This window comes from uncultured Brevundimonas sp. (assembly GCF_963975535.1).
Lineage (GTDB): Bacteria > Pseudomonadota > Alphaproteobacteria > Caulobacterales > Caulobacteraceae > Brevundimonas.
Genome location: NZ_CAXBHE010000010.1, coordinates 54496 through 109907 on the forward strand (window position 1 = coordinate 54496; position 55412 = coordinate 109907).

Here is a 55412-nt window from a genome sequence, read left to right on the forward strand (position 1 = left end):
TAACGCCGACGAACAGACGCAGACCGACTTCCTGTTCAATCTCGAAACCGAAACGACCTTGCAGAACCTGGACGGTATGATCGAGGCCGGTCGCGGCAAGGTCGACGGCATCGTCTTCGGTCGCGTCGACTTCACCCTGTCCCGTGGCCTGCCGCGCGGTGACATCGATACCCGCGCGATTACCGACGCCGGCCTCACCATCGCCCGTGCCGCGCGCGCCAATGATATGGAACTGGTGGTCGGTGGATCGGTGTCCACCGCCAGCATCCCCGCCCTGAAAGAGCTGCACGCCGTTCGTCTGGATCGCTTCGAGACGCGCAAGGTGATCTTCGGGGGTGACGCCCTGCATGCCGCCAACATCGAGGCGGGCATCGAAAACGCCGTGAATTTCGAACTGACCTGGCTGCAGAACAAGCGCGACTACTACAGCAGCATCGGTCAGGAAGACGCCAAACGGATTGGCATGATCGAGGCCCGCCTGGCAGCTGTCGCAAAGACCGCCGAACTGGTCTGATCGTCGATGCCGGGTCCGGCATCGGGGCTGCTCCGCGAGGAATGAGACGTGAATTCTAGTCAGTCCGGACAGGACCCCTGGCGCATCCTGGTTTTCGGCGCGTCAGGAGCCATAGGTCAGGCTGTCGTCGATGCGGCGTCGGGCGAGGGCTGGGCGGTAACGGCGGTGACTCGCGCACCCCGTGCCCCCGGCGACGCGCCGGGCAACTGGGTGACGCTCGACGCGGGCCTGCAGCCGCTGGCGGATTCAACCCTCGCCGAACACGGTCCGTTCGACGCCGTATGCTGGGCCCAGGGCGCGAATATTTCCGACAGCATCTACAGCGTCGACGAAGACGCGGCGATGGATCTGTATCGCACCAACTGCCTGTTCGTCGTGACCACGCTGCAGCAGTTGCTCGCCGCATCGATGTTGAGACCCCGGGGTGCACGCCTGTGCGTGGTCAGCTCGATCTGGCAGGAGCGGGCGCGTCAGAACAAGCTGTCCTACACCATGACGAAGGCGGCCGTCGGGGGGCTGGTACGATCGGCCAGCGCCGACCTGGGCGCGGACGGCCACCTGATCAATGCGGTGTTGCCCGGTGTCCTCGATACGCCGATGACACGGGCGGCCCTGTCGGAAGAGCAGATCGCCGCCACCCAGGGGGCCACTCTGTTTGATGCGTTGCCCACGCCACAGGCCGTGGCGTCGACGATTGTCTTTCTCTGCTCGTCGCGAAACACCAGCACAACCGGTCAGTCAATCGCGGTCGACCTAGGGTTCAGTCATGTCCGCATCGTTTGAGATCAACTCCGCCAGCGGCAGCTACCCGGTCACCATCCGGCCCGGCGCGCTGGACGCGATCATCGCGCGAGGCGGCGATATCGTGGTGCTGTGCGACGAATATTTCACCGATCATCTGAAGGCGGCGGGCGTTCGCACGATCAATCTGCCGGCCCTCGAGTCGACCAAGAGTCTCGACCAGATGTCGGCGCTGATCACGGCCCTTCGCGAATCCGGCGTGTCACGGTCGACCACGGTCGTGGCGGCGGGTGGCGGGATTGTCCAGGATGTCGCCTGCTTCATCGCATCGGTCTATATGCGGGGCGTCAAATGGGACTATGTCCCCACCACCCTGCTGGCCATGGTCGACAGCTGCATCGGCGGCAAGTCCTCGATCAACGTCGGTGCCAACAAGAATATCGTCGGCACGATCCATCCCCCGCGCGCCATCGAGATTGATCCCGCGCTGTGCGCGACGCTCGCCCCGGACCAGATGGTGGCCGGCCTGGTGGAGGCCGCCAAGATCTGCTTCGCCCGATCCAATGAAACCTTCGGGGCGTATATGGCCTTGAGTCCGACGATCCACTCAGGACCTGACGACCTGACCCAGTTGATCGGCCTCAGCCTCGCGGCCAAGAAATGGTTCGTGGAGGTCGACGAATTCGACGCCAACGAACGGCTGTTGCTGAACTATGGACATACCTTCGGTCACGCCATCGAGTCGGCGTCGAAATTCCGTATCTCGCACGGTGTCGCGGTCGGCCTCGGAATCATCGCGGCCGGGACGATGGGGCGTCGGCTGGGCCGCTCCTATGCCGCCGGCAGCCTGCCCGTGGCGATGGAAGGCCACATCGATGACCTGCTGCGTCAGGTCCCCGACCTCCGCGACGCCGTGGCCGAGATGAAGCCCGACGACCTGATCACCGCCTTCCATGCGGACAAGAAACATACGCTTGATCGGTTCGCCGTGGTGGTCGCCCTCGAGGGTGGGGGCGTCGAGCGCATTATGATTCCGCGCGACACCGACGCGGAGACCAACCTCCGTGCGGCCTTCAACGACATGACAGAACGGTACGCCGCATGAAATACAGTGACCTGATGGTCGATTGGCTGGTGGAGCAGGGCTACACCCATTGCTTCTATGTCGGCGGCGGCAACATCATGCATCTGCTGGACAGCTGCAGCCGCAAGATGACGTGCGTGGCGGTGGTCCATGAGGTGGCGGCCGGCATTGCGGTCGAGTATTTCAACGCGACCGCAGGCGGGCCCCGCGCCCTCGCCCTGGTCACGGCCGGCCCCGGCATGACCAACCTGGTCACGGCCCTGTCGGGGGCCTGGCTGGAGAGTCGCGAACTGCTGGTGCTGGGCGGTCAGGTAAAGACGGCCGATCTGGCACGAGGCGAGGTCCGTCAACGCGGTATCCAGGAGATCGACGGCGTCGCGATCGCGCGCTCGATCACGGTTCACGCCTCGACGGTCGAAGACGTTCTGGACCGGGCAGACTTCCTGGCGCGCACCGAGGCGGGAAGCCATGGTCGCAAGGGTCCGGTCTTCATCGAACTCCCGCTGGACATCCAGGGACGTGACGTCGATCCGGCCACGCTGGACACGCCGGTCCCATCGCCACCAAGCCCGCCGCGGGCAACGCCCGAACAGGTCACCGACCTCGCATCGCGTATTTCGAACGCGCAGCGTCCGGTGCTGCTGATCGGCGGGGGCGTGCGGCGCGACGTGGCCCAGGGCCTGGCGGATCAGCTGGCAGCGGCGGGCGTACCGGTTGCCACGACCTGGAACGGGGCCGACAGGATGGGCCCCGACCACCCGGCCTACGTCGGCAGGACCAATACGTGGGGCCAGCGATCGGCGAACCTGATCGTTCAGCAGGCTGATCTGGTGGTGGCGCTGGGGACGCGGCTCGGCTTCCAGCAGACGGGCTTCAACTGGCAGGAGTTCGCGCCGGTCGGCGACGTCGTACACGTCGATCTGGATCCGCGGGAACTGAGCAAGGGCCACCCTCGCACGGCCCTGGCGCTCCAGGTCGACGCCAACAACCTGCTGTCCGACCTTCTGGCGCTGGACCTCGGTCAGCATGGCGACTGGCTGGCCTATTGCCGCGAGGTTCGGGCCTCGATCACCCAGATCGAGGACAACCACACCGGCGAGGGCTTCATCTCTCCCTATGTCGTGGCGGCCACGCTGGGCGACCTTTGCACGCCTGCGGACGTCATCATTCCCTGCAGCAGCGGCGGGGCGTTCACCGTGATGATGCAGACCTTCGAGACCAAGCCCGGACAGGTCATGGTCACGAACAAGGGCCTCGCCGCCATGGGGTATGGGCTCAGCGGCGCGATCGGGGCGGCCATCGCCTCGGGCCGACGGACCATCCTCGTTGAGGGCGATGGCGGGTTTTCGCAGAATCTGCAGGAGATCGGCACCGCCGCCGTCAACGATCTCGACCTCAAGATCTTCATCTTCGACGACAACGGCTACGCCTCGATCCGGTCGGTGCAGATCAACTATTTCAACGGCCGCTATGTCGGTTGCGACCGGTCCACGGGTCTGGGGCTGCCCGACTGGGGGCGGTTGTTTGACACCTGGGGGGTACCCAGCATGAGGCTGGCGGCAGGGTTCGAGCGTGATCCCGAGTTCCTCGCCCGTTTCAATGGCCGCGGCCCGCAGGCCTTTATCGTGCCAATCGACGAGAAGCAGACCTACTTCCCGCGCATCACCAGCAGGATGGTGGACGGTGGCGGTATGGTCTCCAATCCCCTGCATCGCATGACCCCGCCGCTTGACGAGACCCTGTCTGCGCGGGTTGGCGTCTATCTGCCGACCAAAGAGAGCACGACATGACCGACAGACCCATCAAGGCCGTCATCCTGGCCGGCGGCAAAGGCACGCGTATCGCCGAAGAGACTGTGGTGCGACCCAAGCCGATGGTCGAGATCGGCGGACGGCCGATTCTCTGGCACATCATGAAGAGCTACAGCCATCACGGCGTGAACGACTTCGTGATCTGCTGCGGTTACCTGGGACACAAGATCAAGGAATACTTCCTTAACTACTCCCACCAGAACGCCGACATCACCGTCCATCTGGCGGGGGGCGAAGTCATTGTTCAGCAGAGTAACGTCGAGCCGTGGCGCATCACCCTGGTGGACACCGGCCAGGAGACCCTGACCGGAGGCCGTATCCGGCGCGTAGCCGACTACGTCCGGGATGAGCCCTTCTTCTGCATGACCTATGGCGACGGCGTCTGCGACGTGAATATCGCCGACACCATCGCCTTCCACCGGCAGCACGGCAAGCGGGCGACGGTCACCGCGACCACGCCGCTTGCGCGTTTCGGCGCGCTGGAGATGCAGGGCGACGCCGTGACCCATTTCGTCGAGAAGCCCCATAACGAAGGCGGCTATATCAACGGCGGCTACTTTATCCTGAACGCCGATGTGCTCGACCTGATCGAAGGCGATGACACGGTTTTCGAGAAGGGCCCTCTCGAGGCGCTGGCCAGCCAGGGCGAGCTGATGGCGTTCCGCCACGACGGCTTCTGGCAGCCCATGGACACCCTTCGCGACAAGCAGCATCTCGAGGAGTTGTGGGCCGAAGGTGCCCCGTGGAAGTCGTGGTGACGTCGGCCCTCCCCTCACCGGATTTCTGGCGTGGCCGGCGCGTTTTCCTGACCGGCCATACCGGCTTCAAGGGCGGCTGGATGGCGCTCTGGCTTCACCGTCTTGGGGCCGAGGTCGGCGGCTACAGCCTGGCCCCCTCCACCACCCCCAGCCTGTTTGAGGCCGCGCGTGTGGCGGAGGCCTGCACCGACTCGGTGATCGGCGATATTCGCGACACGGCGGCGCTCGGCCGTGCGTTCGACGCCTTCCGCCCCGACATCGTGATCCATATGGCGGCCCAGCCGCTGGTGCGGGCTTCCTATGCGGATCCCCTGGACACCTATTCGACGAATGTCATGGGGACGGCCAATCTTCTGGAGCAGGTCCGGACCGGCAGCGGCGTGGCCGCGACCCTGATCGTCACCACGGACAAATGCTACGAGAACCTCGAGCAGATCTGGTCCTATCGCGAAACCGACCGCCTGGGCGGCCGGGATCCGTACAGCAACTCCAAGGCGTGCGCGGAGCTGGTGACCCAGTCCTACTGGTGGTCGTTCTTTTCGAAGCAACCGGGACAGGCGCTCGGTTCCGGGCGCGCCGGAAATGTCGTGGGTGGCGGCGACTGGTCCCAGGACCGTCTCGTCCCCGATCTGGTGGCCGCCTTCGCCGACCATCGCCCCGCCATCCTGCGCCGGCCCGAGGGCGTCCGGCCGTGGCAACACGTTCTGGAACCGGTGTGCGGCTACCTCCTCGCCGTCGAACGGCTGGTTTCCACGCCGACAGAAACGCCGCCGGCCTGGAATTTCGGTCCCAATCCCGACGGAAACATCTCCGTCGGCGACGTCGCCGACATGTTGATCGAAAGCTGGGGCGGCGATGCCCGCTATGAGGTGCGTCGCGAAGCCAATGCCGTGCACGAGGCGACGCTATTGACGCTCGACCATGCTAAGGCTCGCCAGGAACTGGCCTGGGCACCGCGATGGTCGCCCCGGACCATGCTTGAAATGACCGCTGACTGGTACCGCGCCTTCGGGGCGGGCGATGACATGCGCGCAGTCTCGTTGCGACAACTCGACACCTATATTGACGCCTGAACGCCAAGGATTCTCGGACATGGATATGAAGACTGATCGCCTCGCAGTGCTGCGGGCTCAGATGATGGAACTGGCCGGAGAATACGCCGACCTGGCCTATTCGCCCCAGCCGTTCGTTGCGGGAACCACGCCCGTCCCCGTATCCGGAAAGGTCGTGGGCGCGCCGGAACTGCGGAACCTGATCGATTCCTCGCTGGACCTGTGGCTCACGACCGGGCGGTTCAACGACCAGTTCGAGAAGCGTCTCGCCGACTATATCGGCGTCCGGTATGCGCTGACGGTCAACTCGGGCTCGTCCGCCAACCTGACCGCCACCACGGCCCTGTGCTCGCCGATGCTGGGGGACAAGGCCCTGAAGCCCGGCGATGAGGTCATCACCTGCGCCACCGGCTTCCCGACCACGGTCAATCCGTCGATCCAGAACGGTCTGGTTCCCGTTTTCGTCGATGTCGATCTGCCGACGTACAACATCATGCCGGACCGCATCGAAGCGGCCGTCACCGACAAGACCCGCGCCATCATCGTCGCGCATACGCTGGGCAACCCGTTTGACCTCGGCGAAGTCATGCGGGTGGCGGAAAAGCACAATCTGTACGTCATCGAAGACAGCTGCGACGCTCTCGGCGCGCGCTACGACGGCAAGCTGGTGGGGACGTTCGGCGACATCGGCACGGTCAGCTTCTATCCGGCGCACCACATCACCATGGGCGAAGGCGGCGCAGTCTGGACCGACCGGGGCGACCTCAAGCGCCTGCTGGAATCCGTCCGCGACTGGGGTCGGGACTGCTACTGTGCGCCGGGCCAGGACAACACCTGCAACAAGCGTTTCAAGTGGAAGCTGGGCGACCTGCCGCGCGGGTATGACCACAAATACACCTATTCCAACCTCGGATATAATCTGAAGATCACCGACATGCAGGCGGCCGTTGGGCTTGCACAGTTTGATCGGCTGGACGGGTTCATCACCGCCCGCAATCGCAATTTCGCCTATCTGAAAGCCAACCTGCACGACATGCAGGAGCATCTGATGCTGCCCGAGGCGACGGCGCGTTCGGAGCCGTCGTGGTTCGGCTTCCCGCTGACGGTTCTCAGCGACGAAGAGGGCATCCGCGACGATCTGGTCCAGGAACTGAACGAGAAGGGTGTCGCCACCCGGCTTCTGTTCGGCGGAAACCTGATCCGCCAGCCGTACATGAAGAACCAGACCTATCGCGTGCACGGTGACCTGACCAACTCCGACAAGGTCATGACCTCGACGTTCTGGATCGGCCTCTATCCGGGCCTGACCGAAGCGCACCTGGACTATGCCTGTGACATGATCCGGCTGTTCTTCAAGAACCGCTGATCGCGCGCATGGAGACGCGTTTTCCGGAGCATCGCCTCGCCGCCCAGGCCGCCTTTGAAAGCGCCCTGGGCGGCAAGGCCCGACTGGCGGTGACCGGTGCCACGGGCTGGCTCGGTTCCGCTGTCGTCGCCATGGCCCTGCGCGCGGGCATCGGTCCCGGGGACGACCGCCTGCGGGCCTACGCGTCGCGTGCCGGCGAGCTGGACACGGAAGCGGGTTCGGTCCCGCTGGAAGCCCTCGACCAGGCCCGGCCGCTGGAAGGCCCGAACTGGATCGTCTGGCATTTCGCCGCCCTCGGAAAAGAACGCACGGCCGGTCTCCCGCCCGAGGAATTCGTCGCGGCCAACACCGCCATCCTCGAGGCTGCATTTCGCGTGATGGCGGCCGCCGACCGGCCCCGGATGGTGTATTCGTCCTCGGGGGCCGTTTACGGTGCGGACGGGCACCCGCCCCGGCTCGACCAGGACCCCTATGGCCATGTGAAGGGACTTCAGGAACGTGCGGTCCTCGACTGGTGCGCCGCCCGCGACATCCCTTTGGTCCTGCCGCGTGTTTTCAATGTGGGTGGTCCCCACGGCAACAAGCTGAACCTCTATGCCCTGTCCTCCCTGGCCCAGGCAGCCCTGGCGGGCGAGGCTCCGACCGTGGCTGCCCGCGGACCGGTGTTCCGCTCCTACGTGCATATCGAGGAACTGATCGCGGTTCTGGCCCACCGGGTCCGCCGGGACTCGACCGGGATCGCCACACCCTTTGACACGGCCGGACGCGAGGTCGTGGAGATCGGTGATCTGGCCGCCCGGGTCTGTGATGCGGCCGGCCTTTGCCCGGCTGACGTGCAACGGGACTACGACCCTGACCGCCCCGCGAGCTGGTATGTCGGAGACGCCAGAACCTACCAGGCCGCCGTGCAGGCCGCGGGCCTGACGCCCATCCCCCTCAGCGCCATCGTCGCCGATACGCTCGCGAGCCTGGCCCCGTCTTCAGGATCGGCAATTTTGCGGCGCGACCCCCGGGCGCTATAGCCGTCAGATGACCGTCGCCTTCGAGGACCCTGTCAGCCTGTTGCCGCCACGGTCGCCGGTCCGGATCGGCCGGACCCTGGCGGTCGCCCTGGCGGGCGTCAGTCTGCTCATGCTGACGGCGGCCGTGCCCGGTCCTGACCGTCTCAACGGGCCCGTTGCCCGACCTGTCCCGGCGTCCGTCGACGCCTCCCCCTTCCATGATGCCGCGGACGGCGTCGCGGCCCCCGTTGCCTCGCAGCACACCGTACCGCTCCAGCCGTTGGGCCGACCCGGCTTCGCCGCTCCCGTCGACCGCTTCGTCGTCTCGTCGACCTACGGTCTGCGCCGGATGTCCTGGGAGGCCAACGCGCGCCTGCATCGCGGGATCGATCTGGCGGCACCGCTCGGAGACCCCGTCAGGGCCATTGCCGATGGCGTCGTCACCCGGGCCGGCTGGCGCGGCGGCTACGGCCTGGCGGTGGATATCCGGCACGCCGACGGGCTGGTCTCGACCTATGCCCACCTGTCCGGGATCGGTGCCGGCGTCGGCCGGGGGACCCGGCTTGCGGGCGGCACCCAGATCGGGGAGATCGGCTCCACCGGATCCTCGACCGGGCCGCACCTGCATCTGGAACTGCGCGGACGCGACGGGGTCTCTCTGGACCCCGGTGCCTTCCTGGGCGGAGGCCTGGCCCCGGGCGGTCTTCGCGCCGCCGATACGGATTATCGCCGCGCGGTGCTCCTGCGCTCAGGTCAGAACGAACAACGCATCGCGCCGGCTCCGCCGAAGGTTGTGTTTGTCAGGGAGCAGAGACCGGCACCGGAAAGCCGGAGCCGACGTGATGATCGTGGCGGGAGTCGCCTGACCTTTCATACCGATCGGCCGCCGGTGCGCATCGTCCAGGCGCAGGCCAACACCATCACCGTTCGCCGGGACTGATCACCACAGCACGGCCTGGTTCAGGTCGAACGAGACGTCGCGCCAACGCGCCCCCGGCTCGCTGAACAGCCACAGCGTGCCGTCGGCGTTCATGTCGAACATGGCCCAGCCTGCTGCCGCCCGATTCGCCACCGGCGCGTGGATGGCCGCACCATACCGATGGGGCGGTTCGAACTGACTGCGCGTGAACAGCGGCAACCCGGCGCGTCCGGGCGATCCCTCCAGCGCCCCGAACAACATGGGCACGTCCTCGGCGATGGCCAGGCCCGTCTCGCCGGCGAAATCGACGATTGCGCCACCGGTCCGGAAGGCGAAGTCCGCCCCGAAATAGGAGTCCGGCGTCATCTTGACGACGAATTTCTCGATCCGCCCCTTGGGGCGGACATAGGCCCCCTCCCCCAGATCGGTGCCGAAGGACAACATCGGTTCCGCGATGCGCCAGGGAGACTGATCGCTGTCCTCGGCCACAAAGCCGAAGGCGATTCCCTGCGCGTCCGCGGCCACCTCATGGGTCATCTCCAGCCAGGTCCAGTCGCCCCCGGTGGCCACGGCCCGCGACGTCGCGATAGCACCGTCGTTGACGAAGAGACGTCCCTGTCCGCCCGCGACGCGCTGGACCCACATGCCGAAGACCACCTGCCGGCCTCGATAGGTCTCGAAATCGGCGGGGGCATGATAGAAATGCGCATCCCCCGGCCCCTGGGGGACAAAGACGACGCAGCGTTTCATCGAGGGTCGCAGGTTGGACCGCCAGGCCGGACGCAGCGGGCTTGTCGCGTCCCGGGCGACTGTCATCCCGAGCCGGGTGGCATCGGCGAGGCGGGGCCAGCGATCGACCCACAGATGGGCCGAGACCGTCTTGGACCATCCGTCGGGTCCGTGGCCGGTGACGCCCTTGAGGTCGGCCCGCATCACCTGACGGCAACTACAGCGGACAGGGCCGATCCGCGGTGCCGCATTGCGCGGCGGCATCAGGGTGAAGCTGCGTCGGGTGTAGTCCACCGATCGAACCCGGACCGGACTGACCCGCAGCTCGGCGGGACCCGCGGCATCGAAGGTCAGGACGGCCCCGGGGTAGAGGAACTGGACCGCGTCGTCGCCGAAGAGGCGGATCTCGACCTGGCCGCCGGGGCGTTCCGCCTCCAGAGCGATCCGGTCGACGACGATGGCCGGCAGATTCCCGGTGCACAGCCAGTTCCACTCGGTGTCGAAACTGTCCAGGTGGGCCTGCAGCATCGCCGGATCGCCATTCCAGCCCGGCCCCAGCGCGGTCAGGATCTGCCACTGGCTGTTCGGGAACAGGTTTTCCGACCGGCCGGACGTCGGCGTCGCGGGCCCTTGAACAGCGCCGGGTCGCGGCATCACCAAACCGGAGGCCGACAGGGTCAGGGCGTCGCGGCGGGACAGGGACATGGGCGACCTGGGGCTCTGGCCTTATCCGCCGGACGGGACCAGGCCCGTAGACGCGGGCGGCAGCGTGACGGACCGGGCCTCGCGTGCGCGCTTGCGCCGAATGCTGCGGAGGAGCGACGACACCATCAAGGTCACGTACCCGAACTGGATAACCAGGAGCAATACAGGGCGCACGAACTGTCCAATGGCGACCCCGACCTCCATCTGAACCGAGCGGCCCGTGAGCCAGGAGTCAAAGTAGGGCTGGACCACGTCAAAGATCCGGTAGTCGTAGCTGATCGAGATCAGATAGGCCGTGACCAGCATGGTTATGCGGGTCGGTCCGCGCCACGGCTCCATGAAGACGAAGAACAGCAGGAAGATCTGGGCATAGCCGCTGGGCGACGACGACGTCAGGATCATCGCGCAGATCGCCCCCGTCATGTATCGGGCGCGGATCGACCCCGGGTGCAGAAAGGACAGGACGAAGCAACCGACCACCGCCGCCTGCGAGGCGCGCATCAACAGGGGCAGGAAGATGTTCAGCCAGTCGAGGATCCTCGTGCCCGTATAGTAGGCGATCGGGAAATCCGAATTGATGAAGCGCACCATCGAGCTGAACGAGGTCGCGTAATAGATGTCGGACCAGCTGCCGCTACTCTGCAGCGCCGCAAGGGTCTGTGTGTTCGTGGCGATGTCCAGCGGACTGCCGCCGCCCTGCATGGCGTAGGTGACCAGATACAGCACGAGGGTGGCGATCCCGGCACCTTCAAACCAGCGCCAGCGCCTCTGCACGATCAGCGGCAGCAGCGTCAGGACCAGATAGGGTTTGAAATTGATGGCGACGGCATGGGCCAGCCATTTCAGGCGCGCCGATTTCAGAATCCGGCTGTGGGCCAGCACGAAGGCCACATAGCAGGGGATCAGCAGGTTCCCGCGCTCGAGCCCATAGAGCATCGGCAGTCCCAGCATCAGGGCCGTCGCCCTCAACAAGGCGGTCGAGCGGTCAATCCGGCGAAGCGCCAGATAGGTGACCACCCCGCTCAGCAGCCAGAAGCCGATAATCGAGACCCGCCCGACGAGATCGCAATCGCGCGCCAGGGTCGCGCCGGACGTGTAGCAGCTGCCGTCCGAGAAGATCCTGAGGAAGACGAAGGAGATCGGCGGGTAGACCGATTGCCACACATCATACGTGCCGGGATTGTGAGCCCAGAACGCCGTGTTGTGCCAGTCCATGAAGGTGTCGAAAGAGAAGAAGATGAAGGGCTGGGGCAGGTAGCCCTTCGTCAGCAGCCACCAGACGACGTGAACGACGCTGGCCATGATCAGCGCCCACAGGACGGACTCGACGATGAGGCCCGTCGTCGGTCGGAACCTGACCCTGTCGGCCAGCATTAGGTCGGCTTCGGCGGCGTGAAGACCAGAAACTTCAGCACCACGAAATTGATCGCCGCCACGATGGCAATGGCCAGGAATCCAGAGATGTAGGGCGAGGGGATGAGCCGGGAAAGCCCGGCCAGGATCGCCAGGCCGAGGACATAGTTCACGGCATAGGTCGCGATGTACTCGACCACGGCGGCGCGGGAGTTCTTGAACACGAAGCGCCGGAACATGAAGTAGTTGAACACCATCCCCGCCAGGTGCGCGATGATCTGGGCCGCGAACATATTGAGCGCGAGAAAGACCAGAAGCGAAAAGACGGCGTAGCCGAACCCGGCGTTGACGACGCCGACCTTGGCGTAGGCCCACAGCTGCGCGAACCGGGCAAGCTGGCCGCGCAACAGGGTCAGGGCGGTGTCGGGGGTCGACATGCTAGAAATTCACCCGCAACTTTTCGATCACCAGCGGAGTCGAGCGCGTCCGTTCGGAGATCAGCCGCACCTGTTCGCCCATAAGGCCGAGGAACACGAACAGGAGACCGAAGCCGATCTCGATCAGCATGGCGATCAGCCAGAGGCCGGTGCCGTGGCCCAACACCAGGGCGATGATTGCCCCCAGCACTGTCAGGCCAAACAGGCCGCCCACGGCGATTGCCACATAGAAGGGCAGCCGAAGCAGGTCCTTGGACGAGGCTGCCAGTCCGGACAGGCCAAACCGGATCAGGGTGGCCCAATTGTTCTTGGACTTCCCGGCGGCGCGGCGCGGCCGCTCATAGGGGACGAGGGTAATGGCATAGCCGCTTTCCACTAGCATGCCCCGGAAGAAGGGCTCCGGCTCGTTCCAGCGGGCGAGCTCGTCAACGACCTTGCGATCATAGATGCCGAAACCGGTCGCGCCCGGGATGACCTCATAGTCAGCGAACCGGTTCAGGAAACCGTAGGCGGTGTTCCGGAGCAATCCATGCAGGGCGGAGGTCTGCTGACCCTCACCCGAGCCGATGCCCAGGACGATCGGTGCGCCGGCCTTCCATTTGTCGATGAAGACGCCCAGCAGGCTCGGGGGGTCCTGGAAGTCCGCGCACATGGCGATAACGGCCTGCCCGGTCGCCTGGAAGATGCCGTAGGTCGGGGAACGGAGCTGACCGTAGTTCCGGTTGTTGGCGATCAGCTTGACCCGGCTGTCCGCCGCGCACAGCGCCAATGCCAGGTCGACGGTCTCATCGGTCGACGCATTGTCGATCAGCACGATCTCGTAGGTGACACCGGCCCGCTGCAGCTCGTCGCCAACCGCGGCCACGATGGTCTCGACGTTCTCCTGCTCGTTGTAGCAGGGGATGACGACGGAGACTTCCGGGGCTTCCCGCGGCACGGCGGCGGCCTTGCCCCTCATACCAGTTCGTTCCGGCCGGCGCGGCCCAGCCGGGCACGGCCACCCAGGCCCGTGAAGGGAACGTACCATTCAGTAAAGATCGCCATCAGAACCAGGGCCAGGAACAGGCCGACAAAGGCCAGGTTGAAGTGCCGGGCCGGATCCACGAACGGATGCTCGATGATCTGCAGGTTGGTCTGGCTGGTCACCTCCTGAATGGCGATGGCTTCAAAGAAGAGCCGATAGCCCTCGACCAGGCTCAATGCGTACTGCTGGGTCCGGAACAGGGACTGGTAGTCTGCCACGATGGTCGACAGCCGGTAGGGACTTTCGGTCTCGCCGGGATTGTCCAGCTCCGCGATCTGGCGGCGCAGAACGTTCATTTCGTTCTGGATCTGCCGAATCTGGAAACTGCCTTCGGCTGCGACAGAGCGCAGGGTTTCCAGCTGCACCTGCTTGGCCTGCAGGGTGGCCTCGTAACCCAGTCGACGCGCCAGGTTCTGGCCAAGGGTGCTTTCGGGCGACGCCAGATTGTACCGGAGCCGGTAATCCAGAAGCACCTGTTCGGCCGTCTCGAGATCCTCGCGCGCCTTGCTCCACCGGTCCGTGACCAGCCGGCGCTTGTATTCAACCTGCTCCACGCCGAGCTCGGCCAGGTGTTTCTCGACCGCGGCCGTGTAGGCGACGACGAGATCCCGCGCGAACTCCGGATCATGGTCGCGTGACCGGACCTCGATGACGCCGCCGGTCAGGACGTGGATCTCCACCTTCTTTTCGAGGCGGACGCGGGCGTCGCGCTGATCGGCGAAGTCGGCATGACCCATGGCCTTGAGCCGCTTCAGGGCCTCGACCTGCACGTCGTTCGACCGCCCGATGATGACATAGCTGCCTCTCTGCGAGGACAGGGCGGAGGCGAAGTTGGTGACACCGCTCGAGACCTGGGCCAGCACCTGGGCTCCGCCGGATGTGGACTCCTGCGGAATGAATTTGGCGTAGGCCACATAGGGGCGAGGGAAGACCGCGAGCACGGCCGCCACGATGATGGCGACCGCGTAGGCAGCGCGCCGAAGCACCGTATTGCGACTGATCTCCAGTCCCCGCCGGTAGAGATCGACAGGCGTCATTGTGTGATCGCCTGGATTGCCAGGATGCCGATCGAGCCCTGATAGACCAGGGTCGACAGCTGAAGCAGGCGTTCGAACAGGTCGCTTCCCTGGGTTTTGACCGGCACGAAGATCACATCACCCGGAAGCGCCGGCTGACTGAGGACGCTGCGGAACCACCCGCCCTGGCGGGCAGCCATCACGGACCCGTTGGCACGGATCACAGCCAGCTCGCGAGGGTCGGCGATCGAACGCGTTCCACCGGCGAGTGCCAGGTAGTCACCGATCGTGGCATTGGGACGCTCGACAAAGGAGCCCGGCTGATAGACCGCGCCGAACACGCCAACCGTCGCCGGCCGGGGCGGAATATTGATCCGGTCGTTGTTCTCGAGCGGCAGGTGGAGCGGGAGCATGGCGTCCGCGGGCGAGAGTCCGAGGACGATACGGCCATCGGGGCGGCGTTCGCTCAGACGCTCGATGACCGTCTGCACGGCCGACATCCGAACCGCGCTCTCTGCCCCGCGGCTTTGGCGATCGACCAGGGGCAGCGCCGCCATCTGCAACTGCAGATCCTCGATCGCCTGCTCGAAACTGACCTCCTGCTGCAGGCGGGTCGATTCCCGCAGAAAGCGGGTGCCGTAGAGGTAGGCGCGGCTGGACAGCGCCCCGGCCTGGGCCATGGCGTCGGCAAGGGTGGAGCCCGGCTGCAGATAGTAGGTCCCGGGCCGCTCGACCTCACCCTCGATGGTCACCAGGACAGCCTGGCGTTCGCGCGGCTGGGCGATGCCCACCGCCGACAGGATGCGGACGATCGCGCCCCGCTCGACCGGGCGCGCCTGGGCCTCGCGCAGGTCCAGCTGAAGCCAGCCCGTCCCATCGAGATTCGACACCTCCGCCACAACCGCGCGGCTGGTATCCGCCACCGAGTTGAAGCCACCCGCATAGCGCAACACATGGCTCAGGGTTTCGCCGGGCGCAGCCTCGTAGATGGCTTCGTTGTTGACGCTGCCGGTGACAGCCACCTGAGCGCCGACCGGCCCGATATGGATGACGTCCTCGTTCTGCAGGACCGCGTCACGACTCTTGTCGCCGCTGAGAAGCAGGTCGTAAAAGTCCAGTGTCGAGACCACGCGGCCGTTGCGCGTCAGCGTGATGTTGCGGAAGCTGCCGCCGCCGGCCGGCCCGCCCGCGGCGAGCACGGCGTTGATCATGGTCGAGAGACTGGTGACGCTATAGGCACCGGGCGACGCCGCGTAACCGGTGACATAGACCCGAACACCGCGCAGCTGGCTCACGGACGCCGATACCGTGAAGTCACGGAACTCCTGGCCAAGGGCTCTGGACATGACCCGGTCCAGATCGCCGTAGCGCACGCCGGCCAGCATCACCGCCCCGACCCGGGGCACGAACACGCGCCCGTTGCTGTCGATGGTCAGATCCAGATTGCCTTCGATCGAACCGGCCAGCCCCACATAAATGGTGTCGCCGGGGTTCAGCCGGTAGTCGGGCGGAATGGTGGCGTTGGCCGCCGGATTGAAGCTGCGCTGGCCCTGCACCAGCAGCGAGGACCCGAAGCGCGGCAGCGCCTTGCCGAGGACCTGCTCCACATAGATCTCGAACTCACCCGGAGGCGGTGCGGGAATGACCGCGCCGTCGCCCCGGCTCGGCGAAGCCGGATCGAGGTTGTCTTCCGACTGACGGTTTCGCGTGGTGACGGTCACGGGCTGATAGCCGTCTTCGTCTTGCGAACTGGTATTGCCGGAGCTGGACCCGCTGCTGGCGCTGCCGCCATCGCTGCTCGGGCTCGTCTGGCTGCTGGAGCGCGACTGACCTGTGGTCGGCGTCCGGGTATTGAACGGATCGTCGAACGAGGCCTGCGCCAGCGCCGTGCCGGGCGCGGCAGCGCCGAAGACGGCAACCAGCATGACCAGCACGGCAAGGGAGGCGAGCGCGCGACGCCCCGAAGTGAGGGCGCTGGACGGGGTAAGGAAGGGTGAGATTGTCATAAAAGCCCGAGGCTTCCCTGTTCTCGTCAAGCGATCAGACGGAGTTGAGTTTACGCATGAAGTTTCCGACGTCACGTCCGTCGGACGTGGCCATACGTGCCCTACACCAACGACATTCTCATGTCGTTTTCAAATTCAACCCACGGAACCCCCGACTCCATTTTCCGGACGAGGTCAGGATTGGCCAGGAACGCCCGTCCCCAGGTGACCATGTCCAGCAGGCCGGCATCGACCTCGGCCTCGGCGTCCGCCTGTGACAGGGAGGCACCGCCGATGATCAGACCCGGCCACACCGGCCGCACGGTGCGGATGACGCGTCCCGAAGTGGCGAAATAGTCGGCGTTGGCACAGCTGATATCCAGCGTGCGCAGACCCAGGCTCCAGAGACGCGGGATGAGATGATCCAGCATCGCCTCCATGTCCGGCCAGTCATAGAGCCCGCCCATGAAGCGCGACGGCGAGATGCGCGCGATGACCTTGTCGGCCGGCACGGCCTTCAGGACCGCCTCCACCAGCTCCAGCGTGAACCGGCAGCGGTTCTCGACGGAGCCGCCATAGGCATCCGTCCGGTCATTGACGCGGGCGTCCAGGAACTGGTCGGCGAGATAGCCGTGGCCCAGATGCAGTTCCACGGCGTCGAAACCGACCCCGAGGGCCCGGTGCGCGGCATCGACAAACATCTGGTGCACCGCCGGCATCTCTCCGACCGGCAGGGCGCGCGGCGCTTCGTAGGGTTTGTCGTTTTGACGGTTGATGCCCTCGGCCGCGCGCTCCGTGGAGCTGACGGGCTTCAGGCCGTCGGTAAAGTCGGAATGGGAGATGCGGCCGCAATGCCAGAGCTGGCAAGCGATCTTGGCCCCGGCCTCGTGGACCGCGTCGACCACAGGCCGCCAGCTTTCGGCCTGGGCCGCGGTCGCGATCCGCGGCACGTCCTTGTAGCCGTCGCCCTCGGGATGGATCACGACGCCTTCCGTCAGGATCAGGCCCACACCGCCCTCCGCCCGGCGTCGGTAATAGGCAACGATCTCCGGTGTCGCGCGGTGATCCGCGTCAGCGAACCCGCGGGTCATGGCGGACATCACGGTCCGGTTGCGCACCGACATGATCGGCGAGTCGAGGGGGGTAAGCAAAGATGACATCATGCCTCCAGGCGATATTGATCAAAAAAGGGCGCGGCAAGGTAGGCGTTCAGTGTCGATCGCCAGTCGCGCTGCATATCCGCATTCTCCAGCCGCAAGCGTTCGCAGGCGAGGACCGCGCGGTCCGGGCGCCGCTCGGGACCCGCCTCCGCCACGGCGACCGCGGCCGCCGGAACCGGTTGGATGCGGAACCGCTCCCCCCATCCCAGTCCCTCGACGATCTGGCTTGCGACTTCATGGAAGGCGGCGTGCCCATGCGACGCCATCTGATACACGCCGGTACGCTGCGCCTGCATCAGGTACAGGGAATTTTCCGCGAGATCACGCGTCCAGGTCGGCTGCCACACGCGGTCGCCCACCTCAAACACCGCCGCGCCGCCCATCATGGCCCGGTGCATCGCCGGGATAATGCGGCCGACGAAATTCTTGTCGGCACCGTCGCCGCCAAAAAATCCGGCCATGCGAACCACCAATGCGTCCGGCTGCGCCTCACGGATGACCTGTTCGGCTTCCCATTTGAGCGCGCCGTAGAGCGACAGGGGCGCAGGCTCGGTCTGTTCAGCGATCGGGTCGGGGCCGCCTTCGTACACCAGAAAGGACTGCGGGTAGAACAGTCGCGCATTGGCGGCCTTGGCCAGGCGAGACACATTACGTGCGCCCTCGACCAGGGTCTGGCGGGCGGCTTCCGGGTCTCGCGCACAGGCCTGGACATCGACCGTGGCGGCGCAATGCACGATCCAGCCGCCCTCGACCCAGTCAGCCAGGGCCATCACCTGATCCGGGTCACGCACATCCAGCGCGGCCCGCGGCATGGCCCGTACTTCCAGGGCACCATTAAGGGACCCATGCTCGGCGAAGGCCAGGCCGAGCATACCGGCACCACCGGTCACGAGAACGGGTATTCGCATTTTCATCATCCGTTAGCGGGGTGGCGATCCACGACTATCGCCCGGGGCGAGCGCGGCAACCGCACCCTCACGTATCTCGAATTCAACACCGGTTGAACAGGTCGCGTCGCCTGGAATCAAGTTTCCGAGCCCTCGTTCAATCCGCTGACTATCTAGGCCTCACCCTGTTTTCGCAACACCCAAAGGGTTAGAATGCGTGGGTTTATCCTCTCCGGTCTTGCCGGTTTCGCGCCTGGCGGGTTGGCCGGGAGCAGGCGGAACGGGCCGCACCGTCCGGACGGCCGAACCGTCGTCATCGCCGGTATGAAGCCGCCGATTTGCGCGCGGTCGCGCGCCGCCCGATATAGGGTGCCCCTGCCCCGGAAACCGCCATGGCCTACCTGTCCACCAAGACCTACGGCACCGATCGTGGTCTTTCCTGCGCCTACCGGCAGTGGGCCGCCGACAGTCACTGCCAACAGCTCCACGGCTATTCTCTGGGCTTCCGTTTCACCTTTGCTGCCGAGCAACTCGATCACCGCGGCTGGGTCGTGGACTTCGGCAAGGGCGGTTTCGGTGCCATCCGGGACTGGTTGCACACGATGTTCGATCACACCCTTCTGATCAGCACCGACGACCCCGACCAGAGCGCATTCCAGCACCTGGAGACCCTGGGCCTGGCCCAGGTTCGACGGGTTCCGGGGACCAGTTGCGAACACCTGTCCCGGTATGTTCTGGAGCACGCCGACACCCTGATCCGGAGCGCCACGGACGGTCGTTGCTGGGTTCAGAGTGTCGAATGTCTCGAGCATGGGGCCAACAGCGCCATCTATGAGAATCCCGGTGCCCTGCTCTCGAAAATCGACCTCGAGGTCTACGAACGCCTCCTCGACGATGTGGGCCGGGACGGACGCTAGCGGGATCGTGACCCGCGCCGCCCCGCCGGCTGGACCGCCTGTCTGCGGCGGGCCGCGCCGCCGCATTGACGGGAGTCGCGACGTCGATTGACAGTTGGCAATCCGGATTCCGGGCTCAGCCTGTATGGCCGGGCGGGCAAACCCGCTTTCGGCCCGCGAGGCATACGACGTCGCAATGAGCACTGACCTGGCCCGGGAGATCGCCCGGACATATTTTCCCGGCGCGCGCTCCGAGAATGAAGGCCGCCTGCGTGGCGAGATGGACGCCACGCTCGACCACTGGTTCCGCTGGCGCTCGGCCCGGTTCGAGGACAGCGCCCCGGTCGACCCGCAGCCCGTCGGGGCCACCGCGGGTGCTCCCCGCGCCGACGATCGGCTCGGACAGCGGCTGCTGGCCCTGTGCGACGCCATGACGGCGGAAACGCCGACCTTCTCGCCCCGCTACATCGCCCATATGAAGTCGGACCTGTCGCTGCCGGGCCTGCTGGGCTGGTTCGCCGCCATGCTGCACAATCCCAACAACAGCTCGCGCGATGCCAGCCGCGCCGGCACGGTGATCGAAACGCAGGCCATCGCCGCCCTGGCCGACATGCTGGGCTATGACCCGGCCCGGGCCCAGGGGCATTTCACCTCGGGTGGAACCGTCGCCAATTTCGAGGCCGTCTGGCGCGCCCGCTACCGGCTGGACCACTGGCTGGCCCTGGCCCTGCATGTCGCCGAGACTACCGGTGCCCGCCTCGACCCCTTCGCTGCCGCCCATATGGGCTGGGCCCGGTTCCGCGACCTGTGCGCCACCCACGCGGTCTCGGACGATGTCCTGAAGGCCTGCAGCGCCGCAGCCTCCAACCCGGGCGACATCTGGCGTCGCATCAGTCGGGCCTCAGGCCAGGACTATATGGGACCGGTGATGCTGGTCCCCGGCAACCGTCACTATTCCTGGAGCAAGTCGGCCAACATCTTCGGCCTTGGGGGAGAAGCGATCTGGAGCATTGCCCTGGATGCGTCCGGCCGCCTCGACCTGACCGATTTCCAGCGGCTGGTCGCCCGGGCCGAAGCTGAAGGCCGGCCCATTCTGATGGTCGTGGCCGTGGCCGGGGCGACCGAGACCGGGGCCGTGGACCCGCTGGATCGCCTCTATGACCGTATGGACGACTGGCAGACGGAGCGCGGCTGGCGCATCTGGCGGCATGTCGACGCGGCCTATGGCGGCTTTCTCGGTGCGATGCTGGACGGACCGTCCGAGGCGGCCCTGACTTCGGAAACCGCCGCGGCCCTGCGCGCCATGCGGCGGTCGGACTCGATCACCATCGACCCGCACAAGCTGGGCTATGTGCCCTATGCCTGCGGGGCCTTCCTGGCTCCCGATGCCGAACGCTATGCGGTCTCGGCCTTTGACGCGCCCTATCTGGACCGGCCGGAACTGGGCGACGGCAAATGGACCTCGACCCTGGAGGGGTCACGCTCGGCGGCCGGCGCGGCGGCGACCTGGCTGACGGCGGAAACCATCGGCTTGGCTGCGGACGGCTTCGGAGCGCTGATGGCCGCCACGCTGGACGCCCGCCAGGCCTTCCAGACGGCGGTCCGGGACGCCGTTCCCGAAGCCCGCTTCCTGCCCGCCGACAGCAATATCGCCTGCTTCTCCCTGGCGCGTACCGGCGAGGCGCTGAGCCGGTCGAATGCCCGGACCGGTGCCGTCTTCGACCATTTCCAGACCTCGCCCGACTTCGCCGTATCGAAGACCACCCTGGGCCGGGACAACGCCGCCCTGATGGCGTCCGTCCTGGCCGGACACGATGGCCGTGACGATGCGGCGGACGGCCACGGGGGCATGCTGGTGATCCGCTGTGTCTTCATGAACCCCTACTGGTCCGAACCTTCGGTTCGACAGGACCTGCTCCCGCGCTTTATCAAGGAGCTGCGTCAGGCACTGGCCGATGCCGATCGGGCGCAGGTCGCATAAGATGGAGGCGATGATGACCCGGATTCTGTTCTTCGGCCGCGTCGCGGAGCGACTGGGGGCCGAGCAATCCCTGGACCTGCCCGAGGGCGGGGCCACGATGGGCGAAATCCGTCACCGTCTGGCGGCCCGGGACGAGGCCGCCGCCGCCGCCCTGCTGCGCCCGGACGTGCGTGCCTCGCTGGATCAGGTCGTGGTCGGCGACGATGTGCAGGTCCGGCCGGACCAGGAGATCGCGTTCTTCTCAATCTTCTCGGGAGGCTGAGTTGGCCCTCGACGTCAGGCTGGCAACGGGACCCCTCTCCGCCCCGGCAGAGCTGGAAAGGTTTCTCGCCGACCGCGCGGGCGACGGCGCGGTCGTGGCCTTCACCGGCCTGGCCCGGGGGGTCGGCAAGGACGGTTCGACCGTCGAGTCCCTGACCCTGGACTGGTATCCGGGCATGACCGAGCGGTCGATGCTGGACATCGCCGAGGCGGCGGCGGCCCGGTTCCCGGTCAGCGATCTGGTCGTGGTCCATCGCTGCGGCGACATCGTCCCGGGCGAGACCATCGTCTTCGTCGCCGCCGCCGCGCCGCACCGGCGCGTGGCCTTCGAGACCGCCGACTATCTGATGGACCGGCTCAAGACCGAGGCCGCGTTCTGGAAACGCGAGGCCGGTCCGGCCGGCACCCGCTGGATCGAACCCGTAGACGAGGACCGCGCCGCCCTGGCGCGCTGGAAGGACGAGACGCCCTGATGGCCGGAATCAATGAAGATCTGCCGTTCCACCCGCTGAATATCGCGGTCCTGACCATCTCGGACACCCGCGACGAGACCACCGACACCTCGGGCGGCCTGCTGGTCGAACGCCTGACCACCGCCGGCCACGTCCTGAAGGGCAAGGCCATCGTTCACGACGAGGTCGAGGCCATCCGCGCCCAGCTCAGGATCTGGATCGACGACCCCGATATCGACGTGGTCCTGACCACCGGCGGCACCGGCTTCGCGCCACGCGATGTGACGCCCGAGGCGGTCAAGCCGCTGTTCCGGCGCGAGCTGGACGGCTTCTCGGTCGTGTTCCATCTCAAGAGCCTCGGCACGGTCGGCGTGGCGACGCTGCAGTCCCGCGCCCTGGCCGGACAGGCGGATGATACCTTCGTCTTCTGCGTCCCGGGCTCGACCGGGGCCTGTCGCGACGCCTGGGACCTGGTCCTGGCCGAGGAGCTGGACAGCCGGTTCCGGCCCTGTTCGCTGGTCGGCCAGATCCCGCGCTACCGGGGCATCTGCCCGTGACCGCCCTGACCCATCTGGATAGCGGTGGCCGGGTGCATATGGTCGACGTCGGCGACAAGGCCGCCACCACGCGCCGGGCCGTCGCCGAAGGGCGTCTGGTCTGCGCGCCCGAGACCCTGGCCCTGGTGCGCGACGACCGGGCTCCCAAGGGGGCCGTTATCACCACCGCCGAACTGGCCGGGATCATGGGGGCCAAGCGCACCGCCGATTTGATCCCCCTGTGTCATCCGCTGGGTCTGGACAAGGTCTCGGTGACGGTGGTCATGGACGAGACCCTGCCCGGTTTCGTCGTCACCGCCGAGGCCCGCGTCAGCGGACCGACCGGGGTCGAGATGGAGGCCCTGACGGCCGTATCGGTCGCCTGTCTCACCCTGTACGACATGCTCAAGGCCGCCGACCGCGGCATGGTCGTCAGCCAGGTCCGGCTGCTGTCCAAATCGGGTGGACGTTCGGGCGACTGGACGGCCGGGGACGGCACCGGATCATGATCGATTTCGACACGGCCGTCGCCCTGATCCTCGACGCGGCCCGCCCCCTCGAAGCCGAGACGGTCGCGCTGGAGGCCGCCGGAGGGCGGGTTCTGGCGGCCGACCTGACGGCGCGCGGCGACGCCCCGCGCACCGCGGTCTCGGCCATGGACGGCTATGCCGTGCGCGACGCCGATCTGGCGACCCTGCCGGCACGACTGCCGATCGCCGAGATCGCCTTTGCCGGACGGGCCGATGTCCCGACCCTGCCGCCCAACTGTTGCGCCCGCGTCTTCACCGGAGGGCCGGTGCCCCACGGGGCGGACCGGATCGTGGTTCAGGAGATCGTCGACCGTGACGGAGATGTCGCCCGGTTCGGCACCGCGCCGGGCGAGGGCCGCCACATCCGCGCCGCCGGATCGGACTTCGCGGCCGGTGAGGTCCTGCTGCCCGCCGGAACGACTCTGGGCTTCCGCGCCATGGTCGCCGCCGCTGCCGCCGATGTCGCCACCCTCCCTGTCGTACGCCGTCCCCGCGTCACCATCCTCGGCACCGGTGATGAACTGGCCGAACCCGGACAGGCGCTGGAGACGCCCGGCAGTATTCCGGAAAGCGTCTCGTTCGGGGTGGCCCAGCTGGCCCGGCACTTCGGGGCCGGGGTCATCGCCCGGCGTCGCCTGGCCGACACGCCGGAGATCCTGGAAGCCGCGGCCCGTCGGGCGCTCGACGAGGCCGACCTGATTGTGGTCACGGGCGGGGCCTCGGTCGGCGAGAAGGATTTCGCCCGCGCGATGTTCACCTCCTTCGGTCTGGAGCTGATCTTTTCCAAGGTCGCCATAAAGCCCGGCAAACCGGTCTGGTTCGGGCGAGCCAACGGCAAGTGGATCGTCGGCCTGCCCGGCAACCCCACATCGGCCATCGTCACCGCCCGGCTGTTCCTCGCCCCCCTGATCGCGGGTCTGGCGGGCCGGGATGCGGCGGCCATTCTGACCTGGCGGGAGGAAGTCCTGACCACGCCGTTGAAACCCTGCGGCGACCGTGAAACGTTCGAGCGGGGTCGTCGCGTCGAGGGCGGCGTCGCCGTTCTGAACATCCAGGACTCCGGATCGCAGAAGGCGCTGGCGATCGCCGATGTCCTGATCCGGCGGCGTCCCGGTACCCGCGGTCTGGCGGCCGGAGACACGGTCGACATTCTGGCTTTCTGACGCCGTCAGATGAAGCGCTGGAACAGGATGTTGTTTTCCAGATGGATGTGTTCGCGCAGGTCCGAATCCAGCTTGCTGCAGGCGGCATAGAGCGCCCGCCAGGTGGCGCAGGCCCCCTGCGGCGGGACGAAGTCGGCGGTCAGGTCCGCCATGAAGGCCAGCTGCCCGCCCAGATCCAGATGTTCCTGCATCATCTGGGCGATCGGATAGCGCAGGGTCGGCGTTCCGCCATGAACCATCGCCGGAAACAGGACGGCCTCCTCCTTGTGCTGATGGTCCTCCAGATCGTCGAACATCAGGGTCAGAAGCTCGGCGAGACCGCGCGGGCAATCGGCGTTCGCCTGATGCACGGTCTCGACCCGGCGCGCCAGACGGATGGCCTCCGGAAACTCGACGCGGTGGACCTTGTGATAGCGCTCGATGATGTGGGCGACCAGATCGGCCGTCTCGGCCGGAGCGGCGATACCGGGTGTACCCAGATTACGCAGCTCCATTTCCAGAGCTGTCAGATCCAGACCCCGGCGCTCGGCCTCTGAGGACAGTAGCGCGCCGCCATTGCAGCAGAAGTCGATCTTGTGCCGACGAAACACGCTGGTCGCGCCGGGCAGGATGACTGCAATATCGCCGACGGACAGATATTGAAGGGCCATCGGTCGAGTCTCCAGTCCGGTGCTGCGCCCACCGGCGTCGAGCGCAGGTGATCTTGTCTTCCTAGACCGTTCACCCCACCCGCCCCTTGATGCCCGTCAAGCCTTGCCTTGACGGGGGTCTCGATCTGCGACAGGGCCGCACCGCTTCCGCACGCCGCAGGGAATCACCGAGTCTGGCCTCCGTTTTCAAGGGGATCAGACATGGCGTTCGACAGTCCGCTGGCCGGAGAAATCTGGAGCAGCAAATATCGCTTTCGGCCGGTCGACGGCGAGGGCGACCAGACCGTCGAAGCCACCTGGGACCGGGTCGCCACGGCCCTGGCCGAGGCCGAACCTGCCAAGACGCGCGCACGCTGGCGCACCCGGTTCCGCGAGGCCCTGGAAGGCTATCGCTTCCTGCCGGCGGGCCGCATCCTCGCCGGGGCGGGCACCGGCCGGTCTGTAACCCTGTTCAACTGCTTCGTCATGGGCACCGTGCCCGACGATCTGGACGGCATCTTCCAGCACCTGCGCGAAGCGGCCGTGACCATGCAGCAGGGCGGCGGGGTCGGCATGGACTTCTCGACCGTGCGCCCCTCGGGGGCCCCGGTGCGCGGCGTCGGGGCCGAGGCCTCGGGACCGCTCAGCTTCATGGACGTCTGGGACTCCATGTGCCGCACCATCATGTCGGCCGGCCAGAGGCGCGGCGCGATGATGGGCTGCCTGCGGATCGATCACCCGGATATCGAGGCCTTCATCAATGCCAAGCGCGAGGCGACCCGGTTCCGCAATTTCAACCTGTCGGTGCTGGTCCCCGACGCCTTCATGACCGCCCTCGACGCCGGCGCGGACTGGCCGCTGGTGTTCAACGGCGAGGTCCGGCGCACCGTTCCGGCGGCCGACCTGTGGGACCGCCTGATGCGCGCCACCTATGACGCGGCCGAGCCGGGGGTGATCTTCATCGATCGCGTCAACGCCACCAACAACCTGGCCCACTGCGAGGTCATCTCGGCGTCCAACCCCTGTGGCGAACAGATGCTGCCGCCCTACGGGGCCTGTTTGCTGGGCTCGATCAACCTGGCCAGGCTGGTCAGCGCGCCGTTCGAAGCCGGCGCGGCCATGGACGAGGCGGAACTGGGGGCCCTGACGCGCACGGCGGTCCGGATGCTGGACAATGTCATCGACATCTCGCGCTTTCCCCTGCCCGCCCAGCAAGCCGAGGCCCGGGCCAAGCGCCGCCTCGGCCTGGGGGTGACCGGACTCGCCGACGCCCTGATCTTCTGCGGGGCCCGCTATGGCGAGGATCAGGCCGTGGCCCTGACCGAACGCTGGCTGGGTGTGATCCGGCGCGAAGCCTATCGTGCCTCGGCCGAGCTGGCCGCCGAAAAGGGCCCCTTCCCGCTCTACGATCCGATCATGCTGGAGCAACCCAATCTGGCGGGCCTCGACCCCGAGACCCGTGAGTTGATCGCCCGCCACGGTCTGCGCAACGGCTGCCTGACCTCTATCGCCCCGACCGGCACGACCTCCCTGCTGGCCGGCAACGTCTCTTCGGGCATCGAGCCGGTGTTCGCCTTCGCCTACAAGCGCAAGGTGCTGCAGCCCGACGGCAGCAAACGCGAAGAGGCGGTCGAGGACTATGCCCTGTCCCTGTGGCACCGGCTCAGGGGGCCGGATGCGCCGCTGGACAGCGCGCCGGGCAATGCCTTCGTCAGCGCCCAGACCCTGACCCCGGAGCACCATCTGCGCATGCAGGCGGCGGCCCAGACCCAGATCGACAGCTCGATCTCCAAGACCATCAATTGCCCGGAAGACATCCCGTTCGACGCCTTCTCCCACGTCTATCGCCAGGGCTACCGGATGGGCTGCAAGGGGCTGACGACCTATCGCCCCAACGCCATCACCGGGTCGGTGCTCAGCGTTGAACCGACGCCTGCCGTTTCGACCGCGCCGACTGCGCCCGTCCTGACGCCACGTCCCGTCAGACTCGAGGGGGCAACCTACAAGGTCCGATGGCCGCTGGATGAGCATGCCGTCTACGTCACCATCAATGATTCCGATGATGAGGGCGACGGCAAGCGGCGGCCGCTGGAGATCTTCGTCAACTCCAAAAACATGGCCCACTACGCCTGGACCCTGGCCCTGACCCGGATGATCTCGGCGGTGTTCCGGCGCGGCGGCGATGTCTCGTTCGTGGCGGAAGAGCTGAAGGCTGTGTTCGACCCGGGCGGTGGAGCCTGGATCGAGGGCCGCTACACGCCCTCTCTGCCGGCCGCCATCGGCGGGGTGATCGAGCGCCATCTGGGTCTGGCGGCCGGCGATGCCGCAGCGGATGCCGAGATCGCGCCCGCGGCGACCGAGGCTACAGCGACCCCGGTCAGGCCTTCGCCGTCAGCCTGCCCACGCTGCGGCACGCCCGGACTCGTGCGCAAGGAGGGCTGCGACAGTTGCCTCGACTGCGGCTATTCCCGATGCGGATAGCGCCTCTGCGCCGTCCACAGGCCCCCCGGTCCTGGACGGACGTCCTCTACCGGGCCCGACGACCGGTCGAGATCCTGCTGACGGCCTCGCTGCGCAGCATCGCCCGCCGCCAGCCCGACGCCTTCGACCGTCTGGGCCAGGTTCGCCATGCCACCATCCGCATCAACCCGGTGGACCTGCCGGTCGCCTTCGAGATGCGTCCGGACGGTGAAACCGGGTCCATCCGCGTGGTGCGTCCCAATGACGACGCCGGCGATGCCTCGGCGCGCATCAGCGGGCCGTTGCTGACGCTACTGGCCCTGTTCGACGGGCGCGGCGACGCCGACGGGGCCTTCTTCCAGCGCTGCATCGATGTCGACGGCGATACCGCCGCCATCCTGGCCCTGCACAATGCGCTGGAGGCATCGGAGTTGACGATCGCCGACATCCTCGGCCTGCCGCGGCGGTTCGATCCGTCCCTGCAGACCGTGCTGTCCATCGCCCGCCGCTGGCGCGAAACCGGGGCCCGGGCATGACCGCCGCGACGGCTCCGGCGCTTGAACTGGTCTGCCCCGCCGGATCGCCGGCCATGCTGAAGGCCGCGGTCGAGGCCGGGGCCGACAGTGTCTATTGCGGCTTCCGTGACGAGACCAATGCGCGCAACTTCCCGGGTCTGAACTTCTCGCCCGAGGAACTCCGGGTCGCGACCGACTGGGCCCATGAACGCGGAGCCCGGGTCCTGCTGGCGCTCAACACCTTCGCCCGGGCCGACGCCACCGATCTGTGGCGGGCCTCGGCCGACGCGGCGGCCCGGGCGGGCGTCGACGCCGTCATCGCCGCGGACCTGGCCGTGCTGTCGCACATGCACAGCGACCATCCCGATACCCGCCTGCACCTGTCGGTCCAGGCCGCGGCGGGCACGCCGGAAGCCATCGCCTTCTATGCGCGTGAATACGGGGTCAAACGCGTCGTCCTGCCGCGCGTCCTCAGCGTCGAGGAGATCAAGGCCCTGTCGCGGGAAATCACGGTCGAGACCGAGGCCTTCGTCTACGGCGGCCTGTGCGTGATGGCCGAGGGCCGCTGCGCCCTGTCCTCCTATGCGTCGGGCCGGTCACCCAACCTGTCGGGGGTCTGTTCCCCGCCGGAGGCCGTCAGCTTCCGCGACACCGACGGCGCACGCACCACCCGGTTGTCCGGATTTGCCGTCGACCGCCTGCCGGCGGGTGAGGCCGGCGGCTATCCGACCCTGTGCAAGGGCCGGTTCCATGGCGGCGAGTCGGACGAGGCCGGCTATCTGTTCGAGGATCCGGTCAGTCTGAACGCCATGAGCCTGCTGGCCGGTCTGGCCGAGGCCGGCGTCACCGCCGTCAAGATCGAGGGCCGCCAGAGAGGCAGAGCCTATGTCGCGCGCGTCACCGCCGCCTTCCGCGCCGCCATCGACGCGATCGGGCGTGGCGAATCCCCGGCCCCCTATGAGTCCCTGTTGAACGACCTCGCCGAAGGCGCGCGCGAGACGACCGGTGCCTATCGAAAGCGCTGGCGATGAGCGGCCCGATGGAACTGGCGATCGGGCCCCTGCTGTTCAACTGGGCCCCGGACCGGGTCGAGACCTTCTACGCCCGGATCGCCGACGAGGCCCCGGTTAAGACTGTCTATCTCGGCGAGGTGGTCTGCGGAAAGCGTCAGCCCCTGCTCCAGCACGCCCTGGCCCGGTCGGCCGAGCGCCTGCAGGCCGCCGGCAAGACCGTGATCTGGTCCACCCTGGCCCTGCCGACCACGCCGCGGGAGCGCCGGCTGGCCGCGGATCTGGCGGCGGATCCCGACCATCTGGTTGAGGCCGGCGACATGTCGGCGGTCTGGAGCCGGGCCCCCGCCCCCTTCGTCGCCGGGCCGTTGCTGAACGTCTACAGCGCCCCCGCGGCGGCGGAACTGGCGCGCCTGGGCTGCGTGCGGCTGTGCGCCAATATTGAGCTGCCCGTGAGCTCGATCACCGAGATCGCCCGCGCCTGTCCCGACCTGACCCTCGAGCTGTTCGCCTTCGGCCGGTTGCCGCTGGCCCTGTCGAGTCGCTGCGTCCAGGCCCGGATGGAAGGCCTGCACCGCGACGCCTGCCGCTACGTCTGCGACCGGCACCCCGACGGCATGGATGTGGCCACGGTCGAGGGGCAGGCCTTCCTCGCGGTGAACGGTCTGCAGACCCTGTCCCACGGCTGCCAGCTGGTGGATGTTGCGGTCGAAACCCTGACGGCCGCCGGCATTTCCGCCCTGCGCCTGTCGCCGCATTCGCTGGACATGATCGCTGTGGCCTGGGCGTTCGGCGCCTATGCCGACGGACACATCGCCCCGGACGAACTGGCCGATCGGATCGCGGCGCTTGGACCGCCGGGGCCTCTGGTCAGCGGTTATCTGCATGGGGCTGCGGGCGCGCGCGCCGCCGGCGCGCGGACGGCACTGTGAGCACCGACGAACTGGCCGCGCGGCGCGCCCGGATCGACCGGATCGACACCGCTCTGGTGCGGTTCATGGCCGCGCGGCAACGCGAAGTCATGCAGATCGCCCGCCTCAAACGGGATCCGGATGGCGTTCGCGATCCGGAACGGATCGCCTTCATACTCGACCACATCCGCATAGCCGCCCGACGCTACGGGCTGGACGAAGCCGTCGCCACGCCGGTCTGGCGCGAACTGCTGGAGCGCTCGGCCCAGGCCCAGCAGTCCCTGTTGCGCCGGAACGTCGACCATCGCGCATGCCTTGATGAAGGGCAGTGCGCGGCGGGACGTCCGTCAAGTCGACCGGGCGGCAGATCGCCTATGCAGGGCGAGCCCGCCCAACGGAACCCGTCATGAGCACTGCCACCGCCATCCGCGCCTATCGCGGGCCTGCCGTCTTCAGCATCGGTCTGCGCCCCTTCTATCTGTTCTCTGCCCTGTGGTCGGCGATCATCGCGCCGCTCTGGATCCACGCCTTCCTCGGCGGCGGACCGATCGGGCTGGACTGGCATGTTCATGAGATGCTGTTCGGCTACGCGGGCGGGATCATCGTCGGCTTCCTGCTGACCGCCGTGCCCAACTGGACCGGCCGCATGCCGGTGGTCGGGTGGCCGCTGGTCCTGCTGTTCGGCCTGTGGGTGGCGGGACGGGCGGCCATGCTGACCGTCGCGCTGAATGCGGATGTCGCCGCGATGGCCTGGCCCGTCATCGTCGACTGCCTGTTCCTCGTGGCCGTCGCCGGCGTGGTCTGGCGCGAGGTTCTCGCGGGGCGGAACTGGCGCAACCTCCCGGTCGCCATGATCGTCACCGTGCTGGCCCTGGCCAACATCGGCTTTCATCTCGAGACCGGGGCGGGCGGCGTCGACAATCTGTCGACCCGTCTGGGTCTGTCGGTCGTGTCGCTGCTGATCGCCCTGATCGGCGGTCGCGTCACACCCAGTTTTACCCGCAACTGGCAGCTCAAACGCGGGGGGCCGCTTCCGGCAGTCGCCGGCCGCTTTGACACGATGACCCTGATCGCCACCGCCGCAGGTCTGGCGGCCTGGAGCTTCGCGCCGGTCCATCCCGCGACCGGGGTGGCCCTGCTGCTGGCGGGGGTCCTGAACCTGATCCGGCTGGCCCGCTGGCGCGGCGGGGCGACGCTGGCCGAGCCGCTCGTCCTGATTCTGCACCTCGGCTATCTGTGGCTGGCGTCGGGTCTGGTCCTGCTGGGGCTGTCGGTCATGGTCCCCGCCCATGTCCTGCCTTCGGTCGGCGTGCATGCCCTGACCGCCGGGGCCATCGGGGTGATGACCCTGGCCATCATGACCCGCTCCAGCCGGGGTCATACCGGCCGCCCCCTGACCGCCGGCAAGGCCGATATCCTGATCTACGGGCTGATCAATGCCGCGGCCCTGACCCGCGTGATCGGCGGCCTGATGCCCGCCGCCTACCATCCGCTGCTGATCGTCTCGGTCGGGCTCTGGTCCGCGGCCTTCCTCGCCTTTGTCATCAGCTACGGCCCGATTCTGCTGACGCCCCGTCTCGGCCGGGGCTGACCGACCTCAGGCGTAGCGCGCCGAGGCCGTGGCCTTGACCAGGGCGATCACCGAACGTCCCGGAACCAGCGCCAGTTGTTCACCCGCCTGCCGGGTGATCAGGGCCTTGAGCCGCAGAGCCCCCGCCTCAAGCCGGACCAGCAGGCCGTCCGGGCGCGCCTCGATCGTCGCGATTCGCATCGGCAGCCGGTTCTGGAAACTGGCCTCGACCGGGTCGATCAGGGCCAGGGCGACGTCGCGGGCGTCGACGATGACCCGGACCCGTTCACCCGGTGCCACGTCGAGAAGCGGCGACAGAAACGCGGTTCCGGCCAGGTCGATGCGTGTGGCGTTGCTTGCCGGATCATGCGCGATCACCTGCCCGTTCAGAATCGACAGGGGGGCGCTCAGCCCGGCCGCCGCCTCGGCTTCGGGGCGATCAAAGGCCAGGTCCGGCGGTCCTGCCTCAAGCGCCCGCCCCTCGCCGACCAGCACCACCCGGTCGGCCAGCCGCGCGACCTCGTCGACGGCATGGCTGACGTAGAGGATGGGCGGCCCGTCCTGCGCCAGCCGGTCAAGATACGGCAGCAGGTCACCGCGTCGCGCGCCGTCCAGCCCGGCCAGGGGTTCGTCGAGGATCAACAGGCGCGGCCGGGTCAGCAGGGCCCGTCCGATCGCCACACGCCGGGCCTCGCCACCCGACAACGACCCCGGCCGGCGATCCAGCAACCCCTCAAGGCCCAGCAGGGCTGCCGTCTGGTCCAGCGCCGGACTGATGTCTCCGGACCGGCGCGCGCCATAGAGCAGATTGTCGCGTACGCTCAGATGCGGAAACAGGCGGACATCCTGAAACACGTAGCCGATGCGGCGTTTCCACGACGGGACCGACACACCGGCGTCACTGTCGAACAGAACATCTCCGGCCAGGGTCACCCGCCCCCGGTCCGGCCGGATCAGGCCGGCGACCAGTTCGGCCACGCTGGTCTTGCCCGAGCCGGAGCGTCCGAACAGACAGGTGATCCGGGCATCGCTGGCGAACCCGACCTCGAGGGCGAAGTCGCCGCGGACGATCCGGGCCGAGACCTCCAGCATCATGCGACCCTCCCGACCCGACGCGCCGCCGTCCGGGCGACCCATTCCGAGACCAGCAGGGCCGCGATCGATACCCCGACCGAGATCAGGACCAGTCGCAGCGCCGCCGCCTCGCCGCCCGGCACCTGGGTCAGACTGTAGATCGCCAGCGGCAGGGTGCGGGTCTCGCCGGGGATGCTCGACACGAAGGTGATGGTGGCCCCGAACTCGCCCAGCGCCTTGGCGAAGGCCAGTACGGTGCCCGCCGCGATCCCCGGCAAGGCCAGCGGCAGGGTGATCGTCACAAAGCGGACAGCGGGCGTCGCCCCGAGGGTCTCGGCCGCCCGCTCGATCCGGGGATCGATCATGTCGAACGACAGGCTCACGGCCCGCACCAGCAGCGGAAAGCCCATCACCGCAGCCGCCAGGGCCGCCCCGGTCCAGTCGAAGGCAAACACGATGCCCATCGGCTCGAGCCAGCTGCCCAGCGGCCCGTTGCGCCCGAACAGCAGCAGCAGGGCATAGCCGGTCACCACCGGCGGCAGGACCAGCGGCAGATGGGTCAGGCCCGACAGCAGGGCCTTGCCGGGGAAGTTGTAGCGCGACAGCAGATAGGCCAGGGCGATGCCCGGCGGCAGGCTGAACAGCGTCGCCGTCAGTGCCACCTTCAGCGACAGGCCGATGATCTGCAGTTCCTCGGGGCTGAGAGGCGTCATCATCGGCTCATCGAACCGGCGACCGGGTAAAACCGAACCGTTGGAATACCGCCTGACCGTCGGCACCGGACATCCGGTCAAGAACGGCCTGGGCCGCCGCCGCGTCACCGCCGCCCTGCGACCGCCGCAGCCGCGCCGCCGGATAGACGATCGGCGCATGACTGCCGGCCGGAAAGGTCGCCACCACCCGGACCCGGGGTTCGGCACGGGCATCGGTCGCGTAGACCACGCCCAGCGGGGCCTCTCCCCGCGCGACCAGCGCCAGGGCCGCGCGGACACTGTCTCCCGGGGCCAGACGGCTCTCGACACTCGCCCACAGACCAAGGTGAGTCAGCGCCTGCTGGCCATAGCGACCGGCGGGAACGCCGACGTCGGCCATGGCCAGCCGGCCGTCCCCGAGACGTTGATTCAGGGCGAATGCCGGGGTCAGGTCCACCGGCGCATCCGGGGCACCGGCCGGAGCGATCAGCACCAGACGGTTGCCCGCGACCCGACGCCGGGTCGCGGTCTCGACGTGGCCACGCGCGTCCAGCCAGTCCATCCATGCCTCATCGGCCGAGACGAACAGATCGGCCGGCGCGCCCTGGTCGATCTGGCGCGCCAGCTGGGCGCTGCCGGCATAGGTGACCCGGACGGTCCGGCCGGTCTTGTTCAGATGATCGGCGGCGAGGGCGTCCAGAACCTCGCGCAGGCTGGCGGCGGCGAACAGGTCAATCGGTGGCGGCCCCGACACCTGTCGCGGCGTACAGGCCGTCAGGACGGTGGCGGCGATCAGCATCAGCCCCTCGCGTCGCCCCATGCCGGTTCCCGTCTGCTGCATCGGTCCGGGCCTCCCCCATTGGTCGGGTCACTCGGCCCGTCGTCCCGCTGTCTAGCATGGCCGGGTCGGCCGGCGGCGCAACGGCATTGGGGCCGATCTTGATGTTCATCAAGCCTGTGGGAGTCCCGCGTCAAAGTGAATGGCGGGAGGAGCGCCTATGGCTCATGGTGAGTTCGCTCCGAGCGGCCCGGCCTACAGCGCTTCGACGCCACGGTCCGGTCGCCGGATCCGCAAGGATCGAGGGCGCCGGGAGAAATCCCCTCGCCTCCCGCATTTGGAAAGGAGCTTCCATGGCACTCGATGCCGCCCCCGCGGCCGACACCTTCGGGCGTCGGTTTCACTATCTCCGTCTCTCCGTGACGGAGGTCTGCAATTTCAGCTGCACCTACTGCCTGCCGAACGGCTGGAAGAAGAGCGGGCCGCTGTCCTTCCTGACCGTCGACGAGATTCGCCGCCTGGTCGCCGGCTTCTCCGACCTCGGCCTCAGCAAGGTGCGCCTGACCGGCGGCGAGCCGACGGTGCGCAAGGACTTCAACGACATCATCAGCACCGTCGCGGCCTCGCCCGGCGTCGCCAAGGTCGCCGTGACCACCAATGGCTGGAACCTGGCCCGGCACATCTCCGACTGGCGCGCCTCGGGCCTGAGCCACATCAACATCAGCATCGACTCGATCGATCCGGAGGTGTTCCGGCAGATCACCGGCCACGACAGGCTGAACCAGGTCCTGACCGGACTGGACATGGCCCTGGTCGAAGGCTTCTCCGCCGTAAAGGTCAATGCTGTCCTGCTGCGTCAGACGGCCGAGGCCGGCTTCGACGCCTGGGCCCGTTTCGTGCGCGACCGGCCGGTCACCGTCCGCTTCATCGAACTGATGAAGACCACCGACAATCACGACTATTTCGCCGCCCACCATGTGAAGGCCCAGGGCCTGCGCGACTGGCTGGATCGCAACGGCTGGACGGCGGGGCCTCGGGCCATCGATGCCGGCCCGGCCCTCGAATATCGCCACCCCGATCACGCCGGGTCGATCGGTCTGATCGCGCCCTATGCGCCCGGCTTCTGCGACAGCTGCAACCGGCTGCGGGTGACGTCACGGGGCAAGCTGCGCCTGTGCCTGTTCGGGGACGGCGGGGTCGATCTGCGCGACCTGCTCCAGGATGACGATGATCGCGACCTTCTGAACGCCCGCATCGTTTCCGGCCTGACCGGCAAGACCTGGAGTCATCAACTGGCCCAGGGCCTGTCCGGCGACCTGAAGAACCTGGCCCAGCTGGGCGGCTGATCAGCTCGAGACGTAACCACAACTGCGCCCGGTCGCCGAACTCCAGCGCTCGCTCTCGGCCTTGCCGATGACGCCGTCGCGCGGCGGCATGTGGTTGTCGATCAACGGCGACGGGCGGGCCAGGCGTTCAAGGGCCTCGGGCCGGCTCAGGGTCACTTCGCCGCCGCGCACGACCACGCCGTATTTGGCCAGGCTGGCGAAGGCCCGGGACAGGTTTTCCGGCGTCATGCCCAGCAGAGACGCCAGCACCCGCTTTTCATGCGGCAGCACGATCGTCTCGACCGAGTTCTGACGAATGCGCTGGGTGACCAGATAGTTGGCCAGCCGCTCGGCACCGCCCCGCAGTTTCTGGTTCTTCACGGCCCGGACCAGACCGCGGTAACAGCCGGACAGCTCCTGGGCCACGGCAAAGCTGAAATCGGCGTCCTGTCGCATCACGCGACGCAACGCCTCGCCCGACAGCATCAGGATCTCGGATCGCTCCAGCGTGCGCGCCGACATCAGGGCATCGGCATCCAGAACCACGGCCGCGAGAATGAAGGTCGACACCGGACGCAGCAGCGCCAGCGTGGTCTCCTTCTCCTTCCACGAGCCCTGCAGTTCGACCATGCCGTCCAGCAGGACGTAGAGGAAGTCGACCGTATCGCCTTCCATCAGCAGGGTGGTGCCGGCCGGAAAGCGCTGCAGGAACGCGCCCCCGGTCACGTCGCGGAAAACCTCGGGCGAGGCCCTGGAGAACAGCGGCAGGGCCTTGACCCGATCGAGGTCGGACTCGCGCATGGTCATGAAGGGCTCCGAATCTGGATCAGGATGGCTGGGTCTCGCCTACAGGAATCGGGGCCCGGAATTCTGCCCCTCGGTTCACAGTGACCTACCATTTGACCTTTATCAAACACAATAGAAACCTAAAGCAATCACGCGCCCAAACAGGGTCGATTTGCTTTCATTTATCAATCAAATACTCAATATAAAGCGCCTGGAAACAGCGCAAATTGACAAGGATCAATCTTCACGTGCCGCGCCGGAGATAATGAACATCGCAGACGGGCCGGAGGGCGGCCCTGATCGATGGAGAAGACCGGAATGGTCTCCGTTTCCGAAGCGCCGGCCCCAGGGGCCAGGTCCGCACTCTGGGTCAGCACCTTCGCTTTCACCGCCTGTTTTGCCGTCTGGACGATCTTCTCGATCATCGGCGTCCAGATCAAAGCCGACCTCAACCTCACCGAGGCCCAGTTCGGCCTTCTGGTCGGCACACCGATCCTGACCGGGTCGCTGTCGCGGATCTTCCTGGGCGTCTGGACCGGTCAGTTCGGCGGACGCATCGTCAACCTGGTCGTCATGGTCCTGGCCGCCGCGGCGACCTTCCTGCTGTCCTACGCTGAAACCTATACCCAGTTCCTGGTCGCGGCGCTCGGCGTCGGCCTGGCCGGCGGGGCATTTGCGGTCGGCGTCGCCTATGTCTCGAAATTCTACCCTGCCAGTCGCCAGGGCACAGCCCTCGGCATCTTCGGTGCCGGCAATGTCGGCGCTGCCGTTACCAAATTCGCAGCCCCGTTCGTGATGCTGGCCCTCGGCTGGGAAGCCGTGGCCCAGGTCTGGGCCGGCGCGCTGCTGGTCATCGCCATCCTCGCCTTCCTGCTGACCCGCGACGAGCCCGAGATCGCCGAGCGCCGCCGTACGGGCCAGAAGCCGGTCACGGCCTGGATGCAGCTGACGCCGCTGAAGGACATCCGGGTGTGGCGCTTTTCGCTCTACTATTTCTTCGTCTTCGGCGGCTTCGTCGCGCTCGCCCTGTGGCTGCCGCACTACCTGACCGGAGCCTACGGCCTCGGCATCGGGGCCGCCGGCATGCTGGCCGCCGCCTATTCGATCCCCGGCTCGCTGTTCCGGGTATTCGGCGGCTGGCTGTCGGACCGGATCGGCGCACGCAAGGTCATGTACCTGACCTTCGCCCTCAGCGCCGTCTGCACCTTCATCCTCGCCTATCCGGCCACGACCTATGTGGTGGACGGCATCCAGGGACCGATCCAGTTCAGGCTGGCCCTGAGCCTGCCCGCCTTTGTGGTGCTGGTCTTCATACTGGGCTTCGCCATGAGCCTGGGCAAGGCCGCGGTCTACAAGCACATCCCCGTCTACTACCCGGACCACGTCGGGGCGGTCGGCGGTCTGGTCGGCATGATCGGTGGCCTGGGCGGCTTCATCCTGCCGATCGCCTTCGGAGCCCTGAACGATCTGACCGGCGTCTGGACCAGCTGTTTCATGCTGCTGTTCCTGCTGGTCTCCGGAGCCCTGCTCTGGATGCACCTGGCCGTGCGCCGGATGGAGCGCCGACGCTCCCCCGACCTGGCCACCCTCCCGGAATTCCCCGAACTGGCTGGCGTCGGTCCCGACAGGGCCACCGCCGCCGCCTCCCCGCGCTCGAGCTAGAGAAAGACGCATATGTCCCGTCATGTTCTGAACGACTGGCGTCCGGAAGACCCCGATTTCTGGGCTTCATCCGGCAAGCGGATCGCCGCCCGCAACCTCTGGATCTCGGTGCCCAACCTGCTGCTGGCCTTCTCGGTCTGGATGGTCTGGTCGATGGTGGTGGCCAAGCTGGCACTGATCGGATTCAAGTTCGAAACGTCCCAGCTGTTCTGGCTGGCCGCCCTGCCGGCGCTCTCGGGCGCGACGCTGCGCATCTTCTACAGCTTCATGGTGCCGATCTTCGGTGGACGGCGCTGGACGGCCCTGTCGACCCTGTCCCTGGTCATCCCGGCGCTGGGGATCGGGCTGGCGGTCCAGAACCCCGACACGCCCTACTGGGTGTTCGTCACCCTGGCGCTGCTCTGCGGTCTGGGGGGCGGCAATTTCGCCTCGTCCATGTCCAACATCGGCTTCTTTTATCCGAAGGCGGAAAAGGGCAACGCCCTGGCGCTGAACGCCGGCTTCGGCAATCTCGGCGTCAGTGTGATGCAGTTCGCCGTGCCCCTGGTGATCACGCTCGGCCTGTTCGCACCCGTTGTCGGTGCGCCCCAGATCGCCGTCGACAAGGGCGTCGAGAGCGAGATCTGGCTTCAGAACGCAGGCTTCGTCTGGATCCCCTTCCTGCTGGCGTCGGCGACCGCGGCCTGGTTCGGGATGAACGACATCACCTCGGCCAAGGCCTCCTTCAAGACCCAGGCGGTGATCTTCAAGCGCAAGCACAACTGGCTGATGTGCTACCTCTACATCGGCACCTTCGGCTCGTTCATCGGTTTCTCGGCGGCGTTTCCCCTGCTGGGCAAGACCCTGTTTCCCGACGTCAACATCCTTCAGATCGCCTTCCTCGGCCCGCTGGTCGGCGCGGCGTCCCGGGCGCTGACAGGCTGGGTCTCCGACCGCTGGGGTGGTCAGAACGTCACCCAGATCGTCTTCTACGCCCTGATCGCCGGCGTCCTGGCCGTCCTCTACAGCGTCGGGGCCTTCGGCGGCGAACCGGTCTTCAGCCTGTTCTTTGCGAGCTTCATCTGGCTGTTCTTCTGGACCGGCGTGGGCAATGCCTCGACCTTCCAGATGATCCCGGCCCTGGTGCGAACCGACATGCCGCGGCTGATGCCCGACGCCTCGCCGGATGAACGCCGGAAACAGTCGGAACTGGAATCGGCGGCCATCGTCGGCTTCTCGTCCGCCCTCGGCGCCTACGGCGGCTTCTTCATCCCGCTGGCCTTTGCCAACTCGATGAAGGCGACCGGCGGCCCCATGACGGCCCTCTACCTCTTCTGCGCCTTCTACGCGACCTGCGCGGCCGTCAACTGGGTCTACTACGCCCGACCGCGTTCGCCCCTGAATCTCTCCCTCAAAGCGGCAGTCTGATCATGAGCCATACCCTCGACCGCCTTGCCTTCTTCACGCGCAAGACCGAGCTGTTTTCCGACAGGCACGGCGTCATGAACGACGACGACCGCAGCTGGGAGGAGGCCTATCGAAACCGCTGGCGTCACGACAAGATCGTACGCTCGACCCATGGGGTGAACTGCACGGGCTCGTGCTCCTGGAAGATCTACGTCAAGGGCGGGATCGTCACCTGGGAGACCCAACAGACCGACTATCCGCGCACCCGCCCGGACCTGCCGAACCACGAGCCGCGCGGCTGCGCCCGTGGGGCCAGCTACAGCTGGTATCTGTATTCCGCCAACCGGGTGAAATACCCGCTGATTCGCTCGCGCCTGCTGAAGCACTGGCGGGCGGCACGGGCCACCCTGCCCCCGGTCGCCGCCTGGGCCTCGATCCAGGACGACCCGGCCGCACGCGATGACTACATCCAGATGCGCGGGTCAGGCGGCTTCGTCCGCGCCGAATGGGACGAGGTCAACGAGATCATCGCCTCGGCCAATGCCTACACCGTCAAGCGCTGGGGCCCCGACCGGATCTTCGGCTTCTCGCCGATCCCGGCCATGTCGATGCTGTCCTATGCCGCCGGTGCCCGATACCTGCAGCTGATGGGCGGCGTCAGCGGCTCGTTCTATGACTGGTACTGCGACCTGCCCCCGGCCTCGCCCCAGACCTGGGGCGAGCAGACCGACGTGCCGGAATCGGCCGACTGGTTCAACTCCGGCTTCCTGCTGCTGTGGGGGTCGAACGTGCCGCAGACGCGCACGCCCGACGCCCACTTCTATACCGAGGCCCGTTATCGCGGGGCCAAGTCGGCGGTCATCTGCCCCGACTATTCCGAGGCCTCGAAATTCGCCGACCTGTGGCTGGCGGTGAAACAGGGAACCGACGCGGCCCTGGGCATGGCCTTCGGTCATGTGATCCTCAAGGAGTTCCACGTCGACCGCCAGGTGCCGTATTTCCGCGACTACCTGCGCCAGTATTCCGACCTGCCCATGCTGGTTCGCCTGGTCCCGCAGGACGGCGGCCTTGTCGCCGAACGCCAGCTGCGCGCGTCCGACTTCAGCAAGTCGCTGGGCGAGACCAACAATCCGGAATGGAAGACCGTCGCCCTCGACGAAACCACCGGAAAAGTGGTGGTGCCGAACGGCTCCATCGGCTTCCGCTGGGGCGAGGACGGCAAATGGAACCTCGAGGAGAAGGAGACCGGCGGCAAGGCAACCCGCCTGCGCCTCGGCCTCAAGGATGACCACGACGAGGTTGTCGGCGTCCGCTTCCCCTATTTCGCCAACACCGCCACCAACGGTTTTGCCTCCAGCGATCACCCCGACGTCCTCGTCCGCAACGTGCCGGTCAAGCGCATGAAGCTGAAGGACGGCGAGGCCCTGGTGGCCTGCGTCTACGACCTGTTCCTCGCCAATTACGGTGTCGACCAGGGCTTCGGCGGCGATCATATGCCCAAGGACTTCGACGATCCGGAGCCATATTCGCCTGCCTGGGGCGAGGCCATGACCTCCGTGCCGCGGGACCAGATCATCGCGGTGGCCCGCGGCTTCGCCGGCAATGCCGAAAAGACCAACGGCAAGTCGATGGTCATCATCGGCGCGGCGATGAACCACTGGTTCCACATGGACATGAACTACCGTGCGGTCATCAACATGCTGGTCATGTGCGGCTGCGTCGGTCAGTCCGGTGGCGGCTGGGCCCACTATGTCGGCCAGGAAAAGCTGCGGCCGCAATCCGGCTGGGCCCCGGTGGCCTTCAGCCTCGACTGGTACCGTCCGCCGCGTCAGCAGAACTCGACCTCCTTCTTCTACGCCCACACCAACCAGTGGCGTTATGAGACCGTCACCCCCCGTGAAATCATGTCGCCGACGGCCCCCGCCGGGGACTGGGGTGGCTCGTTGATCGACTTCAACGCCCGCGCCGAACGCATGGGCTGGCTGCCCTCCTCGCCGGCCCTGAAGACCAATCCCCTTCAGGTCGCCCGGGACGCCATCGAGGCCGGGGTCGATCCGAAGGACTATACGGTCAAGGCGCTCAAGGACCGGTCGCTCGAAATGTCCTGCATGGACCCGGACGATCCGGCCAACTGGCCGCGCAACATGTTCATCTGGCGCTCCAACCTGCTCGGGTCGTCGGGCAAGGGACACGAGTATTTCCTCAAGCACCTGCTGGGGGCCAGCCACGGCGTCCAGGGGGCCGACCTGGGCGAGTCGGGCGGCGTCAAGCCGACCGAGGTGACCTGGCGCGAGGAGGCCCCGGAGGGCAAGCTGGACCTGCTGGTCACGCTGGACTTCCGCATGTCCACCACGGCCGTCTATTCCGACATCGTCCTGCCGACGGCCACCTGGTACGAGAAGAACGACCTCAACACCTCGGACATGCACCCGTTCATCCACCCGCTGACGGCGGCGGTGGATCCGGCCTGGGAAGCCCGCAGTGACTGGGACATCTTCCGCGGCCTGGCCAAGACCTTCTCGGAGGTCTGCCCCGAGGTGCTCGGCGTCGAGAAGGACGTCGTCCTCACCCCGATCCAGCACGACAGCCCGGCCGAACTGGCCCAGGCGTCCGAGGTCCACGACTGGTGGAAGGGCGAATGCGAGCCGGTCCCCAACCGCACCATGCCGCAGATCACCATCGTCGAGCGGGACTACCCGAACCTCTACAAGCAGTTCACCTCCATCGGCCCGCTGATGGAAAAGATCGGCAATGGCGGCAAGGGCCTGGCCTGGAACACCGAACACGAGGTCGAGCTGCTGAAAGCCCTGAACGGTGAGGTCCTCGACGAGGGCGTTTCCCAGGGCCGGGCCTCGATCCACGACGTGGTCGACGCCTGCGAGGCCGTGCTGATGATGGCTCCGGAAACCAACGGTGAGGTCGCCGTCAAGGCCTGGGCCGCCCTGTCCAAACAGACCGGCCGCGACCACACCCACCTGGCCCTGCCGAAGGAAGAGGAGAAGATCCGGTTCAACGACCTCGTGGCCCAGCCGCGCAAGATCATCTCCTCGCCGATCTGGTCGGGTCTGGAGTCCGAACACGTCTGCTACACGGCCAACTACACCAATGTGCACGAGCGGATTCCGTGGCGCACCCTGACCGGCCGGCAACAGCTGTATCAGGATCACCTGTGGATGCGGGCCTTCGGTGAGTCGCTGTGCGTCTATCGTCCGCCGCTCGACATGAAGACCCTGTCGGTCAAGGGCCTGAAGCCGAACGGCGAGCCCGAGATCGCGCTGAACTTCATCACCCCGCACCAGAAATGGGGCATCCACTCGACCTATTCCGACAACCTGATGATGCTGACCCTCAACCGGGGCGGTCCTGTCATCTGGATCTCGGAAACCGACGCCCGCCGTATCGGCGTGGTCGACAACGACTGGGTCGAACTGTTCAACGCCAACGGGGCCATCACGGCCCGGGCGGTGGTGTCCCAGCGGATCCGTGAAGGCACCACCTTCATGTATCACGCCCAGGAAAAGATCGTGAACACGCCGGGGTCCCAGATCACCGGTCGCCGCGGCGGCATCCACAACTCGGTCACCCGGATTGTGCCCAAGCCGACGCACATGATCGGCGGCTACGCCCAGCTGTCCTACGGCTTCAACTACTACGGCACCGTGGGGTCGAACCGCGACGAGTTCGTAATCATCCGCAAGATGACCAAGGTCGACTGGCTCGACGAGCCACTCGGCGACTTTTCTCAAGCCAAGGAGCCAGCCCAATGAAGGTCCGCGCCCAGATCGGCATGGTGCTGAACCTCGACAAATGTATCGGCTGTCACACCTGCTCCGTCACCTGCAAGAACGTCTGGACCAGCCGCAAGGGCGTTGAATACGCCTGGTTCAACAACGTCGAGACCAAGCCCGGCATCGGCTATCCCAAGGACTGGGAGAACCAGAAGCGCTGGAACGGTGGCTGGCGGCGCAAGAAGAACGGCGACATCGAGCCGCGGATGGGCGCGAAATGGCGCATCCTGGCCAAGATTTTCGCCAATCCGGACCTGCCCGAGATCGACGACTATTACGAGCCGTTCGACTTCGACTACGCCCACCTCCAGACCGCGCCGGAAATGAAACATTTCCCCACGGCCCGTCCGCGCTCGGCCATCACCGGTCAGCGGATGGAGAAGATCGAGTGGGGCCCGAACTGGGAAGAAATTCTCGGGGGCGAATTCGCCAAACGGTCGAAGGACTACAATTTCGCCGACATCGAAAAGGAGATGTACGGCGAGTTTGAAAACACCTTCATGATGTACCTGCCCAGGCTGTGCGAGCACTGCCTGAACCCGACCTGCGTCGCCGCCTGTCCGTCGGGCGCGATCTACAAGCGCGAAGAGGACGGCATCGTTCTGATCGATCAGGACAAGTGCCGCGGCTGGCGGATGTGCGTCTCGGCCTGTCCCTACAAGAAAATCTACTACAACTGGGACTCGGGCAAATCCGAGAAATGCACCTTCTGCTTCCCGCGCATCGAGGTCGGCCAGCCGACCGTCTGTTCCGAGACCTGCGTCGGGCGCATCCGCTACCTGGGTGTGCTGCTCTATGACGCCGATCGCATCAGCGAGGCGGCGAGTGTCGACGAAAAGGACCTCTACCAGGCCCAGCTCGACGTCTTCCTGGATCCGCACGATCCGGCGGTGATCGCCCAGGCCAGGGCCGACGGCATCCCCCACGCCTGGATCGAGGGGGCCAAGCGCAGCCCGGTCTACAAGATGGCCATGGACTGGAAGATCGCCTTTCCGCTCCACCCCGAATACCGGACCCTGCCGATGGTCTGGTACGTCCCGCCGCTGTCACCGATCCAGAACGCGGCGGCTGTCGGGGCGCTGGAAATGGACGGCGAAATGCCGGACGTGCACAAGCTGCGCATCCCGGTCAAATACCTCGCCAATCTGCTTACGGCCGGCGTCGAGGCCCCGGTGACCCTGGCGCTGCAGCGGATGCTGGCCATGCGCGCCTATATGCGGGCCAAGACCATCGACGGCCGTATCGACCACGCCCTCGCGGCCAAGGTCGGCCTGTCCGCGGCCCAGATCGACGACATGTACAAGATCATGGCCATCGCCGACTACGAGGACCGGTTCGTTATCCCGTCGGTCCACCGCGAGACCGCCGAGGACGCCTTCGACATCCGCGGTGGCTGCGGCTTCACCTTCGGCAACGGCTGCTCCGGCGGTCGCACCGAACTGGGTCTGTTCGGGCCCGACAAGCGCTCACGCGCCAAACCGACAGCAGAGGTGGCTTGATCATGGCCCTGACCTATCGCGCGCTGGCCCTGATGCTCAGCTATCCGACGGCCGAAATCCAGGCCACCGCACCGGCGGCCATCGACGCCATCCGCACCGAAGGCCTCGTCCCCGAGCCGATCGTGCGATCGCTGGAAAAACTGGCCGGCATGCTGGAACACGACGACCTCTACGATCTGCAGGAGGGCTTTGTGCAGCTGTTCGACCGGACCCGGTCCCTGTCGCTGAACCTGTACGAGCATATCCACGGCGAAAGCCGCGACCGGGGTCAGGCCATGGCCGCCCTGGTCGAGCTCTACGCCTCGTACGGGCTGGAGCTGTCAGCCAAGGAGTTGCCGGACCACCTGCCGGTCTTCCTCGACTTCCTGTCCACCCTGCCGGACGCCGAAGCCGCCTCCCTGCTGGGTGAAGGGGCCCACGTCCTGGCCGCCCTGACCGAGCGGCTGCACAAGCGGGAAAGCCCGTATCGGGCCGTCTTCGGGGCCTTGTCGAACCTGGCCGATGCAGCCCCCGATACCGACGCTGTGGCAGCCCTGATGCAGGAACCGGACGAGGACCCCGACGATCTCGAGGCCCTCGACAAGTCGTGGGAAGAAACGGCCGTCAGCTTCGGACCGGGAGAGGTCGGCTGTCCCAAGGCTGATTCCATCCTGTCCGCGATGAACGCCGCACCGCCCCCCGAAAAAAGCCGTCGCTCCGACGCGGCCGCCTGAGGAACTCCGCCATGGACCTGAATTTCATCGCGTTCGGGGTTTACCCCTATATCGCCCTGGCCGTGCTGGCGATCGGATCCGTCTTGCGGTTCGATCGTGAGCAATACACCTGGCGGACCGGCTCCTCCCAGCTGTTGCGGCGCAAGCAACTGGTGCTCGGCTCCATCCTGTTCCACGTCGGGATCCTGTCGATCTTCGCGGGCCATTTCGTCGGCCTGCTGACGCCCGTCATCGTGTGGGACTTCTTCCTGGTCACCCACGGCTTCAAGCAGATGCTGGCCATCGTCGCGGGCGGCATCGCCGGGGTGTTCTGCCTCGCCGGCGGCCTGCTGCTGCTGCACCGGCGGCTGTTTGATCCGCGGATCCGCAACACGTCCAGCTTCGGCGACATCGCCATCCTGGTGATCCTGCTGGTCCAGCTGTGCCTCGGCCTGGCGACCATCCCGCTGTCCCTGGGACACCGTGACGGCAGCGAGATGATCAAATTCATGAACTGGGCCCAGGGAATTTTCACCCTCAACCCCTACAGCGCCAGCTACATCACCGACGTCAGCTGGGTCTTCAAGGCTCACATCACCCTCGGCCTGACCCTTCTGCTGATCTTCCCGTTCACCCGGCTGGTGCACATGTTGTCGGCCCCGATCTGGTATCTGAACCGTCGTGGCTGGCAGCTGGTGCGCAGCAAGCAGCCGATGCCGCCGACGCGCCGCACCGCGGAGCGGACCAAATGAGCGCCGTCATCGTCGTCGACGGGGTTGAGCTTCCCGAGCGTCTCATCGCCGAGGAGGCCCAGAATCACCCGGGCCCCACGATCGAGGCGGCCCGCACGGCCGCGGGGCACGCCCTGGCCATCAAGGCCCTGCTTCTGGATCGCGCCCACCAGCTGGGTCTGACCGCCGAGGCGGAGCTGGACGAGGACGGCCGTGAGGAGACGCCGGAAGAGGCCCTCGTGCGCGCGGTTCTCGATGCCGAGATCACGGTCGGGCGGCCCGACGAAAGCGAATGTCGCCGGGTCTACGACAGCGCGCCCGACCGGTTCCGCACACCCCGCCTGACCCAGGCCTCGCATATCCTGTGCGCGCCCAAGGGCGACGACGCGGCGGCCTGGGCCGCGGCCGAGGTCATCGCCAGGACGGCTATCGCCGAGCTGGCCCAGCATCCGTCCCGGTTCGCCGCCCTGGCGACGGCCCTCTCGGACTGTCCGTCCAAGGGCGTCGGCGGCTCCCTCGGCCAGCTCTCTCCCGGGGATCTCGCCCCCGAGGTCGAGGCCGGACTGGACCGGCTCCAGGCCGGTGAGACCGCATCCGAGCCAGTTCGATCGCGCTTCGGCTGGCACATTCTGCGCCTCGACCGGCGCATCGACGGCCAGCGGCTGCCGTTCGAACACGTCCAGCCACAGATCTCCCTGCATCTGGAGAGCCGCGCCTGGACTGCGGCCGCGACCCGCTATGTGTCCGGACTTGCCGCCGAGGCCCGGGAACGTGGCGTGGCGCTCACCGTCACCATCGACGGTACCGTGTCGAACGGGGCCCTGTCGCTGGGTGACCTTTTGAACAATCAGGCCGCGGTCGCAGCCCGGCTGGAAGCCTGGCTGGACGAGGCCGACCCGGCCCTCGCCGCCCGGGCCCGGGAGGTTGCGGACGCCGCAGGGATCGGATTCGCCGCCTTCGTTCAGCGGGAGATCGCCCACTTCGCCCAGGGGGCCGACGACGAGCGCTGGACCCGGTTGATCTCGGCCGCCCAGGGCTCCAGCGACCCGGCCCTGGCCTGCGTCCAGGCGATTCTGAAATCGAAACTGGCCGTCCGGAAGAACACCTTCACCCTCATTCGCAGAAATTGACATGAAGCCTTTCACGCCTGCCACTTTGCTGGCCCTTGCCCTGACCGCGGCCCCCGGCATGGCCCTCGCCCAGGCCCCGGCCGCCGGCCCGGCCGCTGCATCGACGCAGACGGGCGATATCCTGTTCGACAGTCGCCTGCGCTATGAAGGCGTCAGCCAGGACGGCCTGGACGATGCGACGGCGGTGACCCTGCGCGCCCGCCTCGGCTGGCAGAGTCCGGCGTGGTCAGGCTTTCGCCTGCTGGTCGAGGGCGAGGGCGTCGTGGCCCTGGTCGACGACTACAATGACACCATCCACGGTCCCGCCCGCTATCCGGTGGTGGCCGACCCGGAAGCGATCGAGCTGAACCGCCTGCAACTGACCTGGACCGGCCTGCCGGACACCGAGGTCGTTCTGGGCCGCCAGCGCATCATTCTCGGCAACGCCCGGTTTGTCGGCAATGTCGGCTTCCGTCAAAACGAACAGACCTTCGACGCCGTCAAGGTGACGACCCGGGCCCTGAAGCCGTTGACCGTGACCTATGTCTGGATCGACCGGGTCCACCGGATCTTCGGCAACGACAGTCCGGTCGGGGAATGGCGCTCCGACAGCCACCTGGTCAATGTCGAGGCCGTGACGCCGGTGGGCCGACTGACGACCTATGGCTATCTGCTGGATTTCGCCAATGCCCCGGCCCAGTCCTCATCGACGTGGGGCGCGCGGCTTGAGGGCAGCCACGCCCTGTCGCCCGACTGGTCGGCCCTGTACGCCGTCGACTATGCGCGTCAGTCCGACTACGGAGCCAACCCGGCCAATTTCGATCTGGACTACGGCCTGGTCTCCGCCGGATTGAAACACGGCCCCCTGACCGGAACCCTGGCTGTTGAGCGGCTCGACGGCAACGGGGCCCAGGCCTTCCAGACCCCCCTGGCGACCCTGCATGCCTTCCAGGGCTGGGCCGACGTCTTCCTGAACACGCCCCGGGACGGGCTGCGCGACGTCTCCGCCACGGCCAGCTATGCGATTGCCCATCCGCCCGTCGGTCGCAGCGCCACGCTCGCCGCCTCCTGGCGTGACATCCGCGACGCCGACGGAAACAGCCGTTACGGCCGCGAACTGGACCTGACGGGACGGCTGGTTCTGGACCCGCGAAAAGCCATCGAGATCAAGGCGGCCCATTTTGACGGAGCCCAGGCCGCCTTCCCCGATCGCACCAAGATCTGGGTCGCCCTGGACTATCGATTCTAGACGCGATGGCGGAGCAGGGAGGTCATCTCGGATGAGCCAGAAGCCGCAGATCGAGCCCCTGCCCGCGGAGCTGGTTCATGAACCGCTGAACTGGCTGTTCGCTGAACATTATCGCCACCGGCAACTGTGTCGCCTGATCGAACGCGTCGGCACCGCGACCGTCCTTCTGCGCGAGGAGACGGAAGAAATCTTGACCTTCCTGCGCCAGGACATGGCCCTGCACATCATCGACGAGGAAGAGGATCTGTTCCCCCTGCTCCGCCGTCGCTGCCTGCCGGAAGATGAACTGGGCCCGTTGCTGGGCTCCCTGTCCGCGGAGCATCGCGACGACATGGAACAGACCCGCGTCCTGACCACCCTGCTGGAGCAGGCGCTGGCCGAGGGACGCCCCCCGGGGCATGACCTGGAGACGCGCCGGCTGTTCACGGATTTCGCCCTGCACGAACGCCGCCATATCGCACTGGAAAATGCGATCATCCTGCCGATCGCCCGCCTGCGCCTGACGCCCGGGGACCTGCGCGCGCTCAGCACCCGGATGGCCGCGCGCCGGGGCGTTGTTCTGGACAGGACAGAGGACGAACGCCCTGCGGACGGCCTGGAACCGTCGGGCGGCAGCGTATGATCAACGACCTGCTCCGCAACAACCTGGAATGGGCGGCCGCCAAGGCCCGGATCGACCCGGAATATTTCCGGCGGCTGTCCGCGCAACAGTCACCCGAATATCTGTGGATCGGCTGTTCGGACAGCCGTGTCCCGGCAAACGAGATCGTCGGCCTGGAACCCGGCGAACTGTTCGTGCATCGCAATGTCGCCAACCTCGCCCCGGCCCAGGACATGAACCTGCTGGCCGTGCTGCAGTTCGCGCTCGAGTCCCTGAAGGTTCGCCACATCATCGTTTGCGGCCACTACGGCTGCGGCGGGGTGCGCGCCGTGCTCGACGGACAGCGGCACGGGATCATCGATCACTGGATGCAACGCGTGCAACGACTGTACGAGGACCATGACAGCGAGCTCGCGGCGATCCAGGACCCCGAGGCGCGGGTCAATTTCATCTGCGAAAAGAACGTGCTGGCCCAGGTCCGGGCCCTGTCCCGCAACCCGTTCATCACCGACGCCTGGAAGCGTGGCCAGCCCCTGTCCATTCACGGCTGGATCTATTCGATACGCGACGGTCTGGTTCGGGACATGGAGACCACGATCACCGGCCCCGCCGACGTCAGCCGTCTTGAGCAGGCCCGCTCCCAGCCCCGGTCGCGTCCGCGCATACCGGGCCGGGGGCGATCGTCATGAGCATCGTCACGGCCGTTCTCGCGGGGGGGACCGGGCAACGGATCGGCGGAGCCAAGCCCGCTCGCCGGCTGGCGGGTGTCAGCCTCTTGACCCATGCGTTGCAGGCGGTCGGAAGATATGGAGCCCCGACGGTCCTGGTCCTGCGTGACCCGGAGCAGGTCAGCGAGACCAAGGGCCAGGTCATCCTTGATGATCCGGACATCCCCGGCCCGCTCGGCGGCCTGGCCTCGGCCCTCGCCTGGGCGGATGCCAACGGCGCGGACCGCGTCCTGTCCGTACCATGCGACATGCCCTTCCTGCCCATTGACCTGCTGGCCCGGCTCGATCTTGCCCTGACCGGCGACACGGGCGTCGCCGTCGCCGCCAGCGACGGACGACGGCATCCGGTCTGCGCCCTGTGGCGCACCTCCGCCCTGCCCGTTCTCATCCAGAGGGCCAGGGCCGGACAGCTGTCCCTGAACGGTCTCAGCGAGGCCGCCGGTCGCGTCGTCGTCGATTGGCCAGTGGAAGATCGGGACCCGTTTCTCAACATCAACACCGGCGAAGACCTGGCCCGCGCAGAGGCGATGACGCGATGACCACCCTGTCCGACCGCCAGCTGACCCACGCGACCCGGGCCCTGCCGCGCTACACCAGCTATCCCACCGCCCTGGCCTTCCAGCCGGCCCCGGATGACGCAGACACCCGCCGATGGCTGGGCGATATCCAGTCCCATGACACCCTGTCGATCTATGCCCACATCCCCTTTTGTGAGCGGCTGTGCTGGTACTGCGGCTGCCACACCAGTGTGCCCAACGGCTATGCGCGGGTCGCCCGGTTCCTCGACCAGCTGAAGCGTGAGATCGACCTGTGGGGCGAGGCCCTGCCCGCCCACGCCGGCACGGCCCATCTGCATTTCGGCGGTGGCAGCCCCAACAGCCTCAACACCGGCGATTTCGCCGACCTTCTGGCCCTGCTGGCCACCCGGTTCCGCCTGCGTCCGGGGGCCGAGGTCGCGGTCGAACTCGACCCCGGCACCCTGCAGCGCGAGTTTGCCGGGGGTCTGGGCGCGGCGGGCGTGACCCGCGCCAGCCTCGGCGTGCAGACCTTCGATCCCGAGGTCCAGCGCCTGGTCAACCGGTTCCAGCCCGTTGAACAGGTCGCCACCGCCGTCGACGACCTGCGCGGCGGCGGGGTCGCGGCGATCAATTTCGACATGATGTACGGCCTGCCCGGCCAGACCTGCGCCAATGTCGCCGCCAGCATGGCGACCGCGCTGGCGCTGGAACCCGACCGGGTCGCCCTGTTCGGCTACGCCCATGTGCCGTGGATGAAGAAGCACCAGGCCGTGATCCGCGACGCGGACCTGGCCGATGTGTCCGGGCGCTGGGCCCAGGCCGAGGCCGCCGAGTCGGTGCTGGCGGCGCACGGCTATGTCCGCATCGGCATGGACCATTATGCCCGCCCGGACGACCCGATGACCGCGCGCCTGGCCGAGGGCACCCTGCATCGCAACTTCCAGGGCTATACGGACGATCCGTCGTCGGTGCTGATCGGTGTGGGCCCCTCGGCGATCAGCAGCCTGCCCTTTGCCTATGCCCAGAACCGGCTGCGCGTCGACGACTGGGCCGCAGACATTGCGGCCGGGCGCCTGCCGGTCGGCCGCCAGCTGGAAACCACCTCGGACGACCGGCTGCGCCGGACGGTGATCGAACGTCTGATGTGCGACCTCCAGGTCGATGTCGGGGCGGTGTGCCTGGATCATGGGCGCGAGGTGTCGACGCTGGATCCGGCGATCGCCGGGGCCCGCGCCCTCACGGCGGACGGCCTGTGTCAGGTCGAGGGACGCCGGGTTCGCGTGCCCTCGGACATGGCCCGGCTGGTCCGGGTGGTCGCCGCCTGTTTCGACAACCGGTCGGTCATCGCACCGAAGCGGCACAGCGCGGCCATCTGACGGCCGTCACCGGCCCCTTCCTGCGGCCCTGACCCTGGCCCGACAGCAAACGGGCCGGGGGTTGCCCCCCGGCCCGTCCTCGCTGGTCCTGGTCGTGGGATCAGTATTTCAGGCGCAGACCGATGGTCACACCCAGCTCGTTGTAGTCGTTGTTGTAGCGCACCACGCCGTCGCCGTAGACGGACCAGCCACTGCCCTTCTGGCTCGTCATGCCCGCGCGCAGCTCTGCGAACGGCGTGTCAAAACGATCCGCCAGAGTCAGCGCCGGACCGCCGCTGGTCAGCACCATCTCGTTGTCCCCGAGGGTCTCACCGATGCCGCGCAGCGAGACGTGATAGCGGGTCGCCCAGTCGGAACTGTCCTCCAGGGCCCCGGACATCCGGACCCCCAGCGAAACCCGAAGGCTCTCGCCGTTCTGTTCGCCGAAGCCGGCACCGGCCGCGGCAAATCCGTCGACCTGGCTGTCGACATAGGCCAGGCCGACGCTCGGTTCGAACACCATGCCGTTGGAGAGCGGCGTCCGGACCCCGACCTCGATCGCGGCCCCCAGCGATTTGACCTGGGTCTCCTGCTCGGTGAAGCCGGCCAGGTCGCGGGCCTTGATCTCGGCGTCCAGGCTGTTGAAGCCGATCGAGGCCGAGGCGAACAGACCATTGCGAACCACGGAGGCATAGCCGCTGACGGTGACGCCGCTCATGTCGATCGCGGCGTTGCCCTGCGAGAAGTCGGCGCGGGAGTCGACGTGACCGATCGCGCCGCCGACGACCCAGGCCGCATCGCCGAGCTGAAGCACCCGGTCCACACCGACGATGGCGGAGGTGACATGCTGGTCATAGCCGGTGTTGTAGGTCACCGGGCCGGCGAGGTTGGTTGCGGTCTGTTCGGCATCGCGCGACTGGCGCGTCCCGTTGACGTCGACCCAGAAGCCGCCGGTGGCGGAACCGGCCGCCAGCTGGTCACGGACTTCAGCCTGGCGTTCGGTCCGCGGTGCGGTGCCGTGCCAGACCGCCTGGGCCTGTCGGCCAAGCGTCGCAAACTGGTAGGCCTGAACCTTGGGCGCGCTGATCAGCACGGTCCCCCGGGCCGGATCCACGGCCAGCTGGCTGTAGAACATGCCCTGGCTCTCGATCACGCCGCCGAACACATTGGCGTTGTAATAGCTGGAGCCGGCGTCGAGGACGAAGTCACCGGCGTGGGTGGTGCCCGAGACGATCAGGACGCCGGTCGGGTTGTTGGCACTGAAGCTGCCTGCCGGCGTGACGTCGTTGATGAGGACGGTGGTACGCCCCGAGGTGGAGCCGACCGTCAGCACATCCGAGACCGGAGCCGCGCCGCCGATCCGGGTGTCGACCGCCAGACGCGCCGCGCCGGAACCGACGTAGGTCGCGCCCGGAGCGATCAGGCTGTCCCCGGCCACGCCGTTCACCAGCTGCAGGGTGCCGCTGTTGTTCAGGGTGGTCAGACCGGTCAGGCGGAAGACCGAGCCGCCCGAGAGGACCGGTGCGGTGCCGACGCGAACCGTGCCGCTGTTGTTGAACACATTGGTCCCACCGCGGAAGTCGAACGTCGTCGACTGACCCTGGGTGATCAGCTGTCCGGCGTTGACGAAGGTGTCGTTGCCGACGCTGAATGTCGACAGGCCGCCGGTCTGGAACGTGGTGCCGACGCCGCTGGCGAGCGAACCGCTGTTGGTGCCGGTCAGGGCGGAGAAGTCGACCTGACCGATGATGTTGCCGCTGTTGTTGACCACGACCGAGCCACCGGTCGCGCGGATGGCGGTGGTGAAGGCCGAGCCGCTGACGGCCTGGATGGTCGCGCCCTGGGCCACATTGATGGTGGAGGCGGTCCCCGACGCGGTGTTCAGCGCGATCACCGAGTCGGTCGGCGAGTTGACCCGTCCGGCGATCACGGCACCGGCGGCGACGTTGACGACGCCGGAACCGGTCGTGCTGGCGACCACCGCCGGGCCCGTGCCGGAGATGACATTGCCACCGAGGTTGAGTTGCAGCCCGCCTGTGCCCGCGGCGAGATTGATGGCCGGTCCCGAAGCGCTGGACACCGTGCCCGCGCTGGTGACGGCCAGGGCCCCCGTGCCGGTCGTGCTGGCGGTGATGCCGGCGGTGGAGCCGCTGACGTTGCCGAGAGCCGAGACCGTGGTCAGGCCATTGGCACCGGTGACGCTGATCCCCGCACCGTTCTGGCCGGTCGCGGTGCCGGTGACGACCACGCTGGTCGCGCCGGTACCGGTATTGCTGGCCACGACGCCCGAGGTGGTGCCGCTGACCGCACCGCCGGTGGCGATGTTGACCGCCCCGCCGGTGCCGACCGCCTGCACGCCGATGCCGTTGAGCCCCAGGATGGTGGACCCGGCCAGCGACGCGACGCTGACCGTGCCGCCGGTCGTGGAGGTCGCATAGACGCCGAGGTCACCCTCGACCAGGCCGCCGGCGGCCGTGTAGGCCACGTTGCCGGCCCCCTGAAGAACCACACCATAGGCACCCGGATCGATGATCCCGCTGGTGGTGACGTTGATCGCCCCGGTGCCGTTGTGCACGGCATAGATGCCGGCGCTCTGCAGACCCGTGCCGGCGGAGATGTAGATGCCGCCGGTCGAGTTGATGGTCAGGGCCTCGTTGCCCGAGTCGATGATCGCCAGAATGCCCAGATCGACGGTGTTGCCGGTGCCGACCGTGCCGATCGCACCGGCCTGGTTGATGGTGATGGCCCCGGAACCGGACGTCGCGAAGATACCGGCCACGGCACCCGGAGCGATCGTGCCGCCGGCCGCCGTGCGAATGTCAATCGCGCCCGTCGTGGTCTGGGCCTGGATGCCGGTATGGCCGGTGATGATGGCGGTGCTGATGCCGGCGGTACCGCCGATGTTGATCGAGCCGGTGCCCAGGGTGTTTGCGTAGATGCCGCGCTCGATGGCGTGGATGGTGCCACCGGTCGAGTTGATGGCAATCGAACCGGCGTTGGTGGCCGAACCGATCCAGGCGTTCAGGCCCATGTTCACGCGGTCGGCACCGACGCCGCCGATCGACGCGAAATTGTCGATCTGGACGTTGTTCGAACCCGTGGCCGAATGGACGTTGACGTGCGCGCCCACGCCGCCGCGTGCCGACAGGGTGGTCCCCGCCGCCGTGGTCACCTGGGCCGATCCCTGGCCGTACAGGTTGACGGCGATCGCCGAGCGGCCGTCGCCGCCGATGACCGAACCGCCGGCGGCGATGTTCACGCCGGCCCGCGCGGTGGATCCGGTGCTGAAGGCGTCGATGCCGTAGTTGCTGCCGCTGACAGTTCCCGTCGTCGCGATCGAGATCAGCGAGTCGCCGCGACCGTCGGCGAAGATGCCGTCCCAGGTGCCGTTGGTCGAGCTGTTGGCGGTCACCGCGCCGGAGCGGATGGTGATGTCACCGCCGCCGTTGGTGACCTGGGCGCTGATGCCCGAGCCGCCGGTGGAGGTCACCGGTCCCAGTGCGTTGATGACCAGCGTGTTGGAGGCGAGCACACCGTTGTTGACGCCGATGATGCCGAAGCTGCTCTGGCCGATGACCGGGCCGGTCGCGTCGATGACCACACGGCCATTCGCCGCGGGGGAACTGCTCGTCGTGCGCTGGTTCGCGGCGACGATGCCGCGCGTGGCGCCGGTGACGCTGCTGACGACGACATTGATGTCGCCTTCGCTGGTAGCGAAAACACCGGTAGCCCCGGCGACAACCGGGCCGGTGCGCTGGGCCGTCGACCCGATGGTGACGCTGCCCGTGCCATTGCTCCGGGCGTTGATGCCGTTCGTCCCCGCGCCGCTCGTCACGCTGCCGCCGGACAGGATCGAGATCGCCCCGCCATTGCGGTTGTTCGTCTCGATGCCGACGAGGGCCGCATTGATCGCGCCGGTGGTGACGACGCTGATGTTGCCGCCGAAGGCGTCGGCCTGGATCGCGTCACCCGCTGCCGCCGTC

Annotated in this window: 49 protein-coding genes and 1 riboswitch (1 of these 50 running past the window's edge); of the genes, 35 read left to right on the forward strand and 14 right to left on the reverse strand. The window is 67.2% G+C overall.

Annotated elements, in window-relative coordinates; translation table 11 throughout:
* The 9 genes in view from AACZ75_RS13285 to AACZ75_RS13325 are tightly spaced (at most 48 nt apart) and all read left to right on the forward strand, a layout consistent with a single transcriptional unit that may run on beyond the window.
* Positions 1-514: the 3' portion of an aldolase/citrate lyase family protein gene (locus AACZ75_RS13285; RefSeq protein ID WP_339873470.1), read on the forward strand. 293 nt of this gene lie to the left of the window's left edge; the window shows 514 of its 807 coding nt (coding positions 294-807); its start codon lies beyond the left edge, outside the window; the stop codon is at positions 512-514.
* A gap of 48 nt (positions 515-562) precedes the next feature.
* Positions 563-1297: an SDR family oxidoreductase gene (locus AACZ75_RS13290; protein ID WP_339873472.1), complete on the forward strand. Its 735-nt coding sequence runs from the start codon at positions 563-565 to the stop codon at positions 1295-1297.
* Complete coding sequence (locus AACZ75_RS13295; protein WP_339873474.1) at positions 1281-2360, forward strand: 3-dehydroquinate synthase family protein; 1080 nt, start codon at positions 1281-1283, stop codon at positions 2358-2360. Before AACZ75_RS13290 ends, AACZ75_RS13295 begins: the two co-directional genes overlap by 17 nt.
* Complete coding sequence (locus tag AACZ75_RS13300) at positions 2357-4129, forward strand: thiamine pyrophosphate-binding protein (RefSeq protein WP_339873476.1); 1773 nt, start codon at positions 2357-2359, stop codon at positions 4127-4129. The genes AACZ75_RS13295 and AACZ75_RS13300 overlap by 4 nt, the downstream gene beginning before the upstream one ends.
* Positions 4126-4908 (forward strand): glucose-1-phosphate cytidylyltransferase, encoded by a 783-nt coding sequence (rfbF, locus tag AACZ75_RS13305; protein WP_339873478.1) that lies wholly within the window; start codon positions 4126-4128, stop codon positions 4906-4908. The genes AACZ75_RS13300 and rfbF overlap by 4 nt, the downstream gene beginning before the upstream one ends.
* A complete protein-coding gene (gene rfbG / locus AACZ75_RS13310) occupies positions 4905-5981 on the forward strand; it encodes a CDP-glucose 4,6-dehydratase (RefSeq protein WP_339873480.1) in 1077 nt (358 codons plus the stop codon). The genes rfbF and rfbG overlap by 4 nt, the downstream gene beginning before the upstream one ends.
* A 19-nt stretch (positions 5982-6000) precedes the next feature.
* Positions 6001-7326 (forward strand): lipopolysaccharide biosynthesis protein RfbH, encoded by a 1326-nt coding sequence (gene rfbH, locus AACZ75_RS13315; protein WP_339873482.1) that lies wholly within the window; start codon positions 6001-6003, stop codon positions 7324-7326.
* Positions 7327-7334: 8 nt separating this feature from the next.
* Positions 7335-8348 carry an SDR family oxidoreductase gene (locus tag AACZ75_RS13320; RefSeq protein ID WP_339873484.1) on the forward strand — a complete coding sequence of 338 codons (1014 nt, stop codon included), beginning with the start codon at positions 7335-7337 and terminating at the stop codon, positions 8346-8348.
* A gap of 7 nt (positions 8349-8355) precedes the next feature.
* Complete coding sequence (locus AACZ75_RS13325) at positions 8356-9267, forward strand: M23 family metallopeptidase (protein WP_339873486.1); 912 nt, start codon at positions 8356-8358, stop codon at positions 9265-9267.
* Here AACZ75_RS13325 and AACZ75_RS13330 read toward each other — a convergent pair whose 3' ends face one another.
* The 8 genes from AACZ75_RS13330 to AACZ75_RS13365 all read right to left on the reverse strand — a co-directional run bounded on the left by AACZ75_RS13330 (position 9268) and on the right by AACZ75_RS13365 (position 18572).
* Positions 9268-10680, reverse strand: a complete 1413-nt coding sequence (locus AACZ75_RS13330; RefSeq protein WP_339873488.1) for a hypothetical protein — start codon at positions 10678-10680, stop codon at positions 9268-9270. It abuts the gene before it with no gap.
* Between the two features lie 21 nt (positions 10681-10701).
* Positions 10702-11982, reverse strand: coding sequence for a hypothetical protein (locus tag AACZ75_RS13335; protein ID WP_339873490.1), 1281 nt, complete (start codon positions 11980-11982; stop codon positions 10702-10704).
* Positions 11983-12053: 71 nt separating this feature from the next.
* Positions 12054-12470, reverse strand: a complete 417-nt coding sequence (locus AACZ75_RS13340; RefSeq protein WP_339873492.1) for a GtrA family protein — start codon at positions 12468-12470, stop codon at positions 12054-12056.
* Position 12471: 1 nt separating this feature from the next.
* Positions 12472-13428: a glycosyltransferase family 2 protein gene (locus AACZ75_RS13345; RefSeq protein ID WP_339873493.1), complete on the reverse strand. Its 957-nt coding sequence runs from the start codon at positions 13426-13428 to the stop codon at positions 12472-12474.
* The gene (locus AACZ75_RS13350; RefSeq protein WP_339873495.1) at positions 13425-14531 is read right to left on the reverse strand and encodes a hypothetical protein; all 1107 of its coding nucleotides are present in this window, start codon (positions 14529-14531) and stop codon (positions 13425-13427) included. The genes AACZ75_RS13345 and AACZ75_RS13350 overlap by 4 nt, the downstream gene beginning before the upstream one ends.
* A complete protein-coding gene (locus tag AACZ75_RS13355; protein WP_339873497.1) occupies positions 14528-16516 on the reverse strand; it encodes an SLBB domain-containing protein in 1989 nt (662 codons plus the stop codon). Before AACZ75_RS13355 ends, AACZ75_RS13350 begins: the two co-directional genes overlap by 4 nt.
* Before the next feature lie 101 nt (positions 16517-16617).
* Positions 16618-17646 carry a hypothetical protein gene (locus AACZ75_RS13360; RefSeq protein WP_339873499.1) on the reverse strand — a complete coding sequence of 343 codons (1029 nt, stop codon included), beginning with the start codon at positions 17644-17646 and terminating at the stop codon, positions 16618-16620.
* A gap of 8 nt (positions 17647-17654) precedes the next feature.
* Positions 17655-18572 (reverse strand): sugar nucleotide-binding protein, encoded by a 918-nt coding sequence (locus tag AACZ75_RS13365; protein WP_339873501.1) that lies wholly within the window; start codon positions 18570-18572, stop codon positions 17655-17657.
* A 362-nt stretch (positions 18573-18934) separates the two neighbouring features.
* Here AACZ75_RS13365 and AACZ75_RS13370 point away from each other — a divergent pair, with 362 nt between their 5' ends.
* From AACZ75_RS13370 to AACZ75_RS13400, 7 genes are all read left to right on the forward strand, one after another.
* Positions 18935-19459 (forward strand): 6-carboxytetrahydropterin synthase, encoded by a 525-nt coding sequence (locus AACZ75_RS13370; RefSeq protein WP_339873503.1) that lies wholly within the window; start codon positions 18935-18937, stop codon positions 19457-19459.
* A 175-nt stretch (positions 19460-19634) separates the two neighbouring features.
* The gene (locus AACZ75_RS13375; protein ID WP_339873505.1) at positions 19635-21419 is read left to right on the forward strand and encodes a pyridoxal-dependent decarboxylase; all 1785 of its coding nucleotides are present in this window, start codon (positions 19635-19637) and stop codon (positions 21417-21419) included.
* 13 nt (positions 21420-21432) lie between these two features.
* Entirely contained in the window at positions 21433-21681 is a 249-nt protein-coding gene (locus AACZ75_RS13380) for a MoaD/ThiS family protein (RefSeq protein WP_339873507.1), read from the forward strand.
* Between the two features lies 1 nt (position 21682).
* Positions 21683-22153, forward strand: a complete 471-nt coding sequence (locus tag AACZ75_RS13385; protein WP_339873509.1) for a molybdenum cofactor biosynthesis protein MoaE — start codon at positions 21683-21685, stop codon at positions 22151-22153.
* Complete coding sequence (gene moaB / locus AACZ75_RS13390; RefSeq protein ID WP_339873510.1) at positions 22153-22689, forward strand: molybdenum cofactor biosynthesis protein B; 537 nt, start codon at positions 22153-22155, stop codon at positions 22687-22689. The genes AACZ75_RS13385 and moaB overlap by 1 nt, the downstream gene beginning before the upstream one ends.
* Complete coding sequence (gene moaC / locus AACZ75_RS13395; RefSeq protein WP_339873512.1) at positions 22686-23177, forward strand: cyclic pyranopterin monophosphate synthase MoaC; 492 nt, start codon at positions 22686-22688, stop codon at positions 23175-23177. The genes moaB and moaC overlap by 4 nt, the downstream gene beginning before the upstream one ends.
* A complete protein-coding gene (locus tag AACZ75_RS13400) occupies positions 23174-24361 on the forward strand; it encodes a molybdopterin molybdotransferase MoeA (protein WP_339873513.1) in 1188 nt (395 codons plus the stop codon). Before moaC ends, AACZ75_RS13400 begins: the two co-directional genes overlap by 4 nt.
* Positions 24362-24366: 5 nt before the next feature.
* Here the strand turns inward: AACZ75_RS13400 and AACZ75_RS13405 are convergent, their stop codons facing one another.
* On the reverse strand, positions 24367-25011 hold the full coding sequence (locus AACZ75_RS13405) for a DUF542 domain-containing protein (protein WP_339873514.1): 645 nt from the start codon (positions 25009-25011) through the stop codon (positions 24367-24369).
* A 201-nt stretch (positions 25012-25212) separates the two neighbouring features.
* Here AACZ75_RS13405 and AACZ75_RS13410 point away from each other — a divergent pair, with 201 nt between their 5' ends.
* The 6 genes from AACZ75_RS13410 to AACZ75_RS13435 are packed head-to-tail and all read left to right on the forward strand — an operon-like array spanning position 25213 to position 31477.
* The gene (locus tag AACZ75_RS13410) at positions 25213-27471 is read left to right on the forward strand and encodes an adenosylcobalamin-dependent ribonucleoside-diphosphate reductase (protein WP_339873515.1); all 2259 of its coding nucleotides are present in this window, start codon (positions 25213-25215) and stop codon (positions 27469-27471) included.
* Positions 27462-27986: an SCP2 sterol-binding domain-containing protein gene (locus AACZ75_RS13415; protein WP_339873517.1), complete on the forward strand. Its 525-nt coding sequence runs from the start codon at positions 27462-27464 to the stop codon at positions 27984-27986. Before AACZ75_RS13410 ends, AACZ75_RS13415 begins: the two co-directional genes overlap by 10 nt.
* Positions 27983-28996, forward strand: coding sequence for a peptidase U32 family protein (locus AACZ75_RS13420; protein ID WP_339873519.1), 1014 nt, complete (start codon positions 27983-27985; stop codon positions 28994-28996). Before AACZ75_RS13415 ends, AACZ75_RS13420 begins: the two co-directional genes overlap by 4 nt.
* Positions 28993-29907, forward strand: a complete 915-nt coding sequence (locus tag AACZ75_RS13425; RefSeq protein WP_339873520.1) for a U32 family peptidase — start codon at positions 28993-28995, stop codon at positions 29905-29907. The genes AACZ75_RS13420 and AACZ75_RS13425 overlap by 4 nt, the downstream gene beginning before the upstream one ends.
* Complete coding sequence (locus AACZ75_RS13430) at positions 29904-30296, forward strand: chorismate mutase (protein WP_339873521.1); 393 nt, start codon at positions 29904-29906, stop codon at positions 30294-30296. Before AACZ75_RS13425 ends, AACZ75_RS13430 begins: the two co-directional genes overlap by 4 nt.
* A complete protein-coding gene (locus tag AACZ75_RS13435; RefSeq protein ID WP_339873523.1) occupies positions 30293-31477 on the forward strand; it encodes an NnrS family protein in 1185 nt (394 codons plus the stop codon). Before AACZ75_RS13430 ends, AACZ75_RS13435 begins: the two co-directional genes overlap by 4 nt.
* 6 nt (positions 31478-31483) lie before the next feature.
* Here AACZ75_RS13435 and modC read toward each other — a convergent pair whose 3' ends face one another.
* From modC to modA, 3 genes are read right to left on the reverse strand one after another with little or no spacing between them, the layout of a single operon-like run.
* Complete coding sequence (gene modC / locus AACZ75_RS13440; RefSeq protein WP_339873525.1) at positions 31484-32551, reverse strand: molybdenum ABC transporter ATP-binding protein; 1068 nt, start codon at positions 32549-32551, stop codon at positions 31484-31486.
* Positions 32548-33243: a molybdate ABC transporter permease subunit gene (gene modB, locus AACZ75_RS13445; RefSeq protein WP_339873526.1), complete on the reverse strand. Its 696-nt coding sequence runs from the start codon at positions 33241-33243 to the stop codon at positions 32548-32550. The genes modC and modB overlap by 4 nt, the downstream gene beginning before the upstream one ends.
* 7 nt (positions 33244-33250) lie before the next feature.
* A complete protein-coding gene (modA, locus tag AACZ75_RS13450; RefSeq protein ID WP_339873528.1) occupies positions 33251-34063 on the reverse strand; it encodes a molybdate ABC transporter substrate-binding protein in 813 nt (270 codons plus the stop codon).
* 164 nt (positions 34064-34227) lie between these two features.
* Positions 34228-34364: riboswitch (molybdenum cofactor riboswitch) on the forward strand.
* Between modA and moaA the strand changes: the two genes are divergently transcribed.
* Entirely contained in the window at positions 34354-35346 is a 993-nt protein-coding gene (moaA, locus tag AACZ75_RS13455) for a GTP 3',8-cyclase MoaA (RefSeq protein ID WP_339873529.1), read from the forward strand. Its footprint overlaps the riboswitch before it by 11 nt.
* On the opposite strand, the gene AACZ75_RS13460 is transcribed toward moaA, so the two are convergent.
* Positions 35347-36126 carry a cyclic nucleotide-binding domain-containing protein gene (locus AACZ75_RS13460; protein WP_339873555.1) on the reverse strand — a complete coding sequence of 260 codons (780 nt, stop codon included), beginning with the start codon at positions 36124-36126 and terminating at the stop codon, positions 35347-35349.
* A gap of 303 nt (positions 36127-36429) precedes the next feature.
* Between AACZ75_RS13460 and AACZ75_RS13465 the strand changes: the two genes are divergently transcribed.
* From AACZ75_RS13465 to hemN, 12 genes are read left to right on the forward strand one after another with little or no spacing between them, the layout of a single operon-like run.
* Positions 36430-37773: a nitrate/nitrite transporter gene (locus AACZ75_RS13465; RefSeq protein WP_339873530.1), complete on the forward strand. Its 1344-nt coding sequence runs from the start codon at positions 36430-36432 to the stop codon at positions 37771-37773.
* Positions 37774-37785: 12 nt separating this feature from the next.
* Entirely contained in the window at positions 37786-39180 is a 1395-nt protein-coding gene (locus AACZ75_RS13470) for an MFS transporter (protein ID WP_339873532.1), read from the forward strand.
* Positions 39181-39182: 2 nt separating this feature from the next.
* Complete coding sequence (locus AACZ75_RS13475) at positions 39183-42926, forward strand: nitrate reductase subunit alpha (RefSeq protein ID WP_339873533.1); 3744 nt, start codon at positions 39183-39185, stop codon at positions 42924-42926.
* The gene (gene narH, locus AACZ75_RS13480) at positions 42923-44446 is read left to right on the forward strand and encodes a nitrate reductase subunit beta (protein ID WP_339873535.1); all 1524 of its coding nucleotides are present in this window, start codon (positions 42923-42925) and stop codon (positions 44444-44446) included. The genes AACZ75_RS13475 and narH overlap by 4 nt, the downstream gene beginning before the upstream one ends.
* 2 nt (positions 44447-44448) lie before the next feature.
* Entirely contained in the window at positions 44449-45159 is a 711-nt protein-coding gene (narJ, locus tag AACZ75_RS13485; protein WP_339873537.1) for a nitrate reductase molybdenum cofactor assembly chaperone, read from the forward strand.
* 11 nt (positions 45160-45170) lie between these two features.
* Positions 45171-45890, forward strand: coding sequence for a respiratory nitrate reductase subunit gamma (gene narI, locus AACZ75_RS13490; protein WP_339873539.1), 720 nt, complete (start codon positions 45171-45173; stop codon positions 45888-45890).
* A complete protein-coding gene (locus AACZ75_RS13495) occupies positions 45887-46999 on the forward strand; it encodes a peptidylprolyl isomerase (protein ID WP_339873540.1) in 1113 nt (370 codons plus the stop codon). Before narI ends, AACZ75_RS13495 begins: the two co-directional genes overlap by 4 nt.
* A 1-nt stretch (position 47000) precedes the next feature.
* Positions 47001-48227, forward strand: coding sequence for a hypothetical protein (locus AACZ75_RS13500; protein ID WP_339873542.1), 1227 nt, complete (start codon positions 47001-47003; stop codon positions 48225-48227).
* Between the two features lie 31 nt (positions 48228-48258).
* Positions 48259-48849, forward strand: coding sequence for a hemerythrin domain-containing protein (locus AACZ75_RS13505; RefSeq protein WP_339873544.1), 591 nt, complete (start codon positions 48259-48261; stop codon positions 48847-48849).
* Positions 48846-49517: a carbonic anhydrase gene (locus AACZ75_RS13510; protein WP_339873546.1), complete on the forward strand. Its 672-nt coding sequence runs from the start codon at positions 48846-48848 to the stop codon at positions 49515-49517. Before AACZ75_RS13505 ends, AACZ75_RS13510 begins: the two co-directional genes overlap by 4 nt.
* On the forward strand, positions 49514-50095 hold the full coding sequence (locus tag AACZ75_RS13515) for a molybdenum cofactor guanylyltransferase (protein ID WP_339873548.1): 582 nt from the start codon (positions 49514-49516) through the stop codon (positions 50093-50095). Before AACZ75_RS13510 ends, AACZ75_RS13515 begins: the two co-directional genes overlap by 4 nt.
* Positions 50092-51450 (forward strand): oxygen-independent coproporphyrinogen III oxidase, encoded by a 1359-nt coding sequence (hemN, locus tag AACZ75_RS13520; RefSeq protein ID WP_339873550.1) that lies wholly within the window; start codon positions 50092-50094, stop codon positions 51448-51450. The genes AACZ75_RS13515 and hemN overlap by 4 nt, the downstream gene beginning before the upstream one ends.
* A gap of 100 nt (positions 51451-51550) precedes the next feature.
* Here the strand turns inward: hemN and AACZ75_RS13525 are convergent.
* Positions 51551-55412, reverse strand: a 3862-nt coding sequence (locus AACZ75_RS13525; protein WP_339873551.1) for an autotransporter domain-containing protein, incomplete at its 5' end; no start/stop codon positions are given.

What these genes read in the sequence shown, in the direction of transcription:
- narH (WP_339873535.1), top strand. Translation starts at nt 42,923, where the DNA reads ATGAAGGTCCGCGCCCAGATCGGCATGGTGCTGAACCTCGACAAATGT.
- rfbH (WP_339873482.1), top strand. Translation starts at nt 6,001, where the DNA reads ATGGATATGAAGACTGATCGCCTCGCAGTGCTGCGGGCTCAGATGATG.
- AACZ75_RS13405 (WP_339873514.1), bottom strand. Translation starts at nt 25,011, where the DNA reads ATGGCCCTTCAATATCTGTCCGTCGGCGATATTGCAGTCATCCTGCCC.
- AACZ75_RS13375 (WP_339873505.1), top strand. Translation starts at nt 19,635, where the DNA reads ATGAGCACTGACCTGGCCCGGGAGATCGCCCGGACATATTTTCCCGGC.
- AACZ75_RS13435 (WP_339873523.1), top strand. Translation starts at nt 30,293, where the DNA reads ATGAGCACTGCCACCGCCATCCGCGCCTATCGCGGGCCTGCCGTCTTC.
- AACZ75_RS13325 (WP_339873486.1), top strand. Translation starts at nt 8,356, where the DNA reads ATGACCGTCGCCTTCGAGGACCCTGTCAGCCTGTTGCCGCCACGGTCG.
- AACZ75_RS13365 (WP_339873501.1), bottom strand. Translation starts at nt 18,572, where the DNA reads ATGATGAAAATGCGAATACCCGTTCTCGTGACCGGTGGTGCCGGTATG.
- AACZ75_RS13295 (WP_339873474.1), top strand. Translation starts at nt 1,281, where the DNA reads ATGTCCGCATCGTTTGAGATCAACTCCGCCAGCGGCAGCTACCCGGTC.
- modC (WP_339873525.1), bottom strand. Translation starts at nt 32,551, where the DNA reads ATGATGCTGGAGGTCTCGGCCCGGATCGTCCGCGGCGACTTCGCCCTC.
- moaA (WP_339873529.1), top strand. Translation starts at nt 34,354, where the DNA reads ATGGCACTCGATGCCGCCCCCGCGGCCGACACCTTCGGGCGTCGGTTT.
- hemN (WP_339873550.1), top strand. Translation starts at nt 50,092, where the DNA reads ATGACCACCCTGTCCGACCGCCAGCTGACCCACGCGACCCGGGCCCTG.
- AACZ75_RS13350 (WP_339873495.1), bottom strand. Translation starts at nt 14,531, where the DNA reads ATGACGCCTGTCGATCTCTACCGGCGGGGACTGGAGATCAGTCGCAAT.
- rfbF (WP_339873478.1), top strand. Translation starts at nt 4,126, where the DNA reads ATGACCGACAGACCCATCAAGGCCGTCATCCTGGCCGGCGGCAAAGGC.
- AACZ75_RS13345 (WP_339873493.1), bottom strand. Translation starts at nt 13,428, where the DNA reads ATGAGGGGCAAGGCCGCCGCCGTGCCGCGGGAAGCCCCGGAAGTCTCC.
- AACZ75_RS13335 (WP_339873490.1), bottom strand. Translation starts at nt 11,982, where the DNA reads ATGGCCAGCGTCGTTCACGTCGTCTGGTGGCTGCTGACGAAGGGCTAC.
- modB (WP_339873526.1), bottom strand. Translation starts at nt 33,243, where the DNA reads ATGACGCCTCTCAGCCCCGAGGAACTGCAGATCATCGGCCTGTCGCTG.
- AACZ75_RS13505 (WP_339873544.1), top strand. Translation starts at nt 48,259, where the DNA reads ATGAGCCAGAAGCCGCAGATCGAGCCCCTGCCCGCGGAGCTGGTTCAT.
- AACZ75_RS13425 (WP_339873520.1), top strand. Translation starts at nt 28,993, where the DNA reads ATGAGCGGCCCGATGGAACTGGCGATCGGGCCCCTGCTGTTCAACTGG.
- AACZ75_RS13510 (WP_339873546.1), top strand. Translation starts at nt 48,846, where the DNA reads ATGATCAACGACCTGCTCCGCAACAACCTGGAATGGGCGGCCGCCAAG.
- AACZ75_RS13500 (WP_339873542.1), top strand. Translation starts at nt 47,001, where the DNA reads ATGAAGCCTTTCACGCCTGCCACTTTGCTGGCCCTTGCCCTGACCGCG.
- AACZ75_RS13340 (WP_339873492.1), bottom strand. Translation starts at nt 12,470, where the DNA reads ATGTCGACCCCCGACACCGCCCTGACCCTGTTGCGCGGCCAGCTTGCC.
- AACZ75_RS13475 (WP_339873533.1), top strand. Translation starts at nt 39,183, where the DNA reads ATGAGCCATACCCTCGACCGCCTTGCCTTCTTCACGCGCAAGACCGAG.
- narI (WP_339873539.1), top strand. Translation starts at nt 45,171, where the DNA reads ATGGACCTGAATTTCATCGCGTTCGGGGTTTACCCCTATATCGCCCTG.
- AACZ75_RS13380 (WP_339873507.1), top strand. Translation starts at nt 21,433, where the DNA reads ATGACCCGGATTCTGTTCTTCGGCCGCGTCGCGGAGCGACTGGGGGCC.
- AACZ75_RS13515 (WP_339873548.1), top strand. Translation starts at nt 49,514, where the DNA reads ATGAGCATCGTCACGGCCGTTCTCGCGGGGGGGACCGGGCAACGGATC.
- AACZ75_RS13300 (WP_339873476.1), top strand. Translation starts at nt 2,357, where the DNA reads ATGAAATACAGTGACCTGATGGTCGATTGGCTGGTGGAGCAGGGCTAC.
- AACZ75_RS13370 (WP_339873503.1), top strand. Translation starts at nt 18,935, where the DNA reads ATGGCCTACCTGTCCACCAAGACCTACGGCACCGATCGTGGTCTTTCC.
- moaB (WP_339873510.1), top strand. Translation starts at nt 22,153, where the DNA reads ATGGCCGGAATCAATGAAGATCTGCCGTTCCACCCGCTGAATATCGCG.
- AACZ75_RS13410 (WP_339873515.1), top strand. Translation starts at nt 25,213, where the DNA reads ATGGCGTTCGACAGTCCGCTGGCCGGAGAAATCTGGAGCAGCAAATAT.
- AACZ75_RS13355 (WP_339873497.1), bottom strand. Translation starts at nt 16,516, where the DNA reads ATGACAATCTCACCCTTCCTTACCCCGTCCAGCGCCCTCACTTCGGGG.
- AACZ75_RS13420 (WP_339873519.1), top strand. Translation starts at nt 27,983, where the DNA reads ATGACCGCCGCGACGGCTCCGGCGCTTGAACTGGTCTGCCCCGCCGGA.
- AACZ75_RS13495 (WP_339873540.1), top strand. Translation starts at nt 45,887, where the DNA reads ATGAGCGCCGTCATCGTCGTCGACGGGGTTGAGCTTCCCGAGCGTCTC.
- modA (WP_339873528.1), bottom strand. Translation starts at nt 34,063, where the DNA reads ATGCAGCAGACGGGAACCGGCATGGGGCGACGCGAGGGGCTGATGCTG.
- AACZ75_RS13400 (WP_339873513.1), top strand. Translation starts at nt 23,174, where the DNA reads ATGATCGATTTCGACACGGCCGTCGCCCTGATCCTCGACGCGGCCCGC.
- AACZ75_RS13460 (WP_339873555.1), bottom strand. Translation starts at nt 36,126, where the DNA reads ATGCGCGAGTCCGACCTCGATCGGGTCAAGGCCCTGCCGCTGTTCTCC.
- AACZ75_RS13330 (WP_339873488.1), bottom strand. Translation starts at nt 10,680, where the DNA reads ATGTCCCTGTCCCGCCGCGACGCCCTGACCCTGTCGGCCTCCGGTTTG.
- AACZ75_RS13415 (WP_339873517.1), top strand. Translation starts at nt 27,462, where the DNA reads ATGCGGATAGCGCCTCTGCGCCGTCCACAGGCCCCCCGGTCCTGGACG.
- AACZ75_RS13465 (WP_339873530.1), top strand. Translation starts at nt 36,430, where the DNA reads ATGGTCTCCGTTTCCGAAGCGCCGGCCCCAGGGGCCAGGTCCGCACTC.
- narJ (WP_339873537.1), top strand. Translation starts at nt 44,449, where the DNA reads ATGGCCCTGACCTATCGCGCGCTGGCCCTGATGCTCAGCTATCCGACG.
- AACZ75_RS13470 (WP_339873532.1), top strand. Translation starts at nt 37,786, where the DNA reads ATGTCCCGTCATGTTCTGAACGACTGGCGTCCGGAAGACCCCGATTTC.
- AACZ75_RS13320 (WP_339873484.1), top strand. Translation starts at nt 7,335, where the DNA reads ATGGAGACGCGTTTTCCGGAGCATCGCCTCGCCGCCCAGGCCGCCTTT.